This is a genomic window from Oceanobacter sp. 4_MG-2023, assembly GCF_030689165.1.
Taxonomy (GTDB): Bacteria; Pseudomonadota; Gammaproteobacteria; order Pseudomonadales; family Oceanobacteraceae; genus Oceanobacter.
The window spans coordinates 57,672-115,342 of sequence record NZ_JAUYVV010000002.1; the positions used below are offsets into that span (position 1 = coordinate 57,672).

General features: G+C 52.2%; 47 protein-coding genes and 9 tRNA genes (2 of these 56 cut by a window edge). 35 read left to right on the top strand and 21 right to left on the bottom strand.

The annotated features are described in order from the left end of the window. On the top strand, positions 1 to 1,553 hold the 3' portion of the coding sequence (locus Q8W24_RS01935; protein WP_305474211.1) for a glycosyltransferase family 2 protein. It extends 655 nt beyond the left edge of the window; the window shows 1,553 of its 2,208 coding nt (coding positions 656-2,208); its start codon lies beyond the left edge, outside the window; the stop codon is at positions 1,551 to 1,553. Between the two features lie 3 nt (positions 1,554 to 1,556). Continuing rightward, positions 1,557 to 2,708, top strand: a complete 1,152-nt coding sequence (locus Q8W24_RS01940) for a glycosyltransferase family 2 protein (protein ID WP_303434426.1) — start codon at positions 1,557 to 1,559, stop codon at positions 2,706 to 2,708. A gap of 260 nt (positions 2,709 to 2,968) precedes the next feature. Here Q8W24_RS01940 and Q8W24_RS01945 read toward each other — a convergent pair whose 3' ends face one another. After that, on the bottom strand, positions 2,969 to 4,186 hold the full coding sequence (locus Q8W24_RS01945) for a glycosyltransferase (protein WP_305413161.1): 1,218 nt from the start codon (positions 4,184 to 4,186) through the stop codon (positions 2,969 to 2,971). 552 nt (positions 4,187 to 4,738) lie between these two features. Between Q8W24_RS01945 and Q8W24_RS01950 the strand changes: the two genes are divergently transcribed. From Q8W24_RS01950 to Q8W24_RS01975, 6 genes are all read left to right on the top strand, one after another. Then, a tRNA-Glu gene (locus tag Q8W24_RS01950) sits at positions 4,739 to 4,814 on the top strand. A 41-nt stretch (positions 4,815 to 4,855) separates the two neighbouring features. Continuing rightward, positions 4,856 to 4,931 (top strand) — tRNA-Gly (locus Q8W24_RS01955). 54 nt (positions 4,932 to 4,985) lie between these two features. Continuing rightward, positions 4,986 to 5,061: transfer RNA gene (locus Q8W24_RS01960), tRNA-Glu, on the top strand. 46 nt (positions 5,062 to 5,107) lie between these two features. Further along, positions 5,108 to 5,183, top strand: a tRNA-Gly gene (locus Q8W24_RS01965). A 53-nt stretch (positions 5,184 to 5,236) separates the two neighbouring features. Next, positions 5,237 to 5,312: transfer RNA gene (locus tag Q8W24_RS01970), tRNA-Glu, on the top strand. Positions 5,313 to 5,351: 39 nt separating this feature from the next. Then, positions 5,352 to 5,427, top strand: a tRNA-Gly gene (locus tag Q8W24_RS01975). A 126-nt stretch (positions 5,428 to 5,553) separates the two neighbouring features. Here Q8W24_RS01975 and Q8W24_RS01980 read toward each other — a convergent pair. Beyond that, positions 5,554 to 5,862 (bottom strand): PA2817 family protein, encoded by a 309-nt coding sequence (locus Q8W24_RS01980; RefSeq protein ID WP_303434908.1) that lies wholly within the window; start codon positions 5,860 to 5,862, stop codon positions 5,554 to 5,556. A gap of 26 nt (positions 5,863 to 5,888) precedes the next feature. Here Q8W24_RS01980 and Q8W24_RS01985 point away from each other — a divergent pair, with 26 nt between their 5' ends. Genes Q8W24_RS01985 through queF form a run of 3 tightly spaced genes read left to right on the top strand, consistent with a single transcriptional unit; the run spans position 5,889 to position 8,412 of the window. Then, on the top strand, positions 5,889 to 6,809 hold the full coding sequence (locus Q8W24_RS01985) for an ABC transporter ATP-binding protein (RefSeq protein WP_303434909.1): 921 nt from the start codon (positions 5,889 to 5,891) through the stop codon (positions 6,807 to 6,809). Beyond that, entirely contained in the window at positions 6,806 to 7,582 is a 777-nt protein-coding gene (locus Q8W24_RS01990; protein WP_305413162.1) for an ABC transporter permease, read from the top strand. Before Q8W24_RS01985 ends, Q8W24_RS01990 begins: the two co-directional genes overlap by 4 nt. A gap of 5 nt (positions 7,583 to 7,587) precedes the next feature. Beyond that, entirely contained in the window at positions 7,588 to 8,412 is an 825-nt protein-coding gene (gene queF / locus Q8W24_RS01995) for an NADPH-dependent 7-cyano-7-deazaguanine reductase QueF (RefSeq protein ID WP_305474213.1), read from the top strand. Positions 8,413 to 8,442: 30 nt separating this feature from the next. Here queF and Q8W24_RS02000 read toward each other — a convergent pair whose 3' ends face one another. Next, positions 8,443 to 9,903 carry an adenylate/guanylate cyclase domain-containing protein gene (locus tag Q8W24_RS02000; protein ID WP_303434913.1) on the bottom strand — a complete coding sequence of 487 codons (1,461 nt, stop codon included), beginning with the start codon at positions 9,901 to 9,903 and terminating at the stop codon, positions 8,443 to 8,445. A 375-nt stretch (positions 9,904 to 10,278) separates the two neighbouring features. Between Q8W24_RS02000 and Q8W24_RS02005 the strand changes: the two genes are divergently transcribed. The 8 genes from Q8W24_RS02005 to kdsB all read left to right on the top strand — a co-directional run bounded on the left by Q8W24_RS02005 (position 10,279) and on the right by kdsB (position 17,336). Beyond that, positions 10,279 to 10,366 (top strand) — tRNA-Ser (locus tag Q8W24_RS02005). A 950-nt stretch (positions 10,367 to 11,316) separates the two neighbouring features. Further along, the gene (locus Q8W24_RS02010; RefSeq protein ID WP_305413165.1) at positions 11,317 to 12,693 is read left to right on the top strand and encodes a hypothetical protein; all 1,377 of its coding nucleotides are present in this window, start codon (positions 11,317 to 11,319) and stop codon (positions 12,691 to 12,693) included. A 95-nt stretch (positions 12,694 to 12,788) separates the two neighbouring features. Then, positions 12,789 to 14,309 carry a glutamate--tRNA ligase gene (gene gltX / locus Q8W24_RS02015; RefSeq protein WP_303434368.1) on the top strand — a complete coding sequence of 507 codons (1,521 nt, stop codon included), beginning with the start codon at positions 12,789 to 12,791 and terminating at the stop codon, positions 14,307 to 14,309. A 108-nt stretch (positions 14,310 to 14,417) separates the two neighbouring features. Then, positions 14,418 to 14,493: transfer RNA gene (locus Q8W24_RS02020), tRNA-Ala, on the top strand. Positions 14,494 to 14,508: 15 nt separating this feature from the next. Further along, positions 14,509 to 14,584, top strand: a tRNA-Glu gene (locus tag Q8W24_RS02025). Positions 14,585 to 14,875: 291 nt separating this feature from the next. Beyond that, the gene (locus Q8W24_RS02030; RefSeq protein ID WP_305474216.1) at positions 14,876 to 15,445 is read left to right on the top strand and encodes an HAD family hydrolase; all 570 of its coding nucleotides are present in this window, start codon (positions 14,876 to 14,878) and stop codon (positions 15,443 to 15,445) included. Beyond that, complete coding sequence (locus Q8W24_RS02035; protein ID WP_305474218.1) at positions 15,442 to 16,449, top strand: NAD-dependent epimerase; 1,008 nt, start codon at positions 15,442 to 15,444, stop codon at positions 16,447 to 16,449. The genes Q8W24_RS02030 and Q8W24_RS02035 overlap by 4 nt, the downstream gene beginning before the upstream one ends. 113 nt (positions 16,450 to 16,562) lie before the next feature. Further along, a complete protein-coding gene (kdsB, locus tag Q8W24_RS02040; protein ID WP_305413170.1) occupies positions 16,563 to 17,336 on the top strand; it encodes a 3-deoxy-manno-octulosonate cytidylyltransferase in 774 nt (257 codons plus the stop codon). 84 nt (positions 17,337 to 17,420) lie between these two features. Here the strand turns inward: kdsB and Q8W24_RS02045 are convergent, their stop codons facing one another. Both Q8W24_RS02045 and Q8W24_RS02050 read right to left on the bottom strand, forming a co-directional pair. Next, positions 17,421 to 18,383, bottom strand: a complete 963-nt coding sequence (locus tag Q8W24_RS02045; RefSeq protein ID WP_305474219.1) for a GNAT family N-acetyltransferase — start codon at positions 18,381 to 18,383, stop codon at positions 17,421 to 17,423. A 28-nt stretch (positions 18,384 to 18,411) separates the two neighbouring features. Then, on the bottom strand, positions 18,412 to 19,569 hold the full coding sequence (locus tag Q8W24_RS02050; RefSeq protein WP_305474220.1) for a cupin domain-containing protein: 1,158 nt from the start codon (positions 19,567 to 19,569) through the stop codon (positions 18,412 to 18,414). Positions 19,570 to 19,843: 274 nt separating this feature from the next. Between Q8W24_RS02050 and Q8W24_RS02055 the strand changes: the two genes are divergently transcribed. Further along, complete coding sequence (locus tag Q8W24_RS02055; RefSeq protein WP_305452795.1) at positions 19,844 to 20,830, top strand: cytochrome-c peroxidase; 987 nt, start codon at positions 19,844 to 19,846, stop codon at positions 20,828 to 20,830. A gap of 118 nt (positions 20,831 to 20,948) precedes the next feature. Here the strand turns inward: Q8W24_RS02055 and purB are convergent, their stop codons facing one another. Beyond that, on the bottom strand, positions 20,949 to 22,313 hold the full coding sequence (purB, locus tag Q8W24_RS02060; protein ID WP_305413175.1) for an adenylosuccinate lyase: 1,365 nt from the start codon (positions 22,311 to 22,313) through the stop codon (positions 20,949 to 20,951). Between the two features lie 247 nt (positions 22,314 to 22,560). Between purB and Q8W24_RS02065 the strand changes: the two genes are divergently transcribed. Then, positions 22,561 to 23,124 (top strand): DedA family protein, encoded by a 564-nt coding sequence (locus Q8W24_RS02065; RefSeq protein WP_305413176.1) that lies wholly within the window; start codon positions 22,561 to 22,563, stop codon positions 23,122 to 23,124. 25 nt (positions 23,125 to 23,149) lie between these two features. Here Q8W24_RS02065 and Q8W24_RS02070 read toward each other — a convergent pair whose 3' ends face one another. Both Q8W24_RS02070 and Q8W24_RS02075 read right to left on the bottom strand, forming a co-directional pair. Further along, entirely contained in the window at positions 23,150 to 23,500 is a 351-nt protein-coding gene (locus Q8W24_RS02070) for a RidA family protein (RefSeq protein WP_305474221.1), read from the bottom strand. Between the two features lie 81 nt (positions 23,501 to 23,581). After that, positions 23,582 to 24,451: a 6-carboxytetrahydropterin synthase gene (locus Q8W24_RS02075; protein ID WP_305474223.1), complete on the bottom strand. Its 870-nt coding sequence runs from the start codon at positions 24,449 to 24,451 to the stop codon at positions 23,582 to 23,584. Between the two features lie 273 nt (positions 24,452 to 24,724). Between Q8W24_RS02075 and Q8W24_RS02080 the strand changes: the two genes are divergently transcribed. Next, positions 24,725 to 27,634 carry a hypothetical protein gene (locus Q8W24_RS02080; protein ID WP_305413180.1) on the top strand — a complete coding sequence of 970 codons (2,910 nt, stop codon included), beginning with the start codon at positions 24,725 to 24,727 and terminating at the stop codon, positions 27,632 to 27,634. 522 nt (positions 27,635 to 28,156) lie between these two features. Here the strand turns inward: Q8W24_RS02080 and Q8W24_RS02085 are convergent. The 8 genes from Q8W24_RS02085 to Q8W24_RS02120 form a co-directional block, all read right to left on the bottom strand. Continuing rightward, positions 28,157 to 29,095, bottom strand: coding sequence for a nucleoside recognition domain-containing protein (locus tag Q8W24_RS02085; RefSeq protein WP_305474224.1), 939 nt, complete (start codon positions 29,093 to 29,095; stop codon positions 28,157 to 28,159). 342 nt (positions 29,096 to 29,437) lie between these two features. Continuing rightward, positions 29,438 to 29,920, bottom strand: coding sequence for a MarR family winged helix-turn-helix transcriptional regulator (locus tag Q8W24_RS02090; protein ID WP_303434354.1), 483 nt, complete (start codon positions 29,918 to 29,920; stop codon positions 29,438 to 29,440). A 333-nt stretch (positions 29,921 to 30,253) separates the two neighbouring features. Further along, positions 30,254 to 31,015 carry a class II aldolase/adducin family protein gene (locus Q8W24_RS02095; RefSeq protein ID WP_305413182.1) on the bottom strand — a complete coding sequence of 254 codons (762 nt, stop codon included), beginning with the start codon at positions 31,013 to 31,015 and terminating at the stop codon, positions 30,254 to 30,256. Between the two features lie 65 nt (positions 31,016 to 31,080). Further along, positions 31,081 to 32,055: a ketopantoate reductase family protein gene (locus Q8W24_RS02100; RefSeq protein ID WP_305474225.1), complete on the bottom strand. Its 975-nt coding sequence runs from the start codon at positions 32,053 to 32,055 to the stop codon at positions 31,081 to 31,083. Positions 32,056 to 32,119: 64 nt separating this feature from the next. After that, the gene (locus tag Q8W24_RS02105; protein ID WP_303434350.1) at positions 32,120 to 32,917 is read right to left on the bottom strand and encodes an ABC transporter ATP-binding protein; all 798 of its coding nucleotides are present in this window, start codon (positions 32,915 to 32,917) and stop codon (positions 32,120 to 32,122) included. Then, positions 32,917 to 34,749, bottom strand: coding sequence for a branched-chain amino acid ABC transporter ATP-binding protein/permease (locus Q8W24_RS02110; RefSeq protein ID WP_305474227.1), 1,833 nt, complete (start codon positions 34,747 to 34,749; stop codon positions 32,917 to 32,919). Before Q8W24_RS02110 ends, Q8W24_RS02105 begins: the two co-directional genes overlap by 1 nt. Beyond that, positions 34,746 to 35,783: a branched-chain amino acid ABC transporter permease gene (locus Q8W24_RS02115; RefSeq protein ID WP_303434347.1), complete on the bottom strand. Its 1,038-nt coding sequence runs from the start codon at positions 35,781 to 35,783 to the stop codon at positions 34,746 to 34,748. Before Q8W24_RS02115 ends, Q8W24_RS02110 begins: the two co-directional genes overlap by 4 nt. Positions 35,784 to 35,931: 148 nt before the next feature. Further along, positions 35,932 to 37,074: an ABC transporter substrate-binding protein gene (locus Q8W24_RS02120; RefSeq protein ID WP_303434345.1), complete on the bottom strand. Its 1,143-nt coding sequence runs from the start codon at positions 37,072 to 37,074 to the stop codon at positions 35,932 to 35,934. Between the two features lie 765 nt (positions 37,075 to 37,839). On the opposite strand from Q8W24_RS02120, the gene Q8W24_RS02125 reads away from it, so the two are divergent. From Q8W24_RS02125 to Q8W24_RS02175, 11 genes are all read left to right on the top strand, one after another. Then, positions 37,840 to 38,985: an acyl-CoA dehydrogenase family protein gene (locus Q8W24_RS02125; RefSeq protein WP_303434344.1), complete on the top strand. Its 1,146-nt coding sequence runs from the start codon at positions 37,840 to 37,842 to the stop codon at positions 38,983 to 38,985. A 52-nt stretch (positions 38,986 to 39,037) separates the two neighbouring features. After that, positions 39,038 to 39,400: an IacB protein gene (locus tag Q8W24_RS02130; protein WP_303434342.1), complete on the top strand. Its 363-nt coding sequence runs from the start codon at positions 39,038 to 39,040 to the stop codon at positions 39,398 to 39,400. A gap of 10 nt (positions 39,401 to 39,410) precedes the next feature. Continuing rightward, entirely contained in the window at positions 39,411 to 39,923 is a 513-nt protein-coding gene (locus Q8W24_RS02135) for a nuclear transport factor 2 family protein (protein WP_303434340.1), read from the top strand. A gap of 84 nt (positions 39,924 to 40,007) precedes the next feature. Next, entirely contained in the window at positions 40,008 to 41,321 is a 1,314-nt protein-coding gene (locus tag Q8W24_RS02140; protein WP_303434338.1) for an aromatic ring-hydroxylating dioxygenase subunit alpha, read from the top strand. A gap of 3 nt (positions 41,322 to 41,324) precedes the next feature. Then, entirely contained in the window at positions 41,325 to 41,807 is a 483-nt protein-coding gene (locus tag Q8W24_RS02145; RefSeq protein ID WP_305474229.1) for an aromatic-ring-hydroxylating dioxygenase subunit beta, read from the top strand. Between the two features lie 145 nt (positions 41,808 to 41,952). Then, positions 41,953 to 42,702 (top strand): SDR family NAD(P)-dependent oxidoreductase, encoded by a 750-nt coding sequence (locus tag Q8W24_RS02150; protein WP_305413190.1) that lies wholly within the window; start codon positions 41,953 to 41,955, stop codon positions 42,700 to 42,702. Between the two features lie 126 nt (positions 42,703 to 42,828). Beyond that, a complete protein-coding gene (locus tag Q8W24_RS02155; protein WP_305474231.1) occupies positions 42,829 to 43,788 on the top strand; it encodes a PDR/VanB family oxidoreductase in 960 nt (319 codons plus the stop codon). 22 nt (positions 43,789 to 43,810) lie between these two features. Beyond that, positions 43,811 to 44,308, top strand: coding sequence for a flavin reductase (locus Q8W24_RS02160; protein WP_305452812.1), 498 nt, complete (start codon positions 43,811 to 43,813; stop codon positions 44,306 to 44,308). Positions 44,309 to 44,527: 219 nt separating this feature from the next. Next, the gene (locus Q8W24_RS02165) at positions 44,528 to 45,751 is read left to right on the top strand and encodes an OprD family outer membrane porin (protein WP_305413193.1); all 1,224 of its coding nucleotides are present in this window, start codon (positions 44,528 to 44,530) and stop codon (positions 45,749 to 45,751) included. A 57-nt stretch (positions 45,752 to 45,808) separates the two neighbouring features. Then, complete coding sequence (locus tag Q8W24_RS02170) at positions 45,809 to 46,795, top strand: dienelactone hydrolase family protein (RefSeq protein ID WP_305474233.1); 987 nt, start codon at positions 45,809 to 45,811, stop codon at positions 46,793 to 46,795. Positions 46,796 to 46,827: 32 nt separating this feature from the next. Then, positions 46,828 to 48,012, top strand: coding sequence for an alpha-hydroxy acid oxidase (locus Q8W24_RS02175; RefSeq protein WP_305413195.1), 1,185 nt, complete (start codon positions 46,828 to 46,830; stop codon positions 48,010 to 48,012). Between the two features lie 249 nt (positions 48,013 to 48,261). Here Q8W24_RS02175 and feaR read toward each other — a convergent pair whose 3' ends face one another. The 3 genes from feaR to Q8W24_RS02190 form a co-directional block, all read right to left on the bottom strand. Beyond that, entirely contained in the window at positions 48,262 to 49,209 is a 948-nt protein-coding gene (feaR, locus tag Q8W24_RS02180) for a transcriptional regulator FeaR (RefSeq protein WP_305474235.1), read from the bottom strand. A 261-nt stretch (positions 49,210 to 49,470) separates the two neighbouring features. Continuing rightward, positions 49,471 to 50,970, bottom strand: a complete 1,500-nt coding sequence (locus tag Q8W24_RS02185) for an aldehyde dehydrogenase family protein (protein WP_303434326.1) — start codon at positions 50,968 to 50,970, stop codon at positions 49,471 to 49,473. After that, positions 50,963 to 52,885 (bottom strand): GMC family oxidoreductase, encoded by a 1,923-nt coding sequence (locus Q8W24_RS02190; protein WP_305474236.1) that lies wholly within the window; start codon positions 52,883 to 52,885, stop codon positions 50,963 to 50,965. The genes Q8W24_RS02185 and Q8W24_RS02190 overlap by 8 nt, the downstream gene beginning before the upstream one ends. Before the next feature lie 147 nt (positions 52,886 to 53,032). On the opposite strand from Q8W24_RS02190, the gene tmpT reads away from it, so the two are divergent. Further along, on the top strand, positions 53,033 to 53,674 hold the full coding sequence (gene tmpT, locus Q8W24_RS02195; protein ID WP_305474238.1) for a thiopurine S-methyltransferase: 642 nt from the start codon (positions 53,033 to 53,035) through the stop codon (positions 53,672 to 53,674). A gap of 71 nt (positions 53,675 to 53,745) precedes the next feature. Here tmpT and Q8W24_RS02200 read toward each other — a convergent pair whose 3' ends face one another. Next, positions 53,746 to 54,138, bottom strand: a complete 393-nt coding sequence (locus tag Q8W24_RS02200) for a DOPA 4,5-dioxygenase family protein (RefSeq protein WP_305413202.1) — start codon at positions 54,136 to 54,138, stop codon at positions 53,746 to 53,748. A 130-nt stretch (positions 54,139 to 54,268) separates the two neighbouring features. On the opposite strand from Q8W24_RS02200, the gene Q8W24_RS02205 reads away from it, so the two are divergent. Next, the gene (locus Q8W24_RS02205; protein ID WP_305474239.1) at positions 54,269 to 54,643 is read left to right on the top strand and encodes a hypothetical protein; all 375 of its coding nucleotides are present in this window, start codon (positions 54,269 to 54,271) and stop codon (positions 54,641 to 54,643) included. A 227-nt stretch (positions 54,644 to 54,870) separates the two neighbouring features. Here Q8W24_RS02205 and Q8W24_RS02210 read toward each other — a convergent pair whose 3' ends face one another. Beyond that, positions 54,871 to 57,671 carry the 3' portion of an efflux RND transporter permease subunit gene (locus tag Q8W24_RS02210; protein WP_305474241.1) on the bottom strand. It continues 451 nt past the right edge of the window, so the window shows 2,801 of its 3,252 coding nt (coding positions 452-3,252); its start codon lies off the right edge, out of view — the gene reads right to left on this strand; its stop codon occupies positions 54,871 to 54,873.

A 57,671-nucleotide genomic window follows, 5' to 3' on the forward strand; every position in this document is an offset into this window, starting at 1 on the left:
AGAAATTGGAGCTGTGTTTGGCAGATGATTGCTCTGGTTTGGATGAGTTGAAGGAAATGATGGTTGACCTTCAAAGCCAAGATAATCGGGTCAAAGTCGTTTTTCGGGAGCAAAATGGTCATATCTCTGTCGCAACCAATGATGCACTAGCATTGGCAACAGGTGATTATATTGTATTTATGGATCATGATGATGAATTATCGCCGTATGCTCTGGAGGTTGTCGCAGATGAAATTGTCAGGAATCCTGAGGCGGATATTTTTTATTCGGACGAAGATAAAATAGACGCTTTGGGGCGTCGAATAGATCCCCATTTCAAGTCTGGTTTTGATCCTGAGCGAATATTGGCTCAAAATTATATGTCGCATATGTCTGTGATTCGAACGGATTTGGTGCGTCGTGTTGGAGGGCTTAGAAAAGGAGTTGAAGGGAGTCAGGATCACGATCTTGTTTTGCGGTGCCTTGATGCCATTAACTGGAATCGGAAAGGTGTTATTCATATTCCATTTATTTTATATCATTGGCGTATGGTTGAAGGCTCTACAGCCTTGGCATCCGATCAGAAAAGTTATACTGCTGTATCTGGTTTGAAAGCGGTATCGGATGTACTTTCCAGTAATACTTTGGTTGATAGCGTGGAACCTGGTGATGTTCCAAATACATATCGGGTGATATGGAAAAGGCGCCCCGATATCAAGGTATCTATTATAATGCCAACAAAAAATGGTGGCGATCTGGTTCGTTGTGCAGTTGAGTCTATATATGAGAAAACAACGCATAAGAATTTTGAAATAATCCTTGTCGATAATAATTCTGATGATCCAAAGGATATTGCGTATTTCAAAGAACTTGATTCAAAAGGAATGGTGAGACTGCTGGAGTATCCTCACCCATTTAACTATTCTGCGATTAATAATTATGCCGTTCGATATGCTCAGGGTGACGTTGTTGTTCTGTTGAACAATGATGTAGAGGTGATTGACGGTGCCTGGCTTGAAGAGCTTGTTGCCCATGCCATGCGTCCCGGGGTGGGTTGCGTGGGCGGAAAGTTACTGTACAGCAATGGGCTGATTCAGCATGCTGGCATTCTTTTGGGATCAGGAGGTGTTGCAGGGCATCAATTCAAGCTGCTACCCCAGGATTCTCCGGGTGAAGATGCACAGTTAGCAGTTGTTCGGCAGACCAGCGCGGTGACGGCTGCATGTCTTGCGGTGAAAAAAACCGTTTTTGATGAGGTGGAAGGGTTTGATGAGGATCATCTTGCTGTCGCCTTCAATGATGTAGACTTTTGCGTCAAAGTGCATTTTTCCGGTTACCGAAATATCTGGACTCCCCATGTACTTTTGTATCATCATGAGTCTTTGAGTCGGGGATACGAAGATACTCCGGAGAAACAGCAGCGTTTTGCCAGTGAGGTTGAGTTTATGCAGAATAAATGGGGAGACCGTCTTAAAACAGATGAATTTTATAATAATAATCTTTCATTGATTGGTGAAAAGTCCCTTTATGGTTGCCGATTCGATTATACCGATATATCTTTGCTAGGGGCGTGATAGATGAAGGTTGCAATAGTTTCAATTCTTAAAAATGAAGCAGAATATATACTGGAGTGGATTGCGTATCATCGCTATGTGCTCGGTGTAGATGATTTTTTTATTGCTGATAATGTCAGTGATGATGGTAGCAGCGAGTTGCTGGAAGCATTGGATCAGGCGGGGATTATACATCGTATCCATCATCCGCGTGTTTCTCAAGAAATTGGTGTTCAAAAACCAGCATATGACAGAATTATAAAAGAGTATTCAAAAGACTATGATTACTTTTTGTTTCTGGATGCCGATGAGTTTTTGGTTAATGAAACTGGTAAGGGTTTAAAAGACTGGATAAAACGAGCGGAAAATAATGATGATTTCGCTGGGTTTGTATTAAATTGGAGAATATTTGGATCATCTGGTCGAAAACTGCCTGGGCAAGGGCTTGTTGTTGAAAGGTTCAGTCGCTGCTCCAGGGTTAATGAGCCTCGGAATTCTCATATAAAAACACTGGTTAAATGTGACCTTATTGGTGATATGCGGATACATCATTGTGCTATTACATCGGGCTCTTTTTATAATGAGAACATTGAACGTGCAGTTTTTTCATCAGCAATGTTAGAACGATCTGCTAATGTGATTGATCAACCATCTCCATTTACGGTAAATATTAATAATAAAAAACTTTACGTCGCTCACTTTGTTGTTAAATCGTATAAAGAACACTTCGATAAGAAAAGCCGAAAAGGATCCGGTGCAGGCTCAGCGACTCGAGAGAAAGGATTGGCATATTTTAAAGAGCATGATTTGAATCAGGCCATATCATTTGATCTGTTTAAACACTCTTTATCTATTCGTACTGGGATATCTTTTCTGATTAAAGAATTGGCAGAGAAAACTCATTATTACTCGTATATTCAGTTTGCTATTGATAAATCCGCTGAAAATATTGCGGGTTGGGTGATTTCTGATTCAATGGCCGACATCGTGCTTGTGATAGCTTATAATGACGAAGAAGAAGAGTGTAATCTAAATATAAAACGCCCAGATCTCGTAGAAAAAAACATGACAGATATAATGATGTCAGGATTTAAATATCCAGTACCAAAAGATACTGATCTGGATAGTTTTACGGTTAGGGTAAAAGGAACTGATTTTTATGTTTGGGGCGGATGAATTGTGATTTTGAAGATAATAAGTGGGTGTTTTAATTGTTTTTTAAGTTTAAAAATCAATTGCTAGTAAAATCACAGATTTACCTGAAGAAAACCGGCTATGGCCGGTTTTTTATTTTTTGGTATAAGTAGATGTTATTTTGTTGTAGATGATCGCAGTATTTTCAATATGCTTGTCCGATAAATCATTAATTAGGCCGCCACTGTTACAGTTGTTTTTCTTCTCTTTGTTTGGGTTTAATATCAGCTTATTCTGACAGCTCAAGTTGCGGATTTTCTTCTGGAACTTCTGAACGGATTCAGAGTTGAATCTTTGAAAAACTGTTTTGGTGATCGAATAAGTTTTTTGAATTTTTTTTGTTGTTTTTTATAGCGATGGTGGTTTTCTTTTCTGGTGTTTAACTTGTTGAAGCTGCGAATAGAGGTGTCGCTGTCAAATTTTTTGACTATATCGTCAGGACAATAGAAATACGCATTTTCAGAGGCCTGTAATGCGCTCAGAGATGCTTGGTGATATTGTTTTTTGTTGCTGAGGGTCTTTAGTGCCAATTCAAATTCGTCCTGACTGTTGAATAGTTTTAATCCATCGCAAAAATATCTGTCAAAATCTGGATTTTGGGAGGCTACGACTGGTACTCCAAGGGCTGCGCTCTCCCAGAATTTCAGGGCACTTTTGCAGTTGTTGAACGGGTTTTTTAATAATGGAGCAATGGTTATCCAGCTGCTGTCAATATACTGGCTTAGCTCGTTATAAGGTAGTTTTTTAGTTGTAGATACTCGGTCTAGATTTTCTAATGTTGGAGGTATTCCAATATCTCCGATGATATGCAGTTTTGTATCTGAATTTTTTTTAATCCAGTTTTCTAAAGCAGATTCTATTACTTTGAAGTTGCTGGTATGGTTAGCTGTTCCTGGAAAATATCGAATTATTTTGTTGTTGAATCTGTCTTTGATAGAATTGTTTTGAACCGGTTTTTCGAAAGATGGTATCTGGTTTGGTGTGAAATAGTAGAGGCATTGTGGATGAATTTCTTTTGCTGCCTTGATGAGCTCTGTAGTTGACATGTGGCAACGATGGAATAACAGTAGCGCAGCTTTGGAGCGCCGCGCATTCTTTTTTGCTGACGCCAAGCTTTCTTTGTTGCAGAGGACCATTGGAGAGGAGTAGGCCAAGTCTGGTCTAAATAATAGATCATCAAAATCAGCTTCTGCCGTAATACCAAGATTGTAAATATTTTTTATAACTTTAATCAGTTTTCTTGATATTCTTGGGCGGTGGAATATTATCTTTGAATAATTTTTCAGAGAGATTTTTTTTATTTCTGACATATGAATTATGTCACTTTTAATGCCATTGGCCGAGTTTTTCATAGCTTGATAGATGCAGCGATATCGAGCCGAGGCATCATTGGCGTAATATTGACCTCTTTTCGAAAAACTTACATAAAGAATGGTTTCTTTCTGCTTGGCAATTTCCATTTAATTCACTGCATTAAAGCTAAAATATTTCTATGGTATATAGAAGGATTGGTGTTTGGTAGAGCAGTCGAACTGTAATTCAGAATTTCCATGGTTTGTATTGACATACTGAGTCGGTTGAAGTGTGCCAGTTTTGTTTGTAGCCGTTCTTCAAGGCATGAAATGACTTCCAAATTTACTCCTGTCAGGGCTGGGGAGTGACTCCTTTCCTGAAGGCTGCCTGCTCAGCATCTTCCGATGCAGAGTTGATGCAGGCTTCGGTAGGTAGTGGCAACGTGTTCAGAAGGGCCCTGCTAGTGTGTTCAAGGTGAGTATGATGAGTTGTATGTTACTCAGAGCGTTGTTGCCTGCAATTATGTTGAAAAATACCAGTAACATCAACCAAAGCTTCTCGCCGTTATTGTCAAGGCATTATAACTCCGCGTAGATGTGGTGTAAGTATGTTTCTATGGCTCATCAATGAGCTTGGCAGCTACCTGTCGCGCCTAATTGTTTTCGATAGGGGCTTGCATTAAAAAATAAGGTAAGTAAAATGCGCACCACTTCAGAGACGTCCCCATCGTCTAGAGGCCTAGGACACTGCCCTTTCACGGCGGCAACAGGGGTTCGAATCCCCTTGGGGATGCCATATTCTTGATGTGCATTTTAGTAGATCAAGTAGTGGTACAGGCGGGAATAGCTCAGTTGGTAGAGCACGACCTTGCCAAGGTCGGGGTCGCGAGTTCGAATCTCGTTTCCCGCTCCATTTATCAGTCTGGTGCTGGGTAAATGATCTGAATGAAGGTGTTATTGATTTTGTGTCCCCATCGTCTAGAGGCCTAGGACACTGCCCTTTCACGGCGGCAACAGGGGTTCGAATCCCCTTGGGGATGCCATTCTCTTGCATGCTCTGTTGAGCATGACAACCAAGAGAGGCGTCATGCGGGAATAGCTCAGTTGGTAGAGCACGACCTTGCCAAGGTCGGGGTCGCGAGTTCGAATCTCGTTTCCCGCTCCATTTTTTGTGTAGCGCACAAAATGGATAATGTAGTGAGTTGTTGATTTTTTTGTGTCCCCATCGTCTAGAGGCCTAGGACACTGCCCTTTCACGGCGGCAACAGGGGTTCGAATCCCCTTGGGGATGCCACTCTCTTGATACTATGATAGAGTAGTATGGAAGAGATAAGCGGGAATAGCTCAGTTGGTAGAGCACGACCTTGCCAAGGTCGGGGTCGCGAGTTCGAATCTCGTTTCCCGCTCCAGATTCTAAAAAGCCGATTCAGAAATGAGTCGGCTTTTTTATTGTATTTTTGCCAAAAAATCTGCGTTTTAGCGCCGCTCAAGTGCAGGTGTGATTGGCGCACTTGAGCTGTTGTATCCCGGCTTCCTTATTGTGCTTCATCCTGTTGCTGAAACTGGTCTATTTCTTCATCGGTTAGGTAGTGCAGGCAATCGCCACCGAAGATCCACAGCAGTTCTCGATCAATAACAGGGGCGAGTTGTGGAGTGTGCATCATCAGATTGTTGAGCCATTGACGGGTATCTTCATAAGCTGTTTCAGACTGTTGCGTCAGCTGATCAATTAAAGACTCAAGCTGGTGTATCATATCGGTACTGATGACTTCGCTTTCACTAGCCGCTGCCAAGCGGCTTTTTAGTGTTTGCAGCAAGCGGATGTGGTTCGGTTGTTCGCTCATGTATTTTCTCAAACAGGTTGATTTGTATGGTTCCGGCACTGAAAGTTCAGGGCTTATCCAAAGTGTATGATAATGGTTTCCAGGCGCTCAAAGGGATTGATTTGAGTGTGGAGCAGGGGGACTTTTTTGCCCTGCTGGGCCCGAATGGTGCGGGCAAGTCTACCACGTTAGGTATTTTATCGGGGTTGGTGCAAAAAACGGCTGGCTTGGCTGAAGTGATGGGCTTTGATGTCAATAAGCAGTCATTTGGCGCCCGTCTCAATTTGGGGGTTGTACCGCAAGAGTTTAATTTTAACCAGTTTGAAAAGGTTGAAGATGTTGTGGTCACGCAGGCCGGATATTTTGGACTGAGTCGGCGTGAAGCGCGAACAAGCGCTGAATATCTGCTGAAAGAGCTGGACCTGTGGGATAAGCGTGATGAGCCATCCAGGATGTTGTCTGGTGGGATGAAGCGGCGCTTGATGATTGCTCGTGCGTTGGTGCACAAACCCAAGGTGCTGATTCTGGATGAGCCAACCGCCGGGGTTGATATTGAACTGCGGCGTTCGATGTGGACCTTTATGAAGGCTCTGAATGAAGCGGGCACGACCATTATTCTGACTACGCATTACCTGGAAGAAGCGGAGCAACTGTGTCGCAATATTGCGATTATCAATCGCGGGGAGATCGTTCGCTGCACCAGTGTTCGTGCATTGCTGGCCAATATGAAGTCTGAGACCTTTGTGTTTGACCTGATGTCGCAAGCTCCTGCCGATTTGCAGCTGGCCGGATGGGTTGTCCGGGTTGTGGGGGAGGATACCATCGAGGTGGTTGTCAAGGAGGGTCAGAGTATCAATAGCGTGTTTGAGGCCTTGTCTGCCAAGGGGTGTCTGGTGCGTAGTATGCGGCCCAAATCCAATCGTCTGGAAGAGTTGTTTGTGGATCTGGTGCAAGGAGATAACCAATGAATCATTTGGCCGTGCAGTGGGTGGCATTAAAGACGATCGTAGTTAAAGAAGTTCGCCGTTTTACGCGGATCTGGCAGCAAACCCTGGTGCCGCCTGCAATTACGATGACCTTGTATTTTGTGATTTTTGGTAATCTGATCGGCTCCCGGATCGGCGAAATGGGTGGCGTGGACTATATGTCCTTTATCGTGCCAGGTCTGATTATGATGAGTGTGATTACCAATGCGTATGGCAATGTGGCCTCATCGTTTTTCAGTAACAAATTCCAGCAGAGTATCGAGGAATTGATGGTGGCTCCGGTTCATCCTGCCACCATTCTGCTGGGGTTTGTCTCGGGGGGAGTCGCCAGGGGAGTTATGGTGGGCGTCATTGTGACTCTGTTGTCGTTGTATTTTACCGATTTGACGATTCATCACATCGGCGTTGTGGTCGGCATTGTTTTGCTGTCGGCGGTGCTGTTTTCACTGGGTGGCTTTATTAATGGGGTGCATGCCCGTACTTTTGATGATATCGCGATTGTTCCCACTTTTGTGATTACACCGTTGACGTATCTGGGGGGTGTTTTTTACTCGATCAGTTTGCTGCCAGAGCATTGGCAGTGGGTATCCCAACTGAATCCGATTTTATATATGGTGAATACCTTTCGTTATGGCATTCTGGGTGTGTCGGATGTTGATGTAGTATTTTCATTTTTAATGATGGGTGTGTTTATCGTAATTCTGAGTAGCTATAGTTTGTGGTTGCTCAAACGCGGCACTGGTATGAGGCAATAAAGGTTATGGCAACGATTGATTCTGAATTAAACCCGCTGGGAAAGTCGTCTGTTTACAAGGATGAATATGACGCCTCTTTATTGTTTGCTATTCCTCGGGCGGAAGGCCGCTCCCGTCTGGTCGGGGGGGATTTTGTGCCTGTGTATGGCGAAGATATCTGGAATGCGTATGAATTGTCATGGCTGAACGCAAAAGGTAAGCCTGTGGTGGCGATGGGGGAGTTTCGGATTCCGGTTACAGGTGCCAACCTGATTGAATCCAAGTCCTTCAAGTTATATCTGAATTCCTATAACCAGACTCGGTTTGACTCTCCTGCGGATGTCCAGGCCCGGATGGCGGCTGATTTATCGGCGGTCGCGGGATGTGCGGTCACGGTTGAATTAACGGCATTGCCGGATGTACTGGACTTTGGCACAGCACCGACAGCCCTGTGTGTTGATGATCTGGACGTGACTATTACAGCCTATCAGCCCGATGGTACGTTGTTGGCGACGGCAGATGGCGAATTTGATGGCTGGTTGTGCTCGCACTTGCTGAAGTCGAATTGTCCGGTGACGGGGCAGCCAGACTGGGGGAGCGTGTATGTATATTATCGCGGCCCTGTGATTGTACCTGAATCCTTTCTCGCTTATGTGGTGTCGATGAGGCAGCACCAGGGCTTTCATGAGCAATGTGTGGAGCAGATATTCCAGGATATCAACCACTTCTGCCACCCTGAATCTTTGATCGTTTGTGCTCGTTATGTGCGCCGGGGAGGGTTGGATATCAACCCGGTACGCTCATCGCTTGAAGGCGTATCGCTGGAAAATTTCCGAACCGTTCGTCAGTAAAATATGCGCAGGTTATCTGGGGGCGGTTGCTTATTTTGATGATTTCATCTGTGCGGCGACTTTGGCCGCACGCTGTTGGGCGGTCGGGGCTTGTCGTTCTGGGGCGCGGGTTTTGACCTGGTTTCTTAGTTTACTGGCTGCCTGTTCCAGTGCTTCAGCGACCTTGCTGCGCTCACTATCACGTACTTTCTCGGATTCCAGATACAGTGAAAAACCTTCGGTTTCATGATTCATAAAGCCGGAGTTGGCGCCGAGATCCCGGCGGTAATCGACTACCTGATAAAGCGGTACCGGATCGCGGAACCCTTTCACCATGGCAGTTCCTCTCTGTCGACAGATGATTTTGTCTTTAACCAATGAGAATGTATCGTGAGAGATAAGGATTTCTCCGGCATCAGCCGCACTTTCAAGTCGGCTGGCCAGGTTTACCTCTTTGCCAACGATGGTGTAATCCATGCGGCTTTCGGTGCCAAAGTTACCAACGGTGCAATAGCCGGTATTGATGCCCATGCGGATTTGTAATGGCGTCGTCATTCCTTGTTCGGTCCAGTGTTTTCTCAGCTTGAGCATATGGCGGCGCATTTCAATGGCCATGGCAACACATGCCAGGGCATCCCGTTTGACGCCTTTGGTGTTCGGGTCGCCAAAAAAAATCATAATGCCATCACCAATAAATTTGTCGATGGTGCCGCCATACTTCATGGCGATTTCGGACATGTCGGTCAGGTAGCCATTCAGTAGATCGGTGAGAGGCTCGGCTTCCATTTGTTCCGACAAGGAAGAAAAGCCAACGATATCAGAAAAAAAGATAACCAGCTTTTTGCGTTGCGTCTCAAGCTTGGCTTCGCGTTTACCATTAAAAATAGATTCTCTTACTTGCGGAGCGACGTATCGGGATACCTGGGTCGATAATTCCTGAAAGCGGTCTATTTGGCTTTTCAGGCGATACTGCATGGCGCCAATCTGGTTGCTCTGGCGTCTGGCAAACAGAGCCAAGGCAGCAAAAAAAATCGCGGTTGCTACACCACAAACAATAACCAGGGTGTTAGGTATAAGATCGGCCTGCCATGAGCTGAGCCAGAGATAAGAAGCCATCATGCTGGTTGCAGAAATCAATACGCCAGACAGCCAGCTGGCCTTGCTGCCTGTCAGAATCAGACTGGTATTCAGCATTAGCAAGGCGGGGAGAGTCAGTTCAATGGGCGCGTGAATGAGTCCCAGTAATAGGCCGGTAATGGCGGCATCTATTTGTGTCCAGAAAGTGAGAGCCGTATCGCGATTCCAAGGAGTGCGACGCTCAATGACTTCGACCAGGTGTGGGTAGACCAGGCAGAATGCCAAGGCGGTCCAAAAATTTTCAGGCCAGTAGTGGATGAAAATACCGGCAGCAATCGTCACTGCGCCCGTCCCGTAGCCCAGTATGCGCGCAATATAATCTGGGTAGGGGGTGGTTCGGGGGGCTGTATCAATGTTTTCGACTAAATCGCTCATAGTTCTGCCATGGGTACTTTCGGCTGCCGCCACCCCGAATCTGAATAAAATGAATTACTATCGCCTGTATAGCGGTAAATGTGAGCTGCATCAAGGAGAGTCCGTGATGAAAATGGTGCTGGTTGATATATGTCTTGAGGTTATGAAGAAAAGATGACAAAGCCAAGCAGAACTTGGTTGCATCAAATCTGGCCCATTTCGGGATTGAGAGATGGGGTGTTGCCGGCTTGGCGAAGGGGCTTGAGTGGAGGGGTGAGTGCTGGATATTGTGGGTGACTCAAGAGCGGCTGCCAATAAACAACAATTTTTGGTTGACGCGCTAGGTGTAGATCAGTATATTGCGCGGCCTCTGTTAGGGGTAAGTTCCTGACGTAAGGTGAGGTGTCCGAGTGGCTGAAGGAGCACGCCTGGAAAGTGTGTATACCGCAAGGTATCGAGGGTTCGAATCCCTCCCTCACCGCCATTATTCAATAAAGAGCCCTTAGCTTTTAATAGCTTGGGGCTTTTTTTTGTTCGGCAAGTTACTCATCATCCTGTCATCCTGAGTACGTTGTTTTTGTGTGCAGGTGGCGCCTTCTGGATTGGTGTCTCCGCATTTGGTCAAAAGTTGTTTGCTGCACTGGATACTGATCAGGGACGTTACAAATATCCCGTTAATTCTGGAAAGGGCTTTCCTGGTTGGTGGAAGTATTCATCTTTTATCTTGTGGCAGTGACCTGGAAGTCGTTTAATAAGTGATCTGTTGTATTCCCTTCTTTTTTCTATTCTGAGCTGTATTCGTAACGCTCGAACAGGCATTTTGCTGGCTTGAGTTTCTATTGGATTAATCATCTGATTTTGTCCGCTTGCCGGGATTCATCTGTGCGCTGTGTTCTGGCTGGTTGACTGGATCATGGCCGTGATCAAGCTGGTCTGTTTGGGTGTCGCTTGGAGGTCTGGTTGTGAAATTCGGGGGTGACGGGGTATGTTGAGCGTGCGGAAGTATGTTGGGTGAAAAATTCGGATAGTAGTATTGGGGATAACAACTTGTTTGTGTGATTTTTGAACCTGGCACGCGGTACTGTGTTTCGAGATGCTGTATCATCAAATTCCAGTGAGATCAGTTCTGAAATCGGTTTGGTATTTTGTCGATCATTGTTGATGATGTCCGGATTGTTGCATGATAATTGCTTGTCACTCTGACAGCTAATACGGAATACGACAGGTAACGTGTTGATTTGGATGGCAAATGCTCTTTTTAATGTATGAACGACACCATTTGGGAGAAGCCGAAGCAGGCTGTCGCTCTACCTGGCAGGCTCTTGGTTTGGTTGATGACCTGGTTGGGTTGGTGCGTATTTTTGAATGTGCTGTTTGTGTTTGTGCCACGAATGGATACTTGAGCAATGAGATGGTTGGTATGGAGCCAGGTCAATGAAGGTTGTTACGGATGACGCATCACACTTGCATCAGGCATTGATGCAAGCTGAGTCATTATCCAAAAAAAGTCATCCGAGCAGTAAAGCGGCTTCCGATAACGGCAAGGTATTGCTACTGCAAGGGCCTGTTGGGCCATTTTTCAAGCGATTGCAGCGTTATTTGACGTCTGAAGGTATGGATGTCAACCGGGTTTGTTTTAATCCGGCGGACTTGCTGTATTCCTGCCGTAAGAATCGCATTTATTTCAGTGGCGGGTTTATTGAATGGCGCCGTTGGTTAAGAAAATACCTTCACGTTTCTCGTCCTGATGTCATTATCTTGTTTGGGTCCGAGCGTCCGGCTCATCGTATTGCCCGGCAGTTGGCGGAGCGTTTGGGTATCCGGGTGTTGTCGCTTGAAGAGGGGTATATCCGACCTGGTTTTGTGACGATGGAAGAGGGTGGTAATAATGCCAGTTCGCCATTGGCTGGTGTGACGCCTGATGTGTTTTTTTCTCCGCAAGAAAGAACGACGGAAGTGGGAGTGCCATACAAAAGTTTCGGAAAAATGAGCCGTTATGGGGCGATGTATTATGGCATTCGCACTTTTTTGAGTATTGGTGCTCAAAAACAGCTCTTTCATCGCCGCTTTCACTGGTGGGAAGAGTGTTTTCGTTGGGGACGGAATGCGTATCGGCGTTTGGCTGGCCAGGGAAATAATTTTGCCACGATCCAGCGATTACTTGAGCATTGGGACAAGCATTTTTTTCTGGTACCACTGCAAGTTTCTGCGGACTCTAATATGCAAGCAGCCGCGCTTGGCTGGAATTCAATGCGGTTGATCTCTTCCTCTATGAGGTCGTTCGCAGTCACCGCGCCTTTAAATACCCGCCTTGTCTTCAAAATACATCCTCTGGAGCGAGGCCACTGTGATTACTTGTCGTTTATCGCCGAGGAGGCGCAACGGCTGGGCGTTGGCGATCGGGTGGATATTATTGATACCGGGTCATTGGGGTTATTGGCTCGCCATGCGGCCGGTATGATTACGATCAATAGCACTTCTGGTTTGTCGGCCATTCACCACGGTATTCCCTTGCTGGTGATTGGCAAGGCTGTTTACGCCAATCCGGTGTTGGCGGTGTGTGCCAACGGGCAGCCGGATTTTGATCACTTCTGGACTTGCCATTATGTGGCAGAGCTGTCGATACGGCGTGGCTATCTCGAGTGGCTGAAGCAAGAAGCTTTGGTTGCCGGTGATTTTTATGTGGAAGATGGAATAACACAGGCATGTCACGGAATCGCGGAGAAGGTCACGTCGTATCTGCAGAGTGACTGTGTTGGTGAATGCTTGGCGTCTATCGATCCCGAACCTCGCCAGGTCTCTGTGGTTTAGTGGTTTGGCGTGGCTGAATTGATCGACAGTCCGTGCCAGTTGCTGTCTATTTCTCTATAATCCCGGGCTGAATTCATCTGGTTTTGAGAGACATCATGACAGTCCGCACCCGAGTTGCGCCTTCTCCAACTGGCGATCCGCACGTTGGCACCGCTTATATTGCACTCTTCAATCTTGCATTTGCCCGCCAGCATGGTGGTCAGTTTTTATTGCGTATTGAAGATACGGATCAGCAGCGCAGCTCGCCGGAGTCCGAACAGGCCATTCTCGACAGCCTGCGCTGGTTAGGGATGGAATGGGATGAAGGCCCGGATGTGGGTGGCCCTCATGGGCCATACCGCCAAAGTGAGCGTCGCGATATTTACCTCGATCATGTACAGCAGCTGCTGGATAAAGGCTGTGCATTCAAATGTTACCGCACGGCAGCAGAGTTGAATGACTTGCGCATTCAGCGTGAAGCCGAGGGTAAAAATACAGCATTAAAAGCCTCCGACCTGGAACTGCCTGCGGATGAAGTGGCGCGCCGTGAAGCAGACAATGCTCCTTTTGTTGTGCGTATGCGAGTACCGGAAGCCGGCATTTGTGTCGTCAATGACATGCTGCGTGGCCCGATTGAACTCGACCTGGCACAGGTGGATGCGCAGATCTTGCTGAAATCCGATGGTATGCCTACGTATCATCTGGCGAACGTAGTCGATGACCATTTGATGGCCATTACCCATGTGATTCGGGGTGAAGAGTGGATCAGTTCTGCTCCCAAGCACAAGCTGCTGTATGAGTACTTTGGTTGGGAAATGCCGCAGCTGTGTCATATGCCGTTGTTGCGCAATCCGGATAAAACCAAGCTGAGCAAGCGTAAAAACCCAACCTCTATCATGTTTTATGAGCGCATGGGCTTTATGCCGGAAGCGCTGCTGAATTATCTGGGGCGTATGGGTTGGTCGATGCCGGATGAGCGTGAACAGTTCAGTCGTGATGAGATGTTTGCCAATTTTGATATCAAGCGTGTCTCTTTGGGTGGGCCGGTATTTGATGTCGATAAATTACGCTGGCTGAACAGTCTGTGGCTGCGTGGTTTGTCACCGGAGGCCTTTTGTGAGCAATTTGCCAATTGGGGCTTGCGTGCTGAAAACATGCTGCCGCTGGTGCCCCATGTTCAGCCTCGTGTTGACGTGTTCTCGGATGTTGTGCCGCTGGCAGGGCATTTTTTGTCTGGCTTGCCTGCGCTGACTGCTGAGCAGTTTGACCACAAGGCTTACGATGATGAAAAACGGTTGCAGACCCTGCAGTTTGGATTGTGGCAGCTGGAAGCCATTCGTCATTGGGACAAGCCTGAAATTGAACAGCGCTTGTTTGCTCTGGCTGGGCAGCTGGATCTGAAAGTCCGTGATTTTCTGTTTCCGTTTTTTATTGCCATTGCGGGCACCTCCTCGACAATATCGGTACTGGATTCAATGACCTTGCTCGGGCCGGATATGAGTCGGGCGCGTTTGCGTGTGGCGATTGATGTGCTGGGTGGTGTGGGCAAGAAGCGGCTGAAGAAAATGGAAAAGGATTACTTCGGGATTGCACGTGCGATTGATCAGGTTCTGCTTGAGCGTGCGGCTGCCGAATAAGCTGGTAACGGCCTGCGTATCAGGCCAAGTGGTTGTTTTTACATTTATTTTAAAAAAGTAGTTGACGGCCACAGGGTCTCTAAGTAAGATGCGCACACGTTTTGAGACGGGGCCTTAGCTCAGCTGGGAGAGCGCAACACTGGCAGTGTTGAGGTCAGCGGTTCGATCCCGCTAGGCTCCACCAAATCTCAAAAAATATGTCCCCATCGTCTAGAGGCCTAGGACACTGCCCTTTCACGGCGGCAACAGGGGTTCGAATCCCCTTGGGGATGCCAACTCTATTTGGCATCAGAAGAAAGCGGCAGATAGCCGCTTTTTTTGTGCCTGTCATTTTGCGAATATAATTTTACCCCTTCGCACCTGCATCTGCCGACTGGGCCAAAAGCCAAATCAGGCGTGTTGGCGGTTGGTGTGTCTACCATCTGTTAGTGGTCGTGGCTGGCGCTGACCGGCTTATGTGCACTGACAATGACAGCAAGGTACAATGCCCACCAGTTCGCCGTTCTGGTACCTGATACTGTGTGATCAACCAGTGGGCGACAAGATACTTGCACAGAGGAATTTTCATGTCCTGGACCAATCCCTTGCCGGAAGCACTGCAGCAGCGAGCCGCCATGATCAAACTGGTGGTATTTGATGTTGACGGTGTGTTAACCAATGGCACGCTGACCTACAGTGGTGATGGTGAGCTGGTAAAGCACTTTAATGTCAAAGATGGTGTGGGCATCAAGCTGCTCGAGAAATTTGCAATTGCCACAGCGATCATTTCTGCCAAAAGCTCTGATGCCTTGGCGAGGCGTGCCCGGGATCTGGGGATTCGGCATTTTTACCCTGGCAGCAAAGACAAATGGCCTTGCCTGGAAGAGGTTATGTCGCAGCTGGGGATTACTCCGGGTCAGGTCTGTTATGTCGGTGATGATGTGATCGATCTGAAAGTCATGACCCGGGTCGGCCTGCCAATGGCTCCGGCCGACGCGTTCTGGATGGTGCAGCAGCGTGCTGCACACGTCACACAGGCCGCTGGAGGCTGTGGTGTGGCGCGAGAAGTGGCTGATCTGATCCTTGGCAGTCAAATGCCACTGGAAGATGCCTATATCAAGGCGATGCTGCCTGAATTTGAGGAACAGAAAGGATGAAAGCTCTGGTAACCGGCGTTGCTGGTTTTATCGGGTCGTATGTGGCCAGGCGCCTGATGGCAAAAGGGTATGAGGTTGTCGGAATCGATAATCTCAATGATTATTACGATGTTGCTCTGAAACGTGCGCGCCTGGCGTGGGTCGGCGAACAAGATGGTTTTACCTTCGTCAAAATGGACCTGGCCGACAAGGCTGCCATGACCAACCTGTTTGACAGTCACCAGTTTGATCGGGTGGTGCATTTGGCGGCTCAGGCCGGGGTGCGTTATTCCATTGATCATCCTGATGTCTACGTTGCCAGCAACCTGGTGGGGTTTGTCAATATACTGGAAGCCTGTCGGCATCAACAAACGCCGCATCTGGTGTTTGCGTCCTCAAGCTCGGTGTATGGTCTGAACAGCAAGCTGCCGTTTGCCACTTCGGACAGTGTTGATCATCCTGTCTCCTTGTATGCCGCCACCAAAAAATCCAACGAACTGATGGCGCATACCTACGCTCATTTATATGGCCTGCCGATTACCGGATTGCGCTTTTTTACTGTGTATGGCCCATGGGGACGACCGGATATGGCCGCCTGGGGCTTTACCAAAAACATTCTGGCGGGCAATCCCATCAATGTTTATAACTACGGCAAGATGCGGCGGGACTTCACCTATATCGATGATATCGTTGAAGGCGTGGTGCGAGTGACTGAGCGTATCCCCACAGGCGTTGACGGCTGGACGGTGGAAAGCGGCGATAAAAGCTGTAGCACGGCACCCTATAAAATTTATAACATCGGCAATCACAACAGCATCGAGCTGGGTGAATTTATCTCCACACTGGAAAATGCACTGGGCGTGAAGGCCAAGATCAACTACATGGACATGCAGCCTGGTGATGTTGTGGCCACCCATGCTGAGGTCGATGACTTGATTGCCGCCGTGGATTTTGCTCCGAATACGCGCCTGGTCGATGGCATGGAGCAGTTTGTGGGCTGGTATCGTCAGTATCACGGTTTGTGATGTGACAGCTGCCAGGGCAGGTCACACAGTGGATGCCCGTTTCAGGGTTAGTGCTTTTCGCGCCAGCAGACAATTGACGCACGTATTGGACACAGGTCTCTCGGATTGAGGTTATGAAAAACTACAAAATCGTTATTCCAGCACGCTACGCTTCCAGTCGCTTACCGGGTAAACCTCTGATTGAATTGGCCGGTAAACCCATGATCCAGCATGTGTATGAGCGCGCACTGGAAACCGGCATTAAGGACATCGTGGTCGCGACCGATGATGACCGTATCGCTGATGTAGCCCGTGGGTTTGGAGCCGATGTGGTCATGACCTCGGTGGACCACGAAAATGGCACTGAGCGCATTGCAGAGGTCGCCCGGGTGCGGGGCTGGGAAGATCAGGATGTGATTGTCAATCTGCAAGGGGATGAGCCGTTGATTCCCCAGCAGTTGATTGAAAAAACTGCGGCGAGCTTGCTGGATCGTCCGGAAGCGGGCATGAGCTCATTGTGCACGCCGATTCATGATGATGACGATGCATTTGATACCAACGTCGTCAAGGTCGTGCTGGATCGTGCCGGGTTTGCCATGTACTTCAGCCGCGCCAGTATTCCCTGGGACCGCGATGGCTACAAGGCCAATCCCGGAGTAATGACCACCAAGCTGCCTTTATATCGCCACTTGGGCATGTACGGCTATCGGGTTTCGTTCCTGAAGCAATACACCTCGATGGAACCTTGCGCGCTGGAAGGTGCTGAGTCACTGGAGCAACTCCGGGCGCTCTGGTATGGCGTCCGTATTCATCTGTCGGTGATTGATGAGCCACCGGGACATGGTATCGATACGCCAAGCGATGTTGCTCGGGTTGAGCAGTTGTTGGCAGCCATGGCTGCCGACTAACTCTCTTCAGGTTACCTGACGGGGTGGTGTCGCCGCCCCTGGCACTATTTGCCAATACCCGTGCGGCGAACAATCACCATTCGATTACAAGTGTCGTAGCGGTAACTCTTTGCTGGGGTTGCCGCTGTTAAAGCTGTTTGTCAAAGCTTGCTGGATTGTCCAGGTCGTTCTGGCATCGGCGGCATTCGCTTGCAGTTGCATTGGGCGCGCCCCCTGGCTCGCTTCCGACCCGGTTTGGGATTGATCTTCAGCAAACCAGCTTTCTCGCCCGAATACGCCCTGGGTCTGATCGACATCACTATTGACCATGACTTTAACCTTGCTGTCCACTCGGCGTGCCATGGTGAACAGTGGTAAGTCCGTAATGTGGTTGTCGTGCCGGATAACCAAATGGATGGTCCGGTGTTTTCCTTGGCGTAAATATTTGACCAATGCTGAAATCAGCAAGGGATGATGCCAGTAGGGATTTTCTGGATCAGACAAGGCCAGCATGACAGAAGTGGGTTGCTGGGACAGTTGGGTCAGTAAAAATCCCAAAACCTCGCAGGCACTGCTGAGTGTGTGCCGGTTGTTGTCCTGACCGATGCGGTAGGCGTATTGATAATCTTCCGGTGGGAGGCTGGTGTTCAGAGGCAAGGCAATATCCAGATGAGGAATGCCAGCATCGAGGTAAAAGTGACCATCGTTATAGAAGCCGAGTTGCCAATAAAAGCTCATGGCGGTGCATTGTGCACTGGCCAGCAAGAGAGGCATGGACATCGATTCTGCCAATGCCTTGACCTCTTCAACCAGCTGTTGGCCAATACCCGCTGAACGGTATTCCGGCAAGACAGCCAAGCGGCCAAAATGACCGTCATCGAACAGGCGAATGCAGCCGATAGTGCGATCACCATCCTGGGCGACCACATAATGAGCGACCTGGTCTGCGGCTTCATCCCATTCTTCCTCCTGTGGAATTTGTTGCTCCTGAATATAGACCCGGTCTCGGACATCCCGGATGCCTTGCTGGTGGTCAGCCCAGTTAGTACGCACCATACGAATGCTCATGGTTGTCTCCTTCTTATTAGTATCGGCATCATTCAACCTGATAAATCAGTTGTTGTAACCAGAGGTGGCGCAGTAGTTCATAGCCTTGTCTGGAGCAGGGGACATCGGCCATCTGCTCACGGGGATATTGGTTGCGGCTGCTGAGTAATTGCGCCAGTTCCAGGTCGTCGTTATCGAGTACTGATGTTTTCCCCTGGGCGTAAAATACCAGGCCGCTGGCAGTTTTCTGATAGGCAAAGCGAGCATGCTCACTTTTGCGTAAATCGGGTAGTTGCCGATGCTGGCTGCGCCATGCTTCCCAGTCGTCATCATTCAATCGTTCGGATTGATGCTCCGGATATTTGGGTTCTGTCATTAAAGTGCCAAGAATGTCTCCCAGATGATCCGGTTGCATCAGCATGTCTTGCAGGAGTTTGGCCAGACGCGTTTTGGCAGCGGCGGATATTTCGCCCGGATTGCCTTCCTGAGCAGTGTAATCGGCATCGGTGTAACGTTGATCTTCGCTGCTGTTGCTTAATACCTGATCCAGTGCAGACTGCGCCAGTTCGGCGACACTGGGGGCACGGAAGCCGATCGAATAGGTTTGGCACTCGCCCCGGGCGATGCCGTAATGGGCCAGCTGTGGCGGCAGGTACAGCATATCGCCCGGATCCAGTACCCAGCGGTCGGTTTCTTCAAACCCGGCCAGAACCCGTATCATCGGCCCTTGTATAATCGGGGAATCATCGTTGCACATCTGGCCAATACGCCATTCTCGCTGACCTTCGGCCTGTAATAAAAAGACGTCGTACTGGTCGTAATGAGGGCCAACACTGCCGCCATCCACGGCGTAGCTGATCATCAGGTCGTCGACACGCCAGCCCGGCAGAAAGCGAAAATGCTCCAGCAAATCGGCCGCTTCCGGAATCCAGTGATCCACAGCCTGTACCAGTAACGTCCAGTGGCTGTCTGGCAGGTCTGCAAAGGCGGCTTCGTCGAACGGCCCTTTACGAATTTCCCAGGGGCCGGCAGGGCCATTTTCCATCACCAGTCGGGACTCGATTTCAGACTCCAGTGACAGGCCAGCCAGCTCATCGGCTGCCAGCAGAGGCTGGAATCCGGGCCAGGCCTGACGAATAACAACCGGTTTTTTTTGCCAGTAATCACGCAGGAATACTGCAACCGAAAGATCACCAAGGAGATGCATAAAAGAGTGTTCCTGACCAGGGCGAACCCATGGCATTCACGGGTTCGCAAAATAATGAATGTCCAAGCTGCGTATTGTTTGAGCTTTGTCAGCCAGATGCAAGGAGCCTGTTTTTTGACGGACTTGACTCGAAGAACTGTGCTACCTCTTTGATCTTTCTCAAGTTCCGATTCATTAGCTGGTTGTCAATGAACCGGGCATTCATAACTATAACAGCAGTTACAACAAAGCCGGTTACGACATCAACGTGGTGACGCTCAGGGAGAGATACATAATGAAAAAATATCAGTTAGTGGTATCGCTGGTAATGCTTGGCTGTGTCGCTACAGCCCAGGCTGTAGGGCCAATACAGCCCTTGGAAGCTGTAAAAGACGTCAAGCAGGCGCAAGTGGAGTTAGGTAAAAAACTCTATTTTGATCCCCGGTTGTCAAAATCCGGGTTTATATCCTGTAACTCTTGCCACAACTTGAGTATGGGCGGTACGGATAACCTGAAAACCTCCATTGGCCACAACTGGCAGCAGGGTCCGATCAATTCACCTACGGTGCTTAACTCGGGGATGAATATTGCCCAATTCTGGGATGGCCGGGCGGCCGACCTGAAAGAGCAGGCCGGTGGGCCGATTGCCAATCCGGGAGAAATGGCATTTACCCATACACTGGCGGTGGATGTCTTGCAGTCCATTCCCCAGTACGTTGCAGAATTCAAGCAGGTATTCGGTACCAGTCAATTAACCATCGATCAGGTGACTACAGCGATTGCCGAATTTGAAAAAACGCTGGTAACGCCCAATTCCCGTTTTGACCAGTGGTTGCTGGGAGATAAAAATGCGCTGAGCAGTGATGAAAAAGCCGGTTACACCTTGTTCAAGGATTCTGGCTGTGTCGCTTGTCATAATGGCCCTGCGGTTGGAGGGAATTCGTTCCAGAAAATGGGGCTGATAGAGGCTTATCAAACCAATAACCCGGCCGAAGGCGTTGCGGCTGTGACGGGTAAGGATATTGATCGTTTCAAGTTCAAAGTGCCGACATTACGTAATGTCGAGCTGACCTATCCATACTTCCATGATGGTGAAGCGGCCACGCTGACAGAGGCAGTGGATATCATGGGGCGCTTGCAACTGGGGCGTCATTTCAGTGATACAGAAAATGCCCAGATAGTGGCTTTCCTGAAAACACTGACTGGCGAGCAACCATCCTTTATGTTGCCGATCTTGCCGCCATCCACTGACAGCACGCCACGTCCACAACCCTTTGATTAACGGCTGGCGTTGGGTTTAAGACGGTGGGTTTTAGGCGATGTAGCGCAACGGCGAGTCATGAATCTGACTCGCCGTTGTCTTTCTGGCTACCCGGGTTACCGGAGTAGCCCAGCGTTTATCAGACCGCCTTGGCTTGCGCCTCCGCGTTGCCAATATAACTGGCTGGCGTCATGGCATTCAGTTCTGCTTTCACCGCTGCTGGCAACTCAAGGCTGGCAATAAAGTCGCCCATTGCATCCTGGGTAATGGCTTTGCCGCGCGTGAAGGCTTTCAGTTTTTCGTATGGCTGTTCGATGCCATAACGACGCATCACTGTCTGGATTGGTTCTGCCAGAACTTCCCAGGCATTGTCGAGGTCAGCTGCGATACGTGGTGCATTCACTTCCAGCTTGCTGATGCCTTTCATACTGGCGGCGTAAGCAATCAGACTATAACCAGAACCTACCCCCATGTTGCGCAATACCGTGGAGTCGGTCAGGTCGCGCTGCCAGCGAGAGATCGGCAGTTTGGCGGCCAGATGACCAAAAATGGCGTTGGCGATACCCAGGTTGCCTTCGGAGTTTTCGAAGTCGATCGGGTTAACCTTGTGCGGCATGGTCGAGGAACCCACTTCACCCGCGATGGTGCGCTGCTTGAAGTAGCCCAGTGAAATATAGCTCCAGATATCACGATCAAAATCAATCAGGATGGTGTTGAAGCGGGCGATGGTGTCGAACAGCTCGGCAATGTAGTCGTGGGGTTCAATCTGGGTGGTGTAAGGGTTGAACGTCAGCCCCAGGGACGTCACAAAGGCGTCAGCGTTGGCTTGCCAGTCTACATCCGGGTAGGCGCTGAAGTGGGCGTTGTAGTTACCCACCGCACCGTTGATTTTACCCAGCAGTGGTACCTGGTCCAGTTGGCTGATCTGACGTTCCATGCGGGCGACAACGTTGGCCATTTCCTTGCCCAGCGTCGTCGGCGAAGCGGTTTGTCCATGGGTACGAGACAGCATCGGCACGGCGGCATGCTCATGGGCCAAAGCGCGGATGGCGTTGGCAATTGCTTGCATTTCGGTACTGATCAAAGCGCGACCAGCTTTCAGCATCAGGGCATGAGACAGGTTGTTGATGTCTTCCGAGGTGCAGGCGAAGTGTACGAATTCGGTGACAGCATTCAGCTCGGCGTTGTCGGCGATCTGTTCCTTGAGGAAATATTCGACCGCTTTGACATCGTGGTTGGTGGTGGCTTCGATGGCTTTGATACGCAGCGCATCGTCTTCACTGAAATTCGCAACAATACCGTCAAGCAGGGCGTTGGCGCTGTCACTGAAAGCCGGTACTTCGGTAATGGCTTCGTGAGCTGCCAGACGTTGCAACCAGCGAATTTCCACCTCAACCCGCGCACGGATCAATCCAAATTCAGAGAATATCGGGCGCAGTGCCGACGTCTTGCTGCCGTAGCGGCCATCGATTGGTGAAATTGCTGTAAGTGCAGACAGTTCCATAGACATTTCTCGCTGGAGTTCAGATTGCTGAAGACAAGGGGGCGATGGCATCAAGCGCTGGCCAGCCGTTACCTTGTTGTTGAAAAAGGCGCGAAAGTCTACCGGAAAAACCGTTATTTCTCAGCTGTTGGCGGAAGTTTTTATACCGGAGCGGCAAATGGCCTGGTTCATGGTGATAGAATGCCGCCGTTCAAGGGCTGGCCTGGCGCCGGTTTTGTCTGTGTCTGTTTGAGGTGTGTCTGTTTTTATGCTCGATTCGATGCTGGCGGTATCGCACGATCCGTCCTGGTTGGTACTGATGGTGATTGTGTCGACTTTTATGCTGGAAGACCTCGCCATTATCGGAGCAGCGATGCTGGCAGCCAGTGGGCGGATGCAGCCGGAGGTTGCCTTTCTTGCCACCTGTGGTGGCATGTTTATCGGGGATTCAGCGCTGTACCTGATGGGCCGCGGGGCGCTGGTCTGGCCCTGGCTGGCGCAGAAATTCCAGCACGATATGATCCGCCGTCAGGTGACGCCGTTGCAGCAAGCGCCCTGGCACCAGTTGGTGCTGATTCGCTGTATGCCGGGGTTACGCACGTTTGGCTATATCGCCTGCGGTCTGGCACGGGTGCCCGGGCTTACCTTTACGGTGGCCAATGTGGTGTCGATTGTGGTGTGGGCGGCGGGATTGTTTGGTGTGGCGTACTGGCTGGGCAGTCAGTACGCTGAACAGATGCACGACTGGCTCTGGTGGTTACTGCCGGTGGCGCTGGCTGTCTTTGTGTTGGGTCAGCGCAAGATCCGGCAGAATATGGCGAACGGTGCCTGAACGCCCGAAGCGGTCGTTAGGGCTGTTATTGCGCCGCGATAACACTGAACTCAACCAGAATCTCTGCCCGTGCCAGACGGGCTTCAACGCAGGCGCGCGCGGGTTTTTCAACGGTTGCAATCCAGCCATCGTAGACGGAATTCATGGCGGTAAAGTCTTTCATGTCGCGGATGTAAATCGTCACGGACAGCAGTTTGTCGCGACCGCTGCCCGCTTCTTGCAGCAGGTTATCGATCTTGAGCAGGCAGCGACGGGTTTGTTCCTTGATATCCCAGTCAATGTCGCCTGCGGTTTGGCCACACAGATAAACCGTGTGGTTATGTTTGACGATGCGGCTCATGCGTTCCGTACTTTGGATGCGTTCAATCTCTGACATATTTATGGCTCCTGGATAGCGCCGATCAGTCTATCGGCGGTGAGGTATAAGCGATGGGCGGGTGGTTGGCCGGAGTGGTTATCAGGCCTGCGGACGCTGGGCGATCGCCCCCTTGTTGATGCCTTCGTAGGCGCGTACCAGAATGTGCTGGCCGGGCAAACCGGTGGCAATGGTGCTGGCAAGGTGCTCGGCAATCAGCTCAACGGTGGTATCTGTGTTTATCAGGTAACACTGTGACTGCGGCAAGGTCAGCTCAAAATGCCCTTGTGGGGCGTCGTAGGCAAAGTGATAACGGTCCTTGTGCTGCCCGGTACCTTCACCTTCTTCCTGGTTGGCGACAAGGTCGGCGCTGGTGCCGATATAAATATCCCGCCAGCGCTGCGCCCATTGCTGTTCCAGTTCGTCCGAACGTTCGCCATTACAAAAAATCTCGATCCGTGAGCGATGGCCGTGAGCGATACGCTGGCAGTTGCCGTTGTGCTTTTTAAGGCCGTGGCTGTAGTGGTAAAACGCCGAGTCGATACGCTCTGGTTCAAAGGTCAGTGTCAGTTGGTCGACGTTGACCGGGAAGCTGGCCTTGAGCTGTTCGCGACACCAGGCCGAAGTGCTGGTGGCGGTAATACAGTCTGTGGTGATCAGTGTGACGGCATCTGCCGGGCAGTCCAATTCGATATCTCCCTGATCTGCGTGCCAGGTCAGGGTGATGCGGCCATCGTGGCAATGGTACTCGAGACGGTCAGAGTGTGCCGGTACCAGTAAGCGGTGATCCAGCTGTTCATCAAGCCAGTAACGCAGCGTCTGTTTGACGATGCCAAAGTCGCAGACCATGCCTTGCTCGTCCAGAATGCCGTCCAGTATGACAGAGGCAAGCCAGGTTTCTCCAACCAGGCCGCGCTGGGCGTCCAGGTAGCTGAAATCGACATTGGTAAGCTGGTTTACGAACAGTTGCATAGATGGTGTCACCTCAAATTGGCCGGGCATTTTAGCCGAGTGCAACGCGCTCTGCATCCTTCGCGGTACAGTCATTGCCAGCTCCTTGTTGTGGCTGCTGACAATTCACTGTCTGGAATCGATAAATACTGACAATTCTGGGTTAGGGCGGGTCTGTTGGAGTGGCCAAAGCCTGCTATGATGACAGCCATTTTTCGGCTCGGGCGCTGGGATTGGCCGTGATGTCAGTTTCAACCATCGAGCCTGGTCAGACAAGTTAGGGTCAGATTACGTATGTACAAGCGTTATAGCGGGATGTTGGCGGGAGCTCTGCTGGCGGTAGCTGGTTTATCTGGATGTTCCGACAGCAGCAGCTCAAGTTCCACCGTGTCAGTCAAGGTCTGGGTCAACCAGGGCGATTTTGAGGATGCTTATATTTGGTCTACCTCAATCACCGAGGGCGGTCAGGTATCGGTCGATAGCGAAAGCCGCCTGAGCTATGCAGAATACGATCTGGAAGAAGACAGTGAAGTCACCATTACGATCTCAGCGGAAGAAGTCCAGCAATTCACTCTGATAGGCAAGGTTGAAGACACCGACTTTGATGTGACGGCAACCTCGCGCCTGTGCCAATGGATGGACGGCTGTGTTGACGGCGAGACCACCGTGGCCTTTGGTGAAAGCTACAGTGCGGTGGGTGAAATGTGGCGTACGGTGGCCTATGACCTGAACGAAGACGAACGGGTTCGCCTGACTCCCTTTACCGACCTGGCAGCAACACTGGCGTACGAACGTCAATACGTTGAGTCAACTGGTGAATGGGACGTAACGGGTTATTACTCCGCCTGGTCTGTGGTGCAATCGGTTTCCCAGTTGTCGCGCTTGATTGGAGTGGATGATATCCAGGTCACTCGCCCGGCAGACCTTACCCGGATAGATAACTGGAATGACAGTCAGGCCACCATGCTGGACCAGATTCGGTACGGCGCATTGGTTGCAGCCTGGAGTCATTTGGAAGAGAGCTATGACGGAGAAGACACGCTGGCAGCCGACGTAGGGGCCGACCTGGTCAGTAACGACGGCCAGTGGTTGCAGAGCGGCGACAGCCAGACCGTAAGTCTGGCAGAACTGCTGCAGTTGGCACGGGATAACCTGGATGCTCTGGAGGTTTCCGATACTACCGCAGCAACCTATGTTGCCACGGTTATCGCCACGCTGGATGCCGATATTGCCGAGCTGGAAGACGACGAGCTGACCGATATTATCCCCGAGACGATCGAAAACCTGGTTGGCTCCGATGATTACGAAGACTTTGAACTGGGCTTGCAGCGTACCAAGGCCTTTATCGAGACCCTGCGCACCTATGAAGACAGCTTCTTTGAAGACGGCTATCGGGAAGATGCCGATGCCTACGTGGATATGGTCAAGGCCATCGGCGAAGACAACGCTGATGAATTCCAAGCCTTGCTTGATGCCTATCTGGATACCTATGAACTTTACACCAGTTGTTACCTGAGCGCCGGTTGTCCATCGCAAGACAGCAGCATGACCTGGTTGACCAGTATCGACAGCTACGATGCATCTTCCGGCATACTCAAGCTTAACGATGGTGATATTACCGTCAGCCAGCGGGTCGCGGATGTAAACACCACCGACGACGATGACGAGCCAGACTCCTCCCATGCCATCGACGTACTGATTGTCGGAACCTATCAGCAAAATGATCTGATCTTCAACGTCGACCACTATTATGAAGACGACGACGATGATAACGACATCGAACGGCCATCAGCGGTACGGGTGTATTTCACCGATGAAGTCTCAGAACTGGCCGATAGCAGCAGTAACGAAATCATTGGCTATGAATTGCGCTGGGGCGACTTCGAGTTTTATGACCAGACCACCGAAGGCACCGATGACGAACTGGAATTTGACGGTTATTTCCGCCTGTTTTATCGGGGCGTACGTGATCCGCAAGATGATTCCTCAGAACTGCGCTTCAATATCGATACCGTGGTGATGGACAGCCGGGTATCAGACGAAATCAGCGGGGACGACGACGACGATGACGAATACGCCGACCTGTATATTGGTGCTGCGGCTTCCAACGCCTCCGAATATTATCCGGACGAAGTGTTTGCTCCTTTTACTGGCTTCTTTACCCCGAACAGCGGCACAGACTTCACCAAAGGCTCTGTCTCCAGTGACCTGCTGAGCTATGCCACCGGTACTGAAACCATCAGTGGCGAAGAAGTGGAATACCTCGATATTTATATCCCGCTGGGAGAGTCAATACGTTATCGCCTGTATCCAACCGTCGAGCGTGAAGACGAATACGATGCCGATGATGACGACGATGAAGATGAGCTGATTTACACCTACGACACCGAAGAGTGTTACCTGGAGCAAAACGGCAGCAGTTGGGAAGTGGACACCTGTGAACCAACCAGCCGTTATTATGGCGAAGCTGATTTCACCGATTACGTCAACGACCTGTGGGCCAGCGGTGCGCTGTCGCGTATCTCCATTGATGGGCGGGGCACCTACTTTGTTGAGTGGGCTGCCAACAGCTCCGATAGCAACGGCTGCCTGGTACTGGACGACCTCGCCACCAGTGGTGAATCAATGGATGGTACTCTCTATGACCCGATGGTTCTGGGGCTGAACACACTCCGCCTGCAAACCTCGCTGGAACTGGATGACCAGCCAGATACCTTGCTGGATATATACGTCAACGCCCCCACCAGCGATGACTACCACATCTCGGCAGCGCTGTCCCATGACTACAGCAGCACCTCAAGCAACGGGTATGTAACAATCGGCAGTGGTTCGGATCTTGATCGTATCGTCCTCAACTATCGCACCGACTATACCTTTGAGACCACCGGCAGCCTGTCGATCTACAAAGATGGCGTCTCGCTGTCGCTGGACGATGGCACCACTGACACGGTAGACAGCACCTTGACGGTCTACCTGAATGCCTCCAACGATGTGGACCCATTGCCGTACACCTACTTGGTGAACGACGAAGGCGACTACGAACTCTGCGTGATATCTAACGAAGCGGAGTGGGATGAAAGCTACAGTTTCGACGACTCAACTTTCTACCTGAACTACCGTGATGTGGTGTACGGACGTATTGTCAAAGAAAATGGCACCTGGATCGTTCGCTATATCGACGGCACCTTCGAGACCTTGCAATAACTTCTGGTCTTGAATCAGCTACCCACCTTCTGTGTGGGTAGTTGGCTATTCCGACTGACCATACCAGCAGCCAAACTGTTCCGGGTGACATTGGTATCGGTTTTCCCGATGCGGCCAAGCGTCTGGGAGGGCGTATGTGTTTATATGGGTAAGCAGTACTGCGACGCCCCCTGGTTCTGACTCTTTTTTGTACCTGCATTCCAAGTCTTTGATTTTAAAGGGTTTGGGATTCATCTGAAAAATAGGGTGAAAACAGATAAAAGCAAGGAAACTCTTTAACAACAAAAGAATATTGTTATTCTGTTGCAGTTCACTGCCGTACAGGCAGCTCAGAAAAATGATATACAAGCCGATGTTGAATGGCTGACGTTCACTGCCGCACAGGCAGCTCAGAAAAATATCTTGAAACCCGCCCAGGCAACCCCTTGGTTCACTGCCGCACAGGCCGCTCAGAAAATAGCGGCGGCCATGTCGCGGGCGTGAGTGTGGTGTTTCTGAGTGGTTTTGGGTTATTGGCGCTAACTACATATACACCACGGCATGGCATACAACCCGAAACGCAACGCCAATCAGGGCGCCATAAATTGCGGGTTTGGCGACGGCGGCGACGGGTTTTCCGGCGGATAGCAATATCGCAACGCCGGCAACATCGAGGGGACAGAGCAGTAATCCAGCCAGCAGGTTGATTTGTTGTGGGCTGATAACGCCATTGGCGATCTGGTCCATGGCGATCCCCATCATGGCGGTGCCGCCAGCAATGTATTTGGTAATGGCCAGAACCAGGGTTTCGGGTGGGTAGCCAAGCATCAGGAAGAGCGGTGCCATGGCGGACTCCAGTAATTCGATGACCCCGGTCAGTCGCACCAGGTTAACGGCGACCAGGGCGACGACGAGTAACGGCAAGGCACCAATGGCAATTTCCCAGGCGTCGCTGCCTGCGCGGCGTATCACGGCCATCATGCCGCGCGGGGGTTCGGTCTCGGGCATCAGGTCTTGTTCGTGGTTGAGTTCTTGCAGGCTGAGGTGGCGACCAAAGAGGTAGTAGGTGGCTGTGGCGGCGACCAGTCCACCTCCCAGCGCAATAAGCAGTGTGACGGGGATATTCAATCCGGCAGCGGCCATCGGGAATACCACATTGGCCTGGGCCAGTGCCAGCACCATGGCGAGGGTGGCGGCGATATGGCGCGGCGCAGAGCCGGTGCGGGCCATTACGGCCAGTGTGGCCAGCGGAGCGGCGAAGCTCACCATCATGACCTGAATCAGGGCGAAGACGCCAAGGCCTGTCAAGCCGAACGGCTTGAGCAGGGGGGCGGTAATCGAGACGATCCGGTTAAGCCAGCCGGTGGCTTCCATCCAGCGCATCAGGCTGAGCATCACAATCATAATGGGCAGTAAGACGAATAACGCCAGTTCGACGGCGGATTTGCCAGAGCTGAGTATCGTGGTGGCGATCTGATCCATGGGCTGTTCCTGAATGGCGATTGACCGGTCGCAGTAATAAAAAGCAGGTAGCGCCTGCGACTGGCGGTTATATCAAAGCGACGGCAGGCTATCGTACCGAAAGCAGGTCGTCGATATGTAGTGGCTGATAGTAGGAGATTATTTTTATGGGCTGGCGCTGGGGCGGCTTGGCAGGTTGATCTGAGAGGTTGGTTCGCGTGGATGGCGTATCCGTGACGGCTTTGGCGGCGGTCACGGCTAATAGCGGAAAATATTCTCTCAGTGTCTGTTCAGTGACGGGTAATGTCGACGTTTACAACCAGGTGTCAATACAAGGCTCACGACAGGCGTCATTACAAGCAATTAATGCTCTGGCAAGTTGTGGAACAGGGTTTCCAGTAATTTGTTCAGGCGCTGGATCTGGGCTTCGCTCATGCCTTTGAAGCTTTCGCGGAACAGGTCGTGAGTGACCAGTTGGATATTTTCAATTGCCTGGCGACCTTCTTCGGTGATGGTCACTTCGGTGACTCGGCCATCGTCGCATTTTTGGCGGGTATCGACCAGGCCATCGTCTTTCATGCGGTAGACGGTTTTGGTGACGGTGGGCAATTTGGCAACGGCATGAATGGCGATTTCAGAAATGCTCGAGGTGCCTTCTTCCTTGAGGATAAAGAGGATACGCCAGCGTGGAATATCCAGTTTGATTTTTTTCAAGGCCTTTTCCATCGCCAGTACATAACGGCCATGAACCCGGGCGAGCCAGTAAAACGGGAAATCTTCTTTGTGGAAGTCTTCGCTGGCAGGATTGTAGCGCTGACTGCGGGGTGATCGGGTCGGTTTGGTCATTCTTGCTCTCGGGCAGAGGTTCGGGGGCATAAATTCGCCAGAAACTGTACAAAAGTTTTACATGAACAGTCAATGAATCTGGAAGCGAAACCCGACAGTCCCCGAGCATACTGTGCACGGTCATGACTTTGTCGGGTTGGCACCTGCTGCCATGGTGGCTTTGGCAGGGCCAGACGTGTGGTAAAAAAAGAAAGCACCACCACCGATAAAGGAAGGAGGGAGGTAAACAGAGTGCTTCCTTTTTATCCGGCAGCTATTGGTTATGAGAAACCGGATAAAAAGAAGACGACTCTGTGGTGGTGCTTTCAAAACGGTGAGGCCAGGCTGGGGGTATTACCAGCTTGGGCCTTTTTCGGCTTCCATTTTACGAACCATGGCGTCGAAGAATTTTTTGGCAAAGCCACTGTCTTTGATCAGCATCTGGGTCAGGTCGGCACAGCGCTGACTGATGGACTCTTCCAGCAGGTTGTCTTCACCTCCCAGTGCCCCAGCGGTGACTTGAATCTCGGCAGCGCGCTGGACAGTCCAAAGCAAGAACAGGGTGCGTTCAATATCCATTTCGCCCACGGCGATGCCATGGTTACGCAAGACCAGTATGTGTCTGTCACCAAGGCTGTCGAGCATGCGGCTACGCTCTTCCGGAAACAGGGTGATGCCTTCAAAGGCGTGGTAGCCAACGCGACCAAACAGCTGGGCACCGTAAAAATCGTTGTGGGTAAAGCCGATTTTTTTCTGGGCGATGGCAGACACTTCATTGGTGTGGGTATGAATCACGCAGTGGATGTCATCACGGGCGCCATGGATAGCGCCATGCAAGGCAAAACCTGCGGGGTTGGCGTCGTAAGGGGAGTCATCCAGCTTGTTGCCGTCGACACCTACCTTGATCAGGTTGGCCGGGGTGATTTCGGTGTAGTTGAGGCCAAACGGGTTTACCAGGTAACAGTCATCCTGATCCATCAAGCGGGCTGAAATATGGTTAAAGATGGATTCAGTCCAGCCAAAAAAATCGATCAGATGGTAGCAGTGAGCCAGTTTGACACGCAGATCCCATTCGCTGTCGCTGATGTTGTCTGGGCGGATCATTTGCTGCTTCATAACATATTTCCTTCGTGATTCTACGGTCGTTAATATTCAGATAGCTGTTGATGGCTATCGGTGGATCAAGCGTTACGCTGCTGTTGGGACAAAAACTCGGCCAACGCCAATATATGGCGTGTGGTGGGCATATCGATGCCGGTTTTTTCGGCAACCTCTACGACTGCGTGGCCGATGGTAGCCAGCTCCAGCGGTGCTCCGGCTTCGAAGTCTTGCAGCATGGAGGTTTTGATGGCGCCCATGCCGGTGCCCATTTCCATAATGGATTGTGGGTCAAAACGAACCCGGGCACCGTGGGATGCGGCGGCAAGCAAGGTTTCGTCCAATACGCGTCGCACCAGTGGTTGCAGCTGCGGATCGGAGTAGAGTTGCTCCAGCGTGGCACCACTGATGACCGACAACGGGTTGGAGGTCAGGTTGGCGATGACCTTGGTCCAGATCTGGTCGCGAATATTGTCTGTGCTGCGGGCTTCGATACCGGCGTGTTCGATCAGTTGCCGGATGCGTTCCAGACGGTCGGTCAACTGATGGGTGATTTCTCCGATGATCATCAAGTGCGGGTTGGCCGCGTTGACGATGCCGGGGGCAGTACGGGTGGCGGTAATAAACACCACGCAGCCAATCAGGTGCTGTTGAGGCACCAACCGGTTCAGCTCGCCGTCGGGATCAATGGCCTTGATCGGGTCGTTGGCAAACCGGCTTTCGATGCCTCGGAAATACCACCAGGGCAAACCGTTCACCACAGGAATCACCACGGTGTCGGGGTGAAGCATCGGCTGTATTTGAGCGAACACAGCACCAAGAGCAGGGGCTTTGGTGCATACCAGGATCAGGTCTTGCGGCCCCAGGGCTTCGGCAGACTCGCTGGCGTGGACACTGACTGTGTGATCGCCATCGAGATCGTTCAGCCGGATACCGTGGTGTTGCAGCTGCTGCAGGGTTGCCCCACGAGCCAGAATATTCACTGGCTGCCCGGAAGCCGCGATACGAGCGGCGAGGGTGCAGCCGATCGCGCCGGCACCGGCAATACAGATGCGCATAACATACTTCCCGTTCAAAATGGATAGAGTGGCCCGCCTGCGCGGGCCTTGAGACTATCAGGTGTTAGCTGGAGAGCAATTCCTGATGCTTGCTGGCCAGACCCAAATAGGCATCGATTACGCGTGAGTCGTTGGCCAGTTCGGCGGCCGGGCCGTGCATGGCAACCTGACCTCCTTCCAGAACATAGGCGTAATCGGCGACTTTCAGCGCGGCGCGGGCGTTTTGTTCCACCAGCAGGATCGATACACCCTGACGCCGCAAGTCGGCAAAGATGCGGAAGATCTCTCGGGTGATCAGTGGTGCCAGACCAAGGCTGGGTTCGTCCAGCATCAGCAGGCGGGGTTTGGCCATCAAGGCGCGACCGATAGCCAGCATCTGCCGCTCACCTCCGGACAGCGTGGCTGCCAGTTGGTGACGACGCTCCCACAGGCGAGGGAAAAGGCTGTAAACCTCTGACTGGGTGGTTTCATAACCGGTATCGCCTCGGCGATAGCGTTGAAAGGCTCCCAGCAACAGGTTGTCGGCGACGGTCATGGTGCCAAACAGCTCGCGTTTCTCTGGCACCAGGCCGAGGCCTTTGCCGACCAGGGTCTCGACTTCTGGCACGGTGTACACCGTGCCATCAAAGTTCATGTTTCCCTTGGAGGGCAGGATGCCCATAATGGCCGATAGCAGCGTGGTTTTACCGGCACCGTTGGGGCCAATCACGGTAACAATCTGGCCTTCACCGACGGTAACATCGACGCCGGTGAGGGCTTCGACATTGCCGTAAGAAACGCGCAGCCCCTGAACATCCAGCACTTTGTTGGCGACGTTGTTAGCAACCTTGTTGGTGACGTTATGCGATACAGGGTTAGACATCAGTCAGCTCCTCCCAGGTAGGCTTCCAGTACAGCAGGATTGGTCTGGATTTCTTCCGGCAGACCTTCGGCAATTTTCTGACCGAATTCCATGACCACAATGCGATCCACCAGACCCATAACGAAGTCCATATCGTGTTCGACCAGCAGGATAGCCATGCCTTCACCGCGCAGTCGGGTGAGCAGTTCCGCCAGTGCCTGCTTCTCCAGATAACGCAACCCGGCGGCGGGTTCGTCGAGCAGCAGCAAGCAAGGGTCGGCACACAGGGCACGGGCAATTTCGAGAATGCGCTGTTGTCCCAAGGCCAGGCTACCGGCTTCTTCATTCAGGTAGTCACCCAGACCCACCCGTTCCAGTTGGCGAGCGGCTTCTTTGAGCAAGCTGCCTTCTTGCAGGCGTTCCATATGCAGGGATGAGCGAACGACGCCGTTTTCACCACGCAAGTGGGCACCAATGGCAACGTTTTCCAATACCGTCATGGTGGGCAGCAATTTGACGTGCTGGAAGGTGCGGCTCATGCCCATTTTGGCCACTTCGCGGGAGTTGCTGCCGGACAGGCTTTTACCCTGGAACAGCACTTCCCCGGAGGTGGGCGTATCAACTGCCGACAACTGGTTGAACATGGTGCTTTTACCTGCGCCGTTGGGGCCGATCAGCGCCAGAATCTCACCGGCATGCACTTGCAGGCTCATTTCGTTATTGGCTACCAGGCCACCAAATTTACGGGTGACATTGCGCGCTTCGAGAATCAGATCACCTGAGTTGGGCAGAGTACGGCGGGCCAGCTCTGGTGACGCTTCGGTACCGGCGAGCAGATCACGCTTGGGTTTGAAGGCCACCGGTGCCCACTTCATCAGGATGGGCCACAGGCCACCCGGAGAGCGCTGCATCATAAAGACAATCAGCAAGCCAAATACAATGTGATCGTACTGGCCGTCGCTGCCGAACAGCACCGGCAGCCAGTCTTGCAGCCATTGTTTCATCATGGTCAGAACGCCAGCTCCCAGCAAGGCACCCCAAACCGAGGAGATACCACCGATCAGCGCCATAAACAGGTAGTCGATCCCCATGGTCAGGCCAAAAGGAGATGGGTTTACAAACCGTTGGTTGTGGGCGTAGAGCCAGCCCGAAATCGCGGCCAGCAAGGCAGAAATAACAAAGGCCACCAGTTTTGAGCGGAAGGTATTGACGCCCATGGACTCAGCCATCAGCTGACCTCCTTTCAAGGCACGAATGGCACGGCCTTCACGGGAGTTCAGCAGGTTCTGTACCAGCCAGATAGCGGCCAGCAGCACGACCCAGATCAGGTAGAAAATCTTTTCTCCCTTATCCAGCGTCAGGCCGAACAGTTCAATGGCAGGCAAACCACTGATACCGGAATGGCCTCCCAATGATGACAGCGTACCGAACAGGTAGTAGATAGAGATACCCCAGGCAATGGTGCCCAGTGGCAGGTAATGTCCGGACAACCGCAGGGTCATGGCACCCAGTAGCAAGGCTACCAGGCCGGTCAGTATCAGGCCTGCCAGCAAGGCCAGCCAGGGCGAACCGGATGCCCATTCAAGCCAGCTCGGTAACTGCTGGGTCGCGGTCAGATAAGCGCTGGTGTAAGAGCCGAGGCCAACAAATGCCGCCTGACCAAAACTGGTCATGCCACCGACACCCGTCAGTAAGACCAGACCTAACACCACCAATGCGTACAGACCGATGTAGTTCATCAGGGTGATTTGATACACCGGCATAATCATGGGAGCAAAGGCGACCAGCAGCAGGAAAACCACCAGAATGCTACGGGATTGGATATTGCTTAATTGGAAATTGAGGGATTTCATTCGTCGTCCTCCACATGATGACTGGTCAGAGAACGCCACAGCAAGAATGGGATAATCAGTGTGAAGACGATAATTTCTTTATAGGCGCTGGCCCAGAACATGGAAAAAGCTTCTACCATTCCGACCGCGACGGCACCAATGGCTGCTACCGGGTAACTCACCAGGCCACCAATAATGGCGCCGACAAAACCTTTCAGGCTGATAATAAAGCCGGAGTCAAAATACAGCGTGGTGATCGGGGCGATCAGAATACCCGATGACACACCAATAAAGGCGGCCAGGGCAAAGGTTGCCTTACCGGCGAAGTCCGGAGAGATACCCATCAGGCGGGCACCCATCCGATTGACTGCGGTGGCTCGTAAGGCCTTGCCATACAGCGTGCGTTCAAACGCAAGGAACAGGGATACGATCAGGATAATGGACACCAGGATTACCCACAGGGTCTGGCTTTTCAGCATCACCGGCCCCAGCGACAGAGCAGTATCTGTGAACGGCTGGGTGCGGGCACCTTCAGGGCCAAACAGCAACAAGCCAACACCCACCATGGCAACGTGTACCGCGATTGAAACAATCAATAACACCAGTGGTTGGGCAGAGGCGATCGGCTGGAAGAAAATCCGATACATTACCGGGCCGATAGGTACCAGCAGCAACATGGTCAGCAAAGCCTGGGCAAACATCGGGATTTGATCCAGTGTCAGGCTGTGCATCAGGATCACCAGGCCAGCGGCGTAACCCAGTTTCAGTCCAATAATTTGTAGTTTGCGTGTATCAAAACCGCGCTCACGCATTGCCCAGGCATCCAGGGCACTATCGAGCAGGGTCAGTCCCAGCAAGACCCACATCAATGCTGTCGGCTCACCGGCTTGAAAAGACGCCATCGTCAGGGCGCCGAACGTGACAAATTCGCCCAGCGGAATCAGCAAAATCCGCGTTACGGTAAATACTAAAATAATAGACAGAGCCAATAACGCATAGATGGCTCCATTGGTTACGCCGTCCTGGCCAAGCAGTACAGCAATTTGAAAATTCATTATTTCCAGTTCCTTAAAGGCAACGGCCCAACAGAAAAAATCACAGCGTTGCCGCAGCATGCTGTCACAGGATTCGGTCGTCGTCGGTACAAGGTTGGGGTCAAGCCACCCGGCAGCAGCTGCCGGGGTCTTCACGGTCAATAGAGAGTTATAGCAGTTTCCAGTCACCGTCCTTGACGGTAATCATCACGCGGCCGCGCTCGTCAAAGCCACTGTGATCTTCAGGCGTCATGTTGTAGACACCTTGAGTACCAGGCATTTCCTTGGTTTTTTCCAGCGCGTCACGCAATCCGGCACGGAATTCCGGAGTACCTGGCTTGCCTTTTTCCAGAGCGGCGGGAATGGCATTTTTCAACAACAGGCCAGCATCATAGACGTTGCCACCAAAGGTAGCAGGAGGGTTGCCATAAATACGGGTATAGGTGTCGACGTAGTGGGTCGCTGTCTCTTTTGCGGCACTGTCTGGCACTTCATCCAGTACCAGCATCATGCTGGCGGCCAGAATGGTTCCTTCCGTTGCCTTGCCGCCCAGGCGCAGGAATGGATCCAGTGCCGCACCGTGAGTCTGGTAGATCTGGCCTTTATAACCTTGATCTTTCAGTGTGGTTTGCGGCATCACAGAAGAGCTGCCAGGGGCGGCAATCAGTACGGCATCCGGGTTGGTCATCAAGACTTTCAGGCTTTGACCCGTCATGGACGTATCCTGGCGCTGGAAACTCTCGGTCGCAACAATCTTGATACCAGCCTTGGAGGCCAGGCCAGACATAACGTTTTCCCAGTTTTCACCGTAAGGATCGGCTGTACCGATCAGGCCAAGGGTTTTAACCCCTTCCTTTTGCATTTGCTCAATCAGAGCGGCGGCAATCAGATCATCATTCTGAGTGGTTTTGAAAACCCATTTTTTCTGTTCTGTCATCGGCAGTACTACTGCGGCAGTACCGACAGGAGCCAGCATTGGCGTGCCGGATTCGGCAGCAAACTGGATCACGCCCATGGCGGCGGCGGAACCACTTGGCCCAATGATGGCGTCCACTTTTTCTTCATCGATCAGCTTTTTGAAGGCTTTAACGGCTGCTGTTGGATCACTGCTGTCATCGAGAGAAATGTACCGGATTTTTTCACCGCCGGCGGAGTCTGGCAGCAATGCAACGGTGTTCTTTTGTGGAATACCCACCAGCGCGATCGGCCCGGTTGCCGATGTCACTACGCCAATCTTGATATCGGCTTGAGCCGCGTTAAACCCCAGTGTTGCGCCAACCAGCAGTACAGGAAGTAATTTCTTGGACAGCATGATGATCTCCGTTTAGGTGCAAGGCTGTTTTGAATGAGTGGTTACCGTGGTTGACGGAACCTTGTTGCCTTGCAGGCTGAGTAATGAATCGAACCCGTTGGGAACGACTGACTGGAGATAGCCTAGCAGTGACTGTGCCAATTTCGTATCGGCATCATGGCTGGACTGTACGACTGTTCGGTAAATTCAGCCCATTAAACATGGCTCAACGGTGTTGGTTTCGCATCCTTGAAACGCTCTGGATTCCCCGAAAACACTAGACTTTTCAAGTTTTTTTTGCGGTTTTGGCTTTGTCTTTTTGGATCACAAACAAATTAAAAAATAATCTAATAAATTCTTTTTTTGGCTGCTTTATTAATGGAAATGGAACGTTTGTCGGAAGCTCATTTGTGGGGCCTGAGTGGGAATAAACTACCCATTTATTTTGTATTTCCTTGTAATTTTTATTAAAAAATTCATATAAAACAATAACTTAGTGATATTTTTTTGACTAATTGAGTGTTTTTTGAGCAGTGTGAATTTTTGACCCAGATCAGTGCATTGTTAAAAAACACGTCCATTTTTGTGCATTGAAATTTAATTGAAATTTCAATTGACAGAATGTCTGTTTTTGGGCGATTTTAAAAAAACGCAACGGGGCACGAGTGTATCTCGGCCAATTTTTACGGATAAACAGTTACGCAGCATGAAGACTCCACCAGGTCTGTTTGCGGCTGTCGAGTCAGGAACTGGCTCAGTCCATTATTAACAGGAGACCAGAGAATCATGGCTGGATATCAGATCGACAAGTCCCTCTGGGGAGGGCCTGCATTCGATGAACTGCTGACCGACATACGCCAGCGCCGCCAGGAATTCGAAGACCAACAGTACGTTTCGCAAGACATTGTTGAGCGTTTTCGCAGTATTGGTGTTTATCGCGCCATGGTGCCGAAAGCCTTGGGTGGTGATGAGCGTAGCCCGACCGAGTTTTTGCAAATGGTTGAAGCCATTGCGGCCGCTGATGGTTCTGCCGGATGGGTGGCCAGCTTTGGTATGAACCCGGCCTACCTGGCGGCATTGCCGGTAGAAACGATCGACAAGGTGTGGGCAGAAGGCCCGGATGTGGTATTTGCAGGTGGTATTTTCCCGACGCAGCCGGCCCAAAAAGTAGAGGGTGGTTACCGGGTCTCTGGTCGCTGGAAGTTTGGCAGTGGCTCCATGGGGGCATCCTTGATCGGTGTTGGTATCCAGCCTGATGCCGGCGAACCGCTGCCACGCATGGCAGTAATGCCAGCCGACCAGGTGACGATTGAACCCAACTGGGATGTTATCGGCATGGTTGGCACCGGCTCCCACGACATGGTCGTCAATGATGTATTTATACCAGAAGAATGGACGTTCGTTCGTGGCGGCAAACCCAATATCGAATCCGATTTCTTTGCATATCCAAGCCTGTCATTTGCCGCCCAGGTTCTGTCTGTCACTACGGCTGGCCTGGCTCGGGAAGCACTTGACGTGGTTCAGGCCATGGCTGCCGGACGTAAATCGGTGACCGGTGCACCGAATCTGGGTGAGCGTGAATATGTCCAGATTGAAGTTGCCAAGGCCGAAGCCAAATTGCGCTCTTCACGAGCCTTTTTCTATGAAGTGACGGAAGACACCTGGGAGACCATCCAGCGGGGTGAAAAGCCGTCCCGTGAACAGGTCAGCCTGATCCGTCTGGCAACCAGTCACCTGACCCATGAATGTGCCGAGGCAGTTCGTATTGCCTATCAGGTGGCAGGCATGACCAGCACCTATACCGATCACCCGTTATCACGCATTTTGCGGGATTCGATGATGGCGACTCAACACGCCTTTATGGGCGCAATTACTTTCCGTAATGCCGGTGCCATTTTCTTCGGACACGACCCGTATCCGGGTTATTTGTAACACCTGTTAGAACATCGTAACCGACTGAATTAACCGCCAGGAGCTACACATTATGAGTGATAAAAAACCCCTCCGCGTACTGTTTTGCATGGGTATCAACCAGAATTTCATGGATGCCCCCAGAGAAGAGCAACTCGATGTTTGGGCTGCCTTTGGTGAAATGTGGAACGGCATTCATGACATGGATGGTGTGACCGTGATCGGCAACATGGACGACGACCAAAGCATGGTTGGCCCATCATCCGGCTACCCATGGACAACCTACCTGATGGCCGATGTGGCTGATTATGACACCGTCGTTGCCTGCTGCAACCTGTTCCGCAGCACCGCTGTTGGCGAGACGCCTTACAAACTGTGGCGTTACGCCAAAGTGGAAGCGCGTACCGGTCGTGAACTGATCGTACAACGCAGCTGAGGTCGCCGGAATGAATGAAATTGACGTGTTGAAAGAGCGTTTGCAGGCACTGGAAAGCGAGCGAGATATCCGGGCTTGCATCAACCGCTATATGGCGCTGTGTGATGAGTTGTCGTTGCAGACCCCAATGGATGAGCTGGGTGACCTGTTCACTGAAGACGCTGTTTGGGAAGGCAAAGGCAAGCGTTACGCCAATAGCTTTGGTGGTTTTCAGGGCCGTGATGCCATCGTAACCATGCTGGGAAGTTACGCTTCCGAGCCGCCGCATTTTGCTCTTAACGTTCATTTCCTGACTTCCGAGCTGATCGTGGTGGAGCGTGATCATGCGCATGCCAGCTGGAACATGCTGCAAACCTCCACTTTTGCCAGCGGCGCATCGCACCTTAACAGTGCCCGCCTGGATGTGCGTTTTAAACAGCAAGAAGGGCGTTGGCGCATCGCCCATTTCCAGACAGAGAATCTGTTCAGCCGACCGGTGGATCATTGGCAAAGCGACGAGCCGCTGCCAGTGCCGGAAAAATAACCCGGCCATGACCGCAGCTATAACGACCACGCAACCGGCAATAGAACCGTGCGCCACACCGGCCAACAACCAGAGATGACGACAATGAGTGAATTGATTGAACTACAAGATATCAGCCTGAAAGCGGCAGATATGGTCGAAGAAGGACGTGTCCACAAGTCACTGTACTCCGACCCGGAAATATTCGAAGAAGAGCTGGATAAAGTATTTAACAACACCTGGGTGTTTGTTGGCCACGAAAGTGAAGTGCCGGATTCGGGCAGCTTCAAAACCTCGTTTGTTGGTCGTCATCCGGTGATTCTGACCCGCGATCGCAAAGGCAACCTGCACGTGCTGCAAAACCGCTGTCGCCACCGCGGTGCCACTGTGTGTGAAGGCCGCAAAGGCAAAACCAAGGCGTTGACCTGTCCATATCATGGTTGGGGTTATGGCCTGGACGGTTCACTGCGGGCACTGCCAAAACCTGAAGAATACGACGGCGTTTTCGACAAAAAAGACATGTCGCTGGAAAGCCTGCGCTTTGAAACCTATCAGGGCATGGTGTTTGCCACCTTCAAGGACGACATTGAGCCGCTGGTGGATTTCCTTGGTGGCGCCAAAAAATGGATCGACCTGTTTGCCAAACAAGGCGGCGGTTATCCAATGAAAGTCCTGGGAGAACACCGTTTCAACTTCCCGGGTAACTGGAAAATCCAGCTCGAAAATACCACCGATGCGTACCACTTCCCGATTGTACACAAGTCTTTCGTCAGCTCTCTGGACGATGCAACAGCCGATATTTTCGACTTCCTGGATGGTGAGGGTTTTGTGGAAGACCTCGGCCATGGTCACAGCGTGATGGTGATGATCCCTGAACTGGTGGATCTTGAAGCCGACCTGGATCAGCCAATTCCTGCCCGTTTCGAAGCTCTGGCAGCGGAGCTTCGTGAAGAAGGCAAATCCGAAGATGAAGTGAAAAAACTGGTGCGTGCAGCACACGGTACCGGCTTCAACCTCAACCTGTTCCCGAACGTGTCGTGCTCCATGGCGTTTTTCCGCGTCCTGCGTCCTGTCAGTGTGGGCGAGACCGAAATCCAGCACGTTGCACTGGGTGGTGAAGGTGCCCCTCAGGCGTTTAACCGCAAACGCATGCGCTTGCACGAACACTTTCAAGGCCCGATGGGCTTTGGTACGCCAGATGATGGCGAAGCATGGGAGCGGGTACAGAAGGGCTCTCAGTCCGGTAAAGATGGCTGGATTCTGGTGAACCGGGGCATGACCAGGCTGCGGACTTCGGTTGATGGTAACCCACAAGGTGCCGTCTGCTCTGAAACCGGTATGCGTGGTGCGTATCAGCAATACAAGAAAATGATGGCTGCTGGCAGCACAACCAACACTGCGCCGGCAGAGGAGAAGTAAGCGATGAAATCCAATACCGAATTACTCGCCAAAGTCACCGAGTTTATTGGCTACGAAGCCGACCTGCTGGATCACAAAGGCTATCAGGAGTGGTTGTCGCTGTGGACGGACAGCGGTCTGTATATCGTTCCGACCGATCTGAATGAAGCCGACTACCTCAATACCCTGAACCTGGCGCTGGATGATGCGGACATGCGCCGTATGCGAGTCGCGCGCCTGATTAATGGTGAATCGGTTTCTGCTGATTCCGTGGGTTACACCGTTCGTATGATGTCCCGTATTCGTGTACTGGAAGCCAGCGATGACGTTGTGGTTGTCCGTTGTGCCATGACGCTGAACGAGCTGCGCCACGGCAAGTTGGTGACTTATCCAGCCAATATTGAATACCGCCTGGTTCCGACGGATGAAGGCTTTCTGGTTGATCGGAAAGTGGTGAAATTGCTGCATGCCGACGGCTTCTTGCGCACGGTCAGCTTTATTTTCTAACGGCTGTCAGGGCGGCATGCCGCCCTGATTGCGTTTGATGCCGTTAAAGCTGTTAAAGCCGTTAAAAGCCATTTGAGAACCGTGTGACAGTCGCTTGTAAACAAGCAACCAACCGACAGTAACAAGCAGTATCGAGGAGAAATTCATGACCGTATCAACACAGGTAGCACTGGTCACTGGCGCCGCGCAGGGGCTGGGCAACCACATCGCCAGGCGTCTGCATGGCGCGGGTTACAACGTCGTTTTGAGTGATATCAACCTGGATGCCGCTCAAGCCGCCGCCCGCGAACTGGATGCCAGTGGCGATACCGCCATGGCGGTTGTTCTCAATGTGGCCAACAAAGGCGACTTCGAGAGTGCCCTGGCTGCCGTACTGGAGCAGTGGGGTGCCTTGCACGTGCTGGTAAACAATGCCGCCGTGACCCGGGCGACGCCGGTGATGGATATCTCTCTCGAAGAATTTAATGAGGTCGTCAATATCAACCTCGGCGGCACCTTTGCCGGTTGTCAGGTGATTGGCGGTTATATGGCCAGCCAGGGTTATGGGCGCGTGATCAATATGTCGTCGCTGGCCGGGCAAAACGGCGGCACCTCAACCGGCGCCCATTATGCCGCGTCCAAGGGCGGCATCCTGACCCTGACCAAGGTGTTTGCCAAAGAGCTTGCTGCTGGCGGCGTCACCGTTAATGCCATTGCGCCAGGGCCGATCGATTCACCCATGGTGAAGGCGCTGGTGCCTGCTGAGCGCTTGCCTGGCCTGCTGGCCAATATTCCGGCGGGCAAGCTTGGTGATGCTGACTTTATTGGTGACATGGTCGTGCAGCTGGCACGCCCCGAAGCCTATTTCACCACGGGAACGACCTGGGATGTGAACGGTGGCCTGTTTATGCGGTAGTCGCCAGGCGCTGATTCCGGTCAGCGCCACGGCGCCGCATAAATCCGCACGATCACCCGATTCAGCCCGCCACTTTGTGGCTGCACAGTAGAAGAAACGCCGGTATTGACCGGATGGAGATAGCGTATGACAGACGAACTCTTGACCGTCGTGGTTCGCAAGCGCGAACAACACGCCGCAGGCGTAGTTGCCCTGGAGCTGGTCGACCCGCAAGGCCAGCCATTACCGGCGTTTGAAGCCGGTGCCCATATTGACCTGCACCTGGGTGATAACCTGATTCGTCAGTATTCCCTGTGTAATGACCCGGCCGACAACAGTGCGTATCGCGTTGGTGTCTTGAAAGACCCGAATTCCCGCGGTGGTTCGATCGCCGTTCACGAACGGTTGCTGGAAGGCACCGAGCTGCAAATCAGCGCGCCTCGCAACCTGTTCCCGTTGGCGGCTACCGACGGTCGTTCGATTCTTGTTGGTGGTGGTATCGGTGTGACGCCGATGATCGCCATGGCGTATGCCCTGCACGCCGCAGGCAAGCCGTTTGATTTGTGGTATTGCGGTCGCTCGCGCAGTAGTTGTGCCTTTGTTGATGATCTGCTGAATAGCGTTTTTGCCGATCGGGTGCACCTGCATTTTGACGATGAACACGACGGTGCCGGTGTCGATCTGGATCGGGTGTTTGATGATGCCGATGACAGTAGCCATATGTACACCTGTGGCCCTGCCGGGTTTATGGAATGGGTGATGGCCAGTGCCACCAGCAAAGGCTTTGCCGACGAACGCATTCACAAGGAATTTTTCCAGGTCGAGGTTGAAACCGGTGGCAGCAGCTTTGAAGTATATGCCGAAGCCAGTGACATCACCGTGACTGTTGGCGAAAACCAGAGCATCGCCCAGGCACTGACCGAAGCCGGTCTGAAGGTCAGGGTATCGTGTGAGCAAGGTACCTGTGGCACCTGTTTGTGCGATGTCATCGAAGGCATTCCGGATCACCGCGATGTGTTCCTGACCGACGAAGAAAAAGAGGACAACGACCAGATGCTGCTGTGTTGTTCGCGCGCTAAATCCCCACGTCTAGTACTCGACATCTAACTACCATTAGAGGAGCCATACCATGGTCGATATTCAATTATTCCGCAATGGCATGTCGTTGCTGGGTGGAGCTGTCACCGTCATCACTACCGATGGTGACGCCGGGCGCTTCGGCTTTACCGCCACCGCCGTCAGCAGTGTCACCGATGAGCCACCGACCTTGCTGGTTTGCATGAACCGCAATTCCTACGCTCATGAACATTTCAAAACCAATAAGACGTTGTGCGTCAACGTGCTGACCGGCGAGCACCAGGGGGTTTCCTGGGATTTTGCCAACCGCGAACTGACCAGCGAAGAGCGTTTTGCCAAGCACCGCTGGAGCTGTCTGAAAACCGGTGCTCCGGCACTGGATGAAGCGCTGGTGAACTTCGATTGCGTGATCCATGAGAGCCATGAAATGGGCTCCCACACCGTATTTTATTGCCGCATTGCTGATGTACGCATCGGTAATGCAGATGACGGTCTGGTGTATTTCAACCGGGCTTACCATTGCTTGAATGACAAATCGGTTGCGTCTTGAGTGTACGTGACCTTGCGATTTTTTGTGCAGTAATCGAGTAACCCATAACAAGAACGCGGCAGGGATTTGACCGCGTCGGCAACAGGGGGGCGACAGAGCGCAAGACGTTCTGTTACCAGGCGAGTAAGGCCGGTTTCTTCACCGCAAGGGAAGGAGTGGCCGGTACAACCACACGCCAGCAGTCACTGGTACTCAATGAAAAGCAGAAGGGAACATATAATGAAACAAAGCAATCTGTGTAAAGTCGGAATCGTACTGTCAGCCGTGACGGGATTGGCTCTGCCAACCACCGCTCTGGCGGATTTTGTTGCGGACAGCACCGTTAAACTGGACCTGAAAAACTTTTATCTGACTCGTAGCTACGATACTGACGCTGACGACGTGGGTAGCTGGTCTCAAAGTGGCGACCTGCAGTTCACTTCCGGTTACACCGACACTACCATTCAGGTGGGTCTGGATGCGTCTTCCCAGTTGGCCTATATCATGAGTGCCGATGGTGACGATGGTTCTGTGCCTATCCACGCTGACGGTGAAGCACCAGACACTTATGGTCGTACCGGTGCCACGTTCAAGGCCAAATACTCCAAAAGCGAACTGACTATTGGTGATCATCGTCCGCATCTGCCGATCGCCTGGGATGACACCAGCCGTCAGCTGGATACCATCTATGAAGGTGCGATGCTGCAGTCCAGGGAGATTGACGGACTGACGTTGACCGCTGGTCGTTACTGGTCTGTGGTAACCCGTGAGTCGTCCGACAAGGAAGGCATGTCCATTTTCTTTGGTAACGATGAAGAACGTTCCGATGGCCTGGACTTTTTTGGTGCCAGCTATGACGTTAACAAAGCGTTGAACGTGACCTACTTTCTGGGGACGTTGAACGACTACTACAAGCAACAGTACGCTGGCCTGACCTACAAAACCCGCTTCGGCGATGTGGGTTCGCGCACCGACGTGCGTTTGTTCCGCGTCAGCGATGACGGTGAAGCCCGCAATGGCGAATACGATACCCAGGCATTTGGTGTACGTGAGTCGTTGAGCATGGGTAATCACGCGGTGATGATTAACTATCAGAAGATGAACAACGACAAGTTCTTCCCAACCCTGAATGGTTATATCCCGCAGCCTTATCTGGTGCAGTGGTCAAATCTGGCGTTTGTTCGTCCAGACGAAAAATCCCTTGGTTTGGTGTACATGTATAACGCCAAAGACACCTTGCCAGGCCTGAAAGTGTTCGCCCGTATGATCAAGGGTACGGACATTGATGTGGGCGATTTGACGGATGAAAATGAAACCGAGAAAAACCTGTACGTGACCTACAGCCTGCAGGAAGGTGCATTCAAAGGACTGACGTTTGATGTACGCGGTATCTTTATCGATCGCAGCTTTGCCGCTGGATACGATGAGTATCGGGTAACCACTACCTATACTGTTAACTTCTGAGCCTTGATGCCGGGCTGGCTGTGATTGCCACAGACAGTCCGGCAGTGGCGAACCACTATGGCTATATCAATAACAAGGCGACTGAGCCTGGCTATCACGCTGCTGGGATGTTTGGTGTTGTATGCGACCAGCGTCCGGGCGGCAGTTTCTTCTCATGTCATAACGTTTACGACCGTGACCATGTCCGACCAGCAATTGTTGCGGGGCAAGGGCGGCGAGCAGGCCGGTATCGTCGGTGCTTTAAGACTGCCACCAGGTGACAACAATCCGGTGGTGATCCTGCTGTACGGTGCCAGTGGCTATACCTACGAACTGCAAGACTGGGTTGAGTTACTGAATCAACGGGGTATCGGCACCTTCATGGTCGACAGTACCAACGGCCGGATTGAATCCACCAGCAGTCTGCGGCGGATGGCGCTGATTCGGGATGCCTACGCGGCGCTGGCACAGCTGGCAAAATATCCGGGTATTGACCCCAAACGTATCGGACTGATTGGCTTTACGCAGTCCGGGCAGGCGACCCTGTACGCAGGCATGGAACGGATGCAATCCTTGTACGGACAGGCGGGCTTGTCGTTTGCTGCCATTGCGGCGTTTTATCCTGATTGCAGTTTTCAATATCGTGAAGATGACAAGCTGATACAGGCACCAATCCGGATTTACCACGGTGCCAATGATCAGGTGAATGCGGTCGACCAGTGCCGTGATTACGTCAGTCGCAGCGCCAGTACCGGAGCCAATATCCAGATTACCAGCTATCCGGATGCCGGACATGCGTTCGACCTGGTCCACTCTGAAAAGGTTCGTAGTGGCCTGGAACGCTCATTACGGGATTGCACGATTCGGGAGGGCATCAAGGGCATCTTGCTGAATCAGGCAACGGGCCGGATGTTCCGCATGGGCGATGAGTGTGTCCAGCCATCGGGGCCGTGGGTTTATAACCCTGCTGCTGCCAGCGATGTACGGCTGAAGCTTCCGCAATTTTTCACGCAGGTCTTCGATCTTGAAGAGCCGGTGCCTGCAGTACGGGTGGCGACTCACTAGTCGCCCCGGCCAGACCAGACAGGAAGCCGACCATGCGACGGTATTACCGCGGTTATGATCCGCAACGTATTCTCAGTGTGGCCGAAATGGCCCATGTAGCCCGCCATCGGCTGCCTGGTTTTGCCTGGGAATATCTGCAAGGTGGCGCGGAAGACGAAAGCACTTTGCAATGTAACCGGAGTGCTTTTCAGCAGTACCGTTTGCACAGTAAAACATTGGTTCCGAATGACCCGCCCATATTGGCTGGCTCACTGGTTGGCTCGGCCAGCCAGCTGCCGCTGGCCATTGGCCCCAGTGGTTTTAACGGCATGTTGTGGCCCAATGCGGATGTCGAACTGGCGCGTGCAGCCACTGCGCATGGCGTGCCCTTTACGCTCAGTACGGTTGCCAACGCCTCCCTGGAGCAGGTTCGCCAGCAGGTCCCGGATGCCGATCTCTGGTTTCAACTTTATGCCTTGAAAGACCCATCGCTGGAGCAGGATTTGCTCCAGCGGGCCTTAAAAGCCGGATGCTCAACGCTGGTGGTAACCAGTGATGCCCTGGTGGTTGGTAATCGTGAGTGGGACCGGCGCAATTTTGCTTCGCCACGCCAGCTGACCCTGGCCAACAAGCTGAATGTCTTGACCCGTCCTGGCTGGTTGTGGCGGGTGATGGTGCCCGCAGGCCTGCCGACCATGGGTAATCTGAATGCCTATTTGCCGGATGGTGAGCGCACGGCATTGGGTGCCATGCAGTTTATCGCCGAGCAACTGGATACCCGACTGGACTGGCAGCGGTTGGCGGCGATTCGTGCCAACTGGCCCGGCAAGATGATTCTGAAAGGCGTGCTGCATCCAGACGATGCGCGGATGGCAATCAGCCTCGGTCTGGATGGGGTGGTCGTCAGCAATCATGGTGGCCGCCAGCTTGATGGGGCAAGCAGCAGTCTGGACGCTCTGGCGCGTATTGCACCGGTTGTTGATGGTCGTATCAGTCTGTTGCTGGACGGTGGGGTACGGCGTGGCACCGATATTATCAAAGCGCTGGCGTTAGGGGCTGAAGGCGTTTTGCTGGCTCGTACCACCTTGTATGGCGTGGCAGCTTATGGGGGTGCCGGGGTGGATCGGGTCTTGACGATTGTTCAGGAAGAACTCGGGCGATCGCTGAACCTGATGGGATGCCGGGGCATTACGTCTCTGGATCGTCGCTGGTTACTGGCACAAGGTGATTCGCAGTAAAGGACAATCTGAGCCATCCGACCCTTGCCGGGCGTAAACATGGCGTCTTGCCATACCGGTAGGGAACGTCTGTGCCAGACTGGAGCCATAATAAAAAAACAGAGAAGCATAGGTTATGACTGCAACAGCAATACTGCTTATTGGTGCCATTTGGTTGGTTTTTTTTATTGGTTTTACCGGCTTTTTCCGGCTGCCTTGTTATCAGGAAGCATCGCGGGATACCCCTGCGTTAAGACGCAAGCATGCCCGCTAAAAAAACTCGGGCGCATGGCTGCTGGTGTCCTGAGCGATATTGGCGGCTTGCAGTGACAGTTGCCGATATTCCCGTGGCGAGATGCCGCGTTCCCGCTTGAAAGCACGTGAAAACTGCGACACATCTGAAAACCCCCATTTGAAGGCAATATCCGTGATCGACAGGGCATCGTTGCCAGGCCATTCCAGTTCGGCGCTGCAGCGGTCGAGTCGCAAGGTCAGGATGCGGTGGGCAATACTTTGACCCTCGGACTCAAACAGCCGGTAGAGGGTGCGGCGGGAAATATGCATTTCATCGGCCAGCCGTTCCGGTGACAAACGATGATCTTGCAGGAGCCGTACAATATGCTGTTCCGCCAGTGCCCGCAAAGATGAAGGGGCTTGTTCGTGCAGGTTTAGTGCCGGTTGCAGCAAGGAGGCCAGCGCCTGTTGTAACGCCATACCTTCGCTGTCTGCTGCACCAAAATGAGTATTTGAGTAACGTAATTGCTGCATCATATTGCGTAACATTTGTGTGCTGATGCCGTTGGAGGACAGCTTGTGAAAGGGCTGTTTGCCCGGTAAAAGGTTCTGCACCAGTGTGCGTGGCAAATGCACCGACGTTTGCTGGATCAGCCCTTGTGGCAGCATGTTGAAGCGCCAGGAAGAGTCAATCAGAACGATTTCTCCAGGCTTCAGGGCCAGCTCTTCACCGTTGCAGGCGCTGAACCCCATGACGCCCCCGGTCTGCAGGATCAAAAAGCAGTAGCGATCGTCCTGGGTGGCTTTATAGCCGCGTTCAACGCGATGGGCGTTGGTTTCTATATGGGCGACTTCAAGTCCGCCGAGATTGCTTAGTTGGATACTGCCCCAAAAAGGAATATGGCGCTGGGGGTGGGTCGAAAAATTGCCGCAAATTGCGTGTACAGAAGATTCCCAATGCGCGAGGTCAGACTGTGGATGCATGCAAAATCTCACTTCTTAAAACTTGAATATTCAATTAAAAAAGCAAGAATTGAACCAGTCTGCTCAAAACCCGAGACAGTGGCTACAGGAAATGAAAACAGCGACTTCTGCAGGCAGCTGTCTGGCAAGCCGGGAGGCTGGATCAGGGGGCAGATATGGCGCGGAAGGTATAAGCATGGACAGTATGGGCGCGCAGGCCGGTGTTGGTCTCATCTGCGCCTGACAGGGAATCATGGGAGAGACCAGCACCGGGATCAGAACTTAATACGCCATAATGACCGATTTGGTTTCTGTGTACTCATCGATAAACGCACTGCCAAATTCACGGCCAATACCGGAGTGTTTGACGCCACCAAAAGGCACCGCAGGGTCCACCATGGTATGCAGATTGACCCAGACAGTGCCGGACTCAATTTGTGGAATCATACGCATGGTGGCCGACAGATTGTTGGTCCACAAGCTGGTGCCGAGGCCGTAAGGGGTGTTGTTGATCAGACTGATCAGTTCATCTTCTTCTTCATACGCCATAAAGCTGAGGATAGGCCCGAAGGTTTCTTCCTGCATCAGGGTGTCGTTGGCGCTATTGACTTGCACAATGGTGGGCTGAACAAAATACCCCTTGCCATTGACCGGCCCTGGTACCGCCTTGCCACCGGTCAGAATGCGGCTTTCCTGGTTGGCGATGTCGAGGTAATGACATACTTTTTCGTATTGTGGCTTGTTGGAAATCGGGCCAAAAACCACTTGTTCATCCAGGGGTGATCCCATCGGTGCCGCACTGAGTGCGCCACCGAGTTTGGCGGTCAGTTCATCCAGTCGCGAGGCGTGGACGTACACACGTTCTGGCGCAGCACAAACCTGGCCCTGGTGAATGTAGCCGGTTTGCAGCAAACCACCGACTGCACGGTCGATATCCGCATCTTTTAATAGCGCGGCGGTGTTTTTGCCCCCCAGTTCCAGGGTGCAACGGGTCAGGTCGGCTGCTGCTGTCAGATTCACTTTTTTGCCCGTTGGTACCGAACCGGTAAAGGACACCTTGGCGATATCCGGGTGTTGGATCAGCTGCGCACCAACATCCCCTTTGCCATTAATCACGTTCAGCGTGCCATCCGGCAAGCCCGCTTCTTTGGCCAGTTCGGCCAGACGCAGACAGGTGAGTGGCGTAAATTCACTGGGTTTCAACACCACGGTGCAACCACAGGCCAGCGCCGCGCCGAGTTTCCAGACGGCAATCATCAGCGGGAAGTTCCACGGCACAATGGCGGCTACCACTCCGATGGGTTCGCGTCGGGTAAAGGCGCTGTACTGCTCTCCGGCCATGGACGGGAACGAAGGTTGTAGCGTGTCGCCAGTGATTTTGGTGGTCCAGCCAGCGTAATAACGCAGGAAAATGGCGCTTTGCTGGGCTTCAAACATCCGTGACAGGTTGATTGATTTACCACTGGACAAGGTTTCCAGCTGCGCAATCTGTTCGGCATTGGCTTCGATCAGATCAGCCAGTTTGTTCAATAGCTGGCCGCGAGCGTAGGGATTGAAGTTGGCCCAGGTGCTTTTGAAACAGGCCTTGGCATTGTCGACCGCCTGGTTCAGCTGGTCGGTCGAGGCGCTGGTGACTTGGCCAATAACCTGCTCGGTTGCCGGGTTGGTAATATCAATGACTTCTGTACCGGCGGCAGGCGCCACGGCGCTACCATCGATGAACTGTCCGTGTTGACGTTCCAGAAAGGCGAGGGTTTCTGGCAGCAGTTGAATATCAGACATGGGCGGGTTCCTTTTTTGTACTTGGAGTAGTGAGCTGGCTGGTGGTCGTGGCAAGGATCTGGCCGGGGTTCAGAATCAGATCGGCACCACGTTCACCTATCATCATGGCAACGGCGTTGGTGTTGCCGCTGGGCACTTGCGGGCAAATCGACATATCGATCACACGTAAGTTGGGAACGCCGTGAACACGCAGTTCCAGATCGACAACGGCGTCTTGCGGGTTGGTGCCCAGCTTGCAGGTACCCCCTGGGTGATAGACCGTCTTGATGTTTTTGCGGACAAAGTTTTCAAGCCCCTTGTCGTCGTCAATGGCAATGTTGTCGGGTTCGATCACGCGTTTGATCAGGCGCTTGAGTGCCGGTTGTTCCATGGCTTTTAGTGCGACCTTGACGGCGCGAACCTGATTTTTCAGATCGTCCGGGTGCGATAACACCTGGGCGTCAATCTCGACCAGATCGCTGGGGTTACTGCTGGCAAGGCGTACTTCGCCCCGGGATTTGGAGCGCAGATGACCCACCTTGATAGAGACACCATGGGCTTCGGCTTCTGGTTTTTCTCCGGGTGTGTTATCGAAGTTGTCGAGCAGTGGCAAAAAGTGGAATTGCACATCCGGGCGACCTACGCCTTCGGAGTCGATAAACGCGCCACCTTCCAGAATGTTGGACGTCATCAAGCCAGAGCGGGTCCAGAGCCACTGCAGCATGTGCTTGATGGCAGAAGGCCCCTTGTCTTCTTCATAGATAGAAATCGGATCTTTGGTGGTGGCATTGATCGACATGTGCTGGTGGTCGTGGAAGTTCTTGCCAACCGGCAATTCCACCTCGGTTTTGATACCGACCTTGCTGAGGTTTTCGTTGGGGCCAATGCCAGAGAGCATCAGGATTTTAGGGCTGCCAAACGCACCGGCGCTGATAATCACTTCTTTTTTGGCATTTGCTGTTTGTGCCGCGCCACCCTTGATTGAGTAGGTCACACCGCTGGCGCGGTTGCCAATCACGCTGTTGGTCAGGTTAACCTTGTGGACCAGTGCGTGGGTTTCGACCTTGAGCCGCGGGTTGTCCTTGACGCTTTTCAGGTAGGTTTGTGAGGTGCTTTGGCGCTCGCCATTCTTGATGTTGGTCTGGTAAAAACCGGTGCCTTCCTGGGATGCGCCGTTAAAATCGTTGGTATACGGCAGGCCCATTTGTTCGCAAGCACGGATACAGGCCTGGGTCAGCGGATGACGGTAGCGGTTTTCGCCAATATGCACCGGGCCGGTTTCGCCATGATACCGGTCACCCAGGCTTTCGTTGGCTTCGCCTTTGCGGAAGTAGGGCAGTACATCGGTGTAGCCCCAGCCGGTGCAACCCCACTGGGTTGCCCAGTCATCGTAGTCCTGATGCTGGCCGCGAATGTAGATCATGCCATTCACCGAGCTGCCTCCACCCAGTACTTTACCCTGGGCGATTAACATTTGCCGATTGTCGCAATGCTCTTGCGGCAAAGTCATGTAAGGCCATGATTTTTGCTGGAAAACTTTCACCACAGTGGCTGGGATTTTGTGAAACATGCTGTCGTCTTTTTCACCGGCTTCCAGCAGCAGTACGCTTTGGCCAGCTTCAATCAGTCGGGTGGCCAGTATGCAACCGGCCGATCCGGCTCCGGCGATGATGTAGTCGTATTCAGTAGCAGACATGAGTCCCTCGATCATTTGCTGATGATTCTTATGAAGAGACCGGGTGGTTTCTTCATGGCTGCATTGATTAAACGCTGTTGGGCTGTTGCGGTTCTTGGCACCCAGTGCCGTGTATGCGCTGGTTTGTGTCATGGCGACGGCATTATCCGGCATTGGCTGAGATTGGCTGAGATTGGCGGAATCGATGTCGCAGGTATTGGGTGTGAGTGGTGCGAGTGGTGCGAGTGGTGTATCAGGCATTTGACGTACCTGGTTTGAACGTCGTTATTGTGGAAGGCGCTATGACCAGGGTCGGGACGTGTTCGGCCTGCTGTTCCGGCGCTCTGAAATTCCACGCCACCGTGTATGATGGCGGGCAATGCGATATATCAGTTCTGGAGTAAGACAATGGACGCAAGTTTCTGGCATGCAAAATGGGAGCGCGGCGAAATTGGTTTCCACCAAAATGAGACCAACCCGGTGCTGGTCAAATACTACGAGCGGTTGGCACTAAAGGAAGGGCAGCGGGTATTTCTGCCTTTGTGTGGCAAAACACTGGATATTGGCTGGCTGCTGGGGCAGGGCGTGCAGGTTGCCGGTGCCGAGTTAAACGAAAGCGCGATTCAGGCCTTGTTTGCAGAGCTGGGAGTGACGCCAGAGATTCGTCAGATCGGGCCTTTGTTGCAGTATCAGGCCGATGGCCTGGATATTTTTGTGGGGGATATCTTTGACCTCAGTGCCGAGGTACTGGGCGAGGTGGATGCCATCTATGACCGCGCAGCACTGGTGGCGTTACCGCCGGCGTTGCGCCAGCGTTACAGTGAGCACCTGCGTCAGTTGACGGATACGGCCAGGCAGTTACTGGTGAGCTACGAATACGATCAGGAAAAAAGAAAAGGCCCGCCATTCTCTGTGCCTCGTGCAGAACTGCATCAGCATTACGACCAGGATTATCGACTGCTGTTGCTGGAAACCGAAGAGATTGACGGCGTTATGAAAAACCGGCTGAGTGCAACAGAGTCTGTGTGGATATTACAGCCCCTGTCTTGATCCGCGGTGTTCTGACCACTGGCTATAACTGGCTCTGGCTACATTACATGGAGAGTGCAGGAGGGCTAGGCTCAGGCAGGGGAGTCGGATAACAGGTCATAGACAACCCCAAAATCCGGCAAGTTTTCCAGCTTGAGCGGGCGTATTGCGCCCATCCAGATAGCCCTGTCCCGGTGATCGATCAGGTCTTGTCCGGTAATCGGGTGAATAAACACCGTCAGGCCCTGGCGGTTCAGGCTCAAAAAGCCAAGGACATCGGCAATCAGATCATGGCCAAAAGCCAGCTGGCAGCTCCAGTCCGGGTGTGGGCCAACGGCTTTTTCATGCATGCGACCCTGCTGGATACCCGGCAATGCTTCCGTCAGAGCCTGACACAGCTCGCGGGCTTGCCCTTGGGTTGCGGCATCAAAATAGACATGGGCATGCCAGCCCTTGATATGGCGAGTATCGATCCAGTGAGTCACGTCGAATTCCTGTTGTACAGCCCGGACAACGGGCATTAAGAAAAGACACCTTGGGCAAGTGCAGCCGGGTGCCGTGTTGGTTTATGGCGGTAAAGGTTGATATTGTAGCGCTTTTTGGTCGGGTCAAACGATGGTCAGTCTTGGCTGGTCTCGTAAGCGGAGTAGCCTGAAACCTTACCGCACCGGCTTTGCCACCGATTATCTGACACAGGGCTCCATCGCGTTTATGAAAACCCAATTACGAAAACTGTTTGCCCCGCTTCTGAATCTGTTTGAAAAAGGAACCGGTGAATACGCCTATAAACCTTCCTTCCGTAAAATTCTGCTGGCCGTTGGCTGCCTGTTTCTGGTGATTTCCAGCGGTTCGTTATACGTTGCCATCAGGGCGGCAATCTGGGGTGGCTTGTTGCCAGGAATCGTTTTTTTCACCGTTAGCATTGTGTGCCTGATTGTCGGCTTTTTGGGCAGTGACCGGGCAGTGGCGCAGATCTGGAAGAGTAAATAAGGCGGCTTGGGTAAATGTAAATTGCCCTGAAGGGGGCATCTATTTAATCCTGCACGGCTCTGCGCAAGTGTTGCCGTTGTTCAGGGCAAGGCGACGAATGCAGCGAAATGACAATACACCGGTGGTCAGCTGGGTGGATCAGGAGACATGAGGTTCTGCTGAACATAAATCAGCCCCTCAGATGAGGGGCTGATTGTCGGGTTGCATTATTTGCCGGTGGGCTGATCTCAGCCTGCCATTTCTCCCCGCAGTTTTTCGCCCAGGTTCTTAGGCATCAGCGAGAAATACAGCAGCGGGATTACGATCAGCGTCAACAGGGTAGAGACCATGATGCCGAAGATCAGTGAGATCGCCAGGCCGTTAAAGATCGGGTCATCCAGAATAAAGAATGCCCCGATCATGGCTGCGACAGCGGTCAGTACAATCGGCCGGGAGCGCACGGCTGCGGCAGTTACAACGGCTTCTTCAAAGCGCATTCCTTCTTCTAGTTGCTGATTGATAAAGTCGACCAGCAAGATGGAGTTCCGCACGATAATCCCTGCCAGGGCGATCATGCCGATCATGGAGGTGGCGGTGAACTGGGCACCAAACAGGGCGTGCCCCGGCATAACACCAATCACCGTCAGTGGAATCGGAGCCATAATAATCAACGGCACCAGGTAGCTGCGGAACTGACCGACCACCAGCAGGTAAATCAGAATCATGCCGACACCATAGGCAATCCCCATATCGCGGAAGGTTTCGTAAGTGATTTGCCACTCGCCGTCCCATTTCATGCTGATATCGTCAGTCAGCGGTGGTTGCTGAATAAACCATTGTTGCCAGTTGAGTCCGGCGTCTTCCATGCCAAACGAGATACCAAACAGGCCGTACAGCGGGCTGTCGAGTTCTCCGGCCATATCCGCAGTGACAAAAACGACCGGTTGCAGGTTTTTATGGTAGATGGTTTTGTCGGCGATGGTTTTACGAATGCTGACTAGGTCAGCCAGTGAAACCAGGCTGCCATCGGCGGCTTTCACTTTCATCACCAGCAGCTGGTTCAGGCCCACTTTGTCGCCTTCGTTCAGTTCAAGACGAATGGGGAGCGGGTATTTGCTGTTGGCACTGGAGAGATCTCCTTCTTCAGTGTGGGTGTGTAAATAGCTGACATCCTCGCCACCCAATGCGGTGTTGATGGCCTGGACGATGCTGGCTTGTGCGACTCCCAGCATGGCGGCGCGCTGGCGATCGATACGAATGATCCACTGTTGTTGGTCGGCTTCAATGTAGTCATCAACATCGACGATATCGGCCGTGGTTTCAAACTGGCCACGCAAGGCCTTGGCGGCTTCGATCTGGCGGCTGTATTCCGGGCCATAGACTTCCGCCACAATCGGTGCCATCACGGGTGGGCCAGGTGGTACTTCGATGATTTTGACGTTGGCGTTCAGGCGCTCGCCAATGACTTGCAGCGGTTCTCGTACGGACAGGGCAATGTCATGGCTTTTACGGTCACGATGGTGCTTGTCGACCAGGTTGACCTGGATATCGCCCTGGTTAGGCAAGCTGCGCAAGTAATACTGGCGTATCAGTCCGTTGAAGTTAATGGGGGCTGCGGTACCGGCATACAGTTGTACATCGCGGATTTCTTCCACGGTCATTAATTCATCGGCGAGGGCATCGAGAACCATCAGGGTTTCTTCAACCGGGGTGCCTTCAGGCATATCGACGACAACCTGGAATTCTGACTTGTTGTCGAATGGCAGCATTTTCAAGACCACCAGTTCTGTGGCGGGCAAGGCAACGGCGACAACAATCAGGCCGGTAATCCCCACAAATAACAGAATACGTTTTTTGACTGCGCCAGCGCCTTGCAGGAAGGGTGACATCAGGGCATGGAAAAACCGCTGCAGCTTTGAATCGGCAGGGGCTTCATCAGCCGATGTGCTGTCGGGTAAATGGCGTTTGAGCAGTTTGTAGGATAACCAGGGTGTAACCACAAACGCCACCACCAGGGAAATCAGCATACCGGTTGAGGCGTTGATCGGGATTGGGCTCATATAAGGCCCCATCAGGCCGGTTACAAACGCCATGGGCATAAGAGCCGCGATCACAGTAAAGGTGGCGAGAATGGTTGGCCCACCAACTTCGTCGACCGCAATCGGGATTACGTCCAGCAGTTTTTTGCCGCCCAGATGCAGGTGTCGATGGATGTTTTCGACCACCACAATGGCGTCGTCCACCAGAATACCGATGGAGAAAATCAGCGCGAACAGGGATACCCGGTTGAGCGTAAAGCCCCATACCCAGCTGGCAAACAGCGTGATGGCCAGAGTGATAAAAATAGCACCACCAACAATGATGGCCTCGCGCCAGCCCATGGTTGCCAATACCAGAACCACCACGGCAGTGGTTGCAAACAGGAGTTTGGCGATCAGCTTGTCGGATTTGTCTTTGGCTGTGATGCCATAGTCACGGGTGATATCGGCGTTGATATTGTCGGGAATAACGCGCTGTTTGAGGTCGATCAGGCGTTGTTCGACGGATTGGGTGATGTCGACCGCATTGGTGCCAGGCTGTTTGGCAATCGCAATGGTAACGGCTACCTGACTGTGAGTGTTGCCGAGGTCGCGATGCATGACAAATTGTTCCGGAACGTCGGCACCCTGGTGAATGTCGGCGATATCGGCGAGATAGACCAGCCCGGTCTCGGTTTTGCCAACAACCAACTGTCCGAGGTCGGTACTGTGCTGCAAAAATGCTCCGGCCTGGATTTGAATCACTTCGTTGTTTTGTACCAGAGGCAGGCGTTGACCACCGGCATTGGCGCTCATCAGGGTATTACGAACGTCGTCAAAGGCGAGGTTGTAGCCATTCATGCGAGCAGGGTCCAGCTTGACCAGCACCACATCGGAGTGGCCGCCGATGCTGTAGATGTCACGGGTGCCCGGGATGCGCTTGAGTTCGGTTTCCAGGGTATGGGCGATCTTGGTTAACTCGGCAGCAGAGACCAGAGGGTCGTCAGAAGATAAGGTGATTGCCATGATCG

Bases quoted from the DNA above. Each gene is read 5' to 3' on its own strand.
- Q8W24_RS01940 (WP_303434426.1), top strand. From the start codon at position 1,557: ATGAAGGTTGCAATAGTTTCAATTCTTAAAAATGAAGCAGAATATATA.
- Q8W24_RS01945 (WP_305413161.1), bottom strand. From the start codon at position 4,186: ATGGAAATTGCCAAGCAGAAAGAAACCATTCTTTATGTAAGTTTTTCG.
- Q8W24_RS01980 (WP_303434908.1), bottom strand. From the start codon at position 5,862: ATGAGCGAACAACCGAACCACATCCGCTTGCTGCAAACACTAAAAAGC.
- Q8W24_RS01985 (WP_303434909.1), top strand. From the start codon at position 5,889: ATGGTTCCGGCACTGAAAGTTCAGGGCTTATCCAAAGTGTATGATAAT.
- Q8W24_RS01990 (WP_305413162.1), top strand. From the start codon at position 6,806: ATGAATCATTTGGCCGTGCAGTGGGTGGCATTAAAGACGATCGTAGTT.
- queF (WP_305474213.1), top strand. From the start codon at position 7,588: ATGGCAACGATTGATTCTGAATTAAACCCGCTGGGAAAGTCGTCTGTT.
- Q8W24_RS02000 (WP_303434913.1), bottom strand. From the start codon at position 9,903: ATGAGCGATTTAGTCGAAAACATTGATACAGCCCCCCGAACCACCCCC.
- Q8W24_RS02010 (WP_305413165.1), top strand. From the start codon at position 11,317: ATGAAGGTTGTTACGGATGACGCATCACACTTGCATCAGGCATTGATG.
- gltX (WP_303434368.1), top strand. From the start codon at position 12,789: ATGACAGTCCGCACCCGAGTTGCGCCTTCTCCAACTGGCGATCCGCAC.
- Q8W24_RS02030 (WP_305474216.1), top strand. From the start codon at position 14,876: ATGTCCTGGACCAATCCCTTGCCGGAAGCACTGCAGCAGCGAGCCGCC.
- Q8W24_RS02035 (WP_305474218.1), top strand. From the start codon at position 15,442: ATGAAAGCTCTGGTAACCGGCGTTGCTGGTTTTATCGGGTCGTATGTG.
- kdsB (WP_305413170.1), top strand. From the start codon at position 16,563: ATGAAAAACTACAAAATCGTTATTCCAGCACGCTACGCTTCCAGTCGC.
- Q8W24_RS02045 (WP_305474219.1), bottom strand. From the start codon at position 18,383: ATGAGCATTCGTATGGTGCGTACTAACTGGGCTGACCACCAGCAAGGC.
- Q8W24_RS02050 (WP_305474220.1), bottom strand. From the start codon at position 19,569: ATGCATCTCCTTGGTGATCTTTCGGTTGCAGTATTCCTGCGTGATTAC.
- Q8W24_RS02055 (WP_305452795.1), top strand. From the start codon at position 19,844: ATGAAAAAATATCAGTTAGTGGTATCGCTGGTAATGCTTGGCTGTGTC.
- purB (WP_305413175.1), bottom strand. From the start codon at position 22,313: ATGGAACTGTCTGCACTTACAGCAATTTCACCAATCGATGGCCGCTAC.
- Q8W24_RS02065 (WP_305413176.1), top strand. From the start codon at position 22,561: ATGCTCGATTCGATGCTGGCGGTATCGCACGATCCGTCCTGGTTGGTA.
- Q8W24_RS02070 (WP_305474221.1), bottom strand. From the start codon at position 23,500: ATGTCAGAGATTGAACGCATCCAAAGTACGGAACGCATGAGCCGCATC.
- Q8W24_RS02075 (WP_305474223.1), bottom strand. From the start codon at position 24,451: ATGCAACTGTTCGTAAACCAGCTTACCAATGTCGATTTCAGCTACCTG.
- Q8W24_RS02080 (WP_305413180.1), top strand. From the start codon at position 24,725: ATGTACAAGCGTTATAGCGGGATGTTGGCGGGAGCTCTGCTGGCGGTA.
- Q8W24_RS02085 (WP_305474224.1), bottom strand. From the start codon at position 29,095: ATGGATCAGATCGCCACCACGATACTCAGCTCTGGCAAATCCGCCGTC.
- Q8W24_RS02090 (WP_303434354.1), bottom strand. From the start codon at position 29,920: ATGACCAAACCGACCCGATCACCCCGCAGTCAGCGCTACAATCCTGCC.
- Q8W24_RS02095 (WP_305413182.1), bottom strand. From the start codon at position 31,015: ATGAAGCAGCAAATGATCCGCCCAGACAACATCAGCGACAGCGAATGG.
- Q8W24_RS02100 (WP_305474225.1), bottom strand. From the start codon at position 32,055: ATGCGCATCTGTATTGCCGGTGCCGGCGCGATCGGCTGCACCCTCGCC.
- Q8W24_RS02105 (WP_303434350.1), bottom strand. From the start codon at position 32,917: ATGTCTAACCCTGTATCGCATAACGTCACCAACAAGGTTGCTAACAAC.
- Q8W24_RS02110 (WP_305474227.1), bottom strand. From the start codon at position 34,749: ATGAAATCCCTCAATTTCCAATTAAGCAATATCCAATCCCGTAGCATT.
- Q8W24_RS02115 (WP_303434347.1), bottom strand. From the start codon at position 35,783: ATGAATTTTCAAATTGCTGTACTGCTTGGCCAGGACGGCGTAACCAAT.
- Q8W24_RS02120 (WP_303434345.1), bottom strand. From the start codon at position 37,074: ATGCTGTCCAAGAAATTACTTCCTGTACTGCTGGTTGGCGCAACACTG.
- Q8W24_RS02125 (WP_303434344.1), top strand. From the start codon at position 37,840: ATGGCTGGATATCAGATCGACAAGTCCCTCTGGGGAGGGCCTGCATTC.
- Q8W24_RS02130 (WP_303434342.1), top strand. From the start codon at position 39,038: ATGAGTGATAAAAAACCCCTCCGCGTACTGTTTTGCATGGGTATCAAC.
- Q8W24_RS02135 (WP_303434340.1), top strand. From the start codon at position 39,411: ATGAATGAAATTGACGTGTTGAAAGAGCGTTTGCAGGCACTGGAAAGC.
- Q8W24_RS02140 (WP_303434338.1), top strand. From the start codon at position 40,008: ATGAGTGAATTGATTGAACTACAAGATATCAGCCTGAAAGCGGCAGAT.
- Q8W24_RS02145 (WP_305474229.1), top strand. From the start codon at position 41,325: ATGAAATCCAATACCGAATTACTCGCCAAAGTCACCGAGTTTATTGGC.
- Q8W24_RS02150 (WP_305413190.1), top strand. From the start codon at position 41,953: ATGACCGTATCAACACAGGTAGCACTGGTCACTGGCGCCGCGCAGGGG.
- Q8W24_RS02155 (WP_305474231.1), top strand. From the start codon at position 42,829: ATGACAGACGAACTCTTGACCGTCGTGGTTCGCAAGCGCGAACAACAC.
- Q8W24_RS02160 (WP_305452812.1), top strand. From the start codon at position 43,811: ATGGTCGATATTCAATTATTCCGCAATGGCATGTCGTTGCTGGGTGGA.
- Q8W24_RS02165 (WP_305413193.1), top strand. From the start codon at position 44,528: ATGAAACAAAGCAATCTGTGTAAAGTCGGAATCGTACTGTCAGCCGTG.
- Q8W24_RS02170 (WP_305474233.1), top strand. From the start codon at position 45,809: ATGGCTATATCAATAACAAGGCGACTGAGCCTGGCTATCACGCTGCTG.
- Q8W24_RS02175 (WP_305413195.1), top strand. From the start codon at position 46,828: ATGCGACGGTATTACCGCGGTTATGATCCGCAACGTATTCTCAGTGTG.
- feaR (WP_305474235.1), bottom strand. From the start codon at position 49,209: ATGCATCCACAGTCTGACCTCGCGCATTGGGAATCTTCTGTACACGCA.
- Q8W24_RS02185 (WP_303434326.1), bottom strand. From the start codon at position 50,970: ATGTCTGATATTCAACTGCTGCCAGAAACCCTCGCCTTTCTGGAACGT.
- Q8W24_RS02190 (WP_305474236.1), bottom strand. From the start codon at position 52,885: ATGCCTGATACACCACTCGCACCACTCGCACCACTCACACCCAATACC.
- tmpT (WP_305474238.1), top strand. From the start codon at position 53,033: ATGGACGCAAGTTTCTGGCATGCAAAATGGGAGCGCGGCGAAATTGGT.
- Q8W24_RS02205 (WP_305474239.1), top strand. From the start codon at position 54,269: ATGGTCAGTCTTGGCTGGTCTCGTAAGCGGAGTAGCCTGAAACCTTAC.